The organism is Streptomyces sp. 7N604 (assembly GCF_052245475.1).
Taxonomy (GTDB): domain Bacteria; phylum Actinomycetota; class Actinomycetes; order Streptomycetales; family Streptomycetaceae; genus Streptomyces.
The window spans coordinates 57672-115342 of record NZ_JBQQBX010000006.1; the positions used below are offsets into that span (position 1 = coordinate 57672).

At 69.7% G+C, this 57671-nt stretch carries 37 protein-coding genes and 8 pseudogenes (2 of these 45 cut by a window edge); 26 read left to right on the top strand and 19 right to left on the bottom strand.

The window, feature by feature from the left end; genetic code table 11:
• From ACTWP8_RS08340 to ACTWP8_RS08370, 7 genes are all read left to right on the top strand, one after another.
• On the top strand, positions 1 to 3096 hold the final stretch of the coding sequence (locus tag ACTWP8_RS08340; protein WP_443321509.1) for an amino acid adenylation domain-containing protein. The gene continues 7371 nt to the left of window position 1, outside the view; only the last 3096 of its 10467 coding nucleotides appear in the window; its start codon lies beyond the left edge, outside the window; the stop codon is at positions 3094 to 3096.
• Positions 3084 to 4838 (top strand): condensation domain-containing protein, encoded by a 1755-nt coding sequence (locus tag ACTWP8_RS08345; protein WP_443321510.1) that lies wholly within the window; start codon positions 3084 to 3086, stop codon positions 4836 to 4838. The genes ACTWP8_RS08340 and ACTWP8_RS08345 overlap by 13 nt, the downstream gene beginning before the upstream one ends.
• Positions 4839 to 6024: 1186 nt before the next feature.
• A complete protein-coding gene (locus ACTWP8_RS08350) occupies positions 6025 to 6477 on the top strand; it encodes a tyrosine-type recombinase/integrase (RefSeq protein WP_443321656.1) in 453 nt (150 codons plus the stop codon).
• 612 nt (positions 6478 to 7089) lie between these two features.
• A complete protein-coding gene (locus ACTWP8_RS08355) occupies positions 7090 to 8085 on the top strand; it encodes a branched-chain amino acid ABC transporter permease (protein ID WP_443321511.1) in 996 nt (331 codons plus the stop codon).
• A gap of 10 nt (positions 8086 to 8095) precedes the next feature.
• Positions 8096 to 9088 carry a branched-chain amino acid ABC transporter permease gene (locus ACTWP8_RS08360; protein WP_443321512.1) on the top strand — a complete coding sequence of 331 codons (993 nt, stop codon included), beginning with the start codon at positions 8096 to 8098 and terminating at the stop codon, positions 9086 to 9088.
• Positions 9078 to 9932, top strand: a complete 855-nt coding sequence (locus ACTWP8_RS08365; protein ID WP_443321513.1) for an ABC transporter ATP-binding protein — start codon at positions 9078 to 9080, stop codon at positions 9930 to 9932. The genes ACTWP8_RS08360 and ACTWP8_RS08365 overlap by 11 nt, the downstream gene beginning before the upstream one ends.
• A gap of 2 nt (positions 9933 to 9934) precedes the next feature.
• Complete coding sequence (locus tag ACTWP8_RS08370) at positions 9935 to 10678, top strand: ABC transporter ATP-binding protein (protein WP_443321514.1); 744 nt, start codon at positions 9935 to 9937, stop codon at positions 10676 to 10678.
• 110 nt (positions 10679 to 10788) lie between these two features.
• Here ACTWP8_RS08370 and ACTWP8_RS08375 read toward each other — a convergent pair whose 3' ends face one another.
• Positions 10789 to 11931, bottom strand: a complete 1143-nt coding sequence (locus tag ACTWP8_RS08375; protein ID WP_443321515.1) for an ABC transporter substrate-binding protein — start codon at positions 11929 to 11931, stop codon at positions 10789 to 10791.
• Between the two features lie 748 nt (positions 11932 to 12679).
• Here ACTWP8_RS08375 and ACTWP8_RS08380 point away from each other — a divergent pair.
• Together ACTWP8_RS08380 and ACTWP8_RS08385 are read left to right on the top strand one after the other, a co-directional pair.
• Positions 12680 to 12904: pseudogene (locus ACTWP8_RS08380) on the top strand (integrase); the annotation flags it as partial.
• A 470-nt stretch (positions 12905 to 13374) separates the two neighbouring features.
• Positions 13375 to 14103, top strand: coding sequence for a peptidoglycan recognition protein family protein (locus ACTWP8_RS08385; protein WP_443321516.1), 729 nt, complete (start codon positions 13375 to 13377; stop codon positions 14101 to 14103).
• Positions 14104 to 14336: 233 nt separating this feature from the next.
• Here the strand turns inward: ACTWP8_RS08385 and ACTWP8_RS08390 are convergent, their stop codons facing one another.
• A complete protein-coding gene (locus ACTWP8_RS08390) occupies positions 14337 to 17318 on the bottom strand; it encodes a SpoIIE family protein phosphatase (protein ID WP_443321517.1) in 2982 nt (993 codons plus the stop codon).
• Positions 17319 to 17659: 341 nt separating this feature from the next.
• Between ACTWP8_RS08390 and ACTWP8_RS08395 the strand changes: the two genes are divergently transcribed.
• From ACTWP8_RS08395 to ACTWP8_RS08415, 5 genes and pseudogenes are all read left to right on the top strand, one after another.
• Positions 17660 to 17887 (top strand): hypothetical protein, encoded by a 228-nt coding sequence (locus ACTWP8_RS08395; protein ID WP_443321518.1) that lies wholly within the window; start codon positions 17660 to 17662, stop codon positions 17885 to 17887.
• A gap of 312 nt (positions 17888 to 18199) precedes the next feature.
• On the top strand, positions 18200 to 18514 hold the full coding sequence (locus ACTWP8_RS08400; protein WP_443321657.1) for a YciI family protein: 315 nt from the start codon (positions 18200 to 18202) through the stop codon (positions 18512 to 18514).
• A pseudogene (locus tag ACTWP8_RS08405) lies at positions 18511 to 19538 on the top strand (RNA polymerase sigma factor). Before ACTWP8_RS08400 ends, ACTWP8_RS08405 begins: the two are co-directional and overlap by 4 nt.
• 363 nt (positions 19539 to 19901) lie before the next feature.
• Positions 19902 to 20102 (top strand): hypothetical protein, encoded by a 201-nt coding sequence (locus ACTWP8_RS08410; protein WP_443321519.1) that lies wholly within the window; start codon positions 19902 to 19904, stop codon positions 20100 to 20102.
• A 47-nt stretch (positions 20103 to 20149) separates the two neighbouring features.
• Positions 20150 to 20497, top strand: coding sequence for an MmcQ/YjbR family DNA-binding protein (locus tag ACTWP8_RS08415; protein WP_443321520.1), 348 nt, complete (start codon positions 20150 to 20152; stop codon positions 20495 to 20497).
• A 33-nt stretch (positions 20498 to 20530) separates the two neighbouring features.
• Here ACTWP8_RS08415 and ACTWP8_RS08420 read toward each other — a convergent pair whose 3' ends face one another.
• Positions 20531 to 21205, bottom strand: a complete 675-nt coding sequence (locus tag ACTWP8_RS08420) for a hypothetical protein (RefSeq protein WP_443321521.1) — start codon at positions 21203 to 21205, stop codon at positions 20531 to 20533.
• Between the two features lie 234 nt (positions 21206 to 21439).
• On the opposite strand from ACTWP8_RS08420, the gene ACTWP8_RS08425 reads away from it, so the two are divergent.
• On the top strand, positions 21440 to 22024 hold the full coding sequence (locus ACTWP8_RS08425) for a TetR/AcrR family transcriptional regulator (RefSeq protein WP_443321522.1): 585 nt from the start codon (positions 21440 to 21442) through the stop codon (positions 22022 to 22024).
• A 618-nt stretch (positions 22025 to 22642) separates the two neighbouring features.
• Positions 22643 to 22978, top strand: a pseudogene (locus tag ACTWP8_RS08430) (SDR family oxidoreductase); the annotation flags it as partial.
• A 23-nt stretch (positions 22979 to 23001) separates the two neighbouring features.
• Here the strand turns inward: ACTWP8_RS08430 and ACTWP8_RS08435 are convergent.
• The 4 genes and pseudogenes from ACTWP8_RS08435 to ACTWP8_RS08450 all read right to left on the bottom strand — a co-directional run.
• Positions 23002 to 24003, bottom strand: a pseudogene (locus tag ACTWP8_RS08435) (alpha/beta hydrolase); the annotation flags it as partial.
• Complete coding sequence (locus ACTWP8_RS08440; protein WP_443321523.1) at positions 23951 to 28273, bottom strand: beta-ketoacyl synthase N-terminal-like domain-containing protein; 4323 nt, start codon at positions 28271 to 28273, stop codon at positions 23951 to 23953. The pseudogene ACTWP8_RS08435 and the gene ACTWP8_RS08440, both read right to left, overlap by 53 nt.
• 23 nt (positions 28274 to 28296) lie before the next feature.
• On the bottom strand, positions 28297 to 30021 hold the full coding sequence (locus ACTWP8_RS08445) for a fatty acyl-AMP ligase (protein WP_443321524.1): 1725 nt from the start codon (positions 30019 to 30021) through the stop codon (positions 28297 to 28299).
• A 69-nt stretch (positions 30022 to 30090) separates the two neighbouring features.
• A complete protein-coding gene (locus ACTWP8_RS08450) occupies positions 30091 to 31689 on the bottom strand; it encodes an acyl-CoA carboxylase subunit beta (RefSeq protein ID WP_443321525.1) in 1599 nt (532 codons plus the stop codon).
• A 421-nt stretch (positions 31690 to 32110) separates the two neighbouring features.
• Here ACTWP8_RS08450 and ACTWP8_RS08455 point away from each other — a divergent pair, with 421 nt between their 5' ends.
• Positions 32111 to 33520, top strand: a complete 1410-nt coding sequence (locus ACTWP8_RS08455) for an MFS transporter (RefSeq protein WP_443321526.1) — start codon at positions 32111 to 32113, stop codon at positions 33518 to 33520.
• A 24-nt stretch (positions 33521 to 33544) separates the two neighbouring features.
• Here ACTWP8_RS08455 and ACTWP8_RS08460 read toward each other — a convergent pair whose 3' ends face one another.
• From ACTWP8_RS08460 to ACTWP8_RS08475, 4 genes are all read right to left on the bottom strand, one after another.
• Positions 33545 to 35176, bottom strand: coding sequence for an AMP-binding protein (locus ACTWP8_RS08460; RefSeq protein ID WP_443321527.1), 1632 nt, complete (start codon positions 35174 to 35176; stop codon positions 33545 to 33547).
• A gap of 270 nt (positions 35177 to 35446) precedes the next feature.
• Positions 35447 to 36664, bottom strand: coding sequence for a helix-turn-helix domain-containing protein (locus tag ACTWP8_RS08465; protein WP_443321528.1), 1218 nt, complete (start codon positions 36662 to 36664; stop codon positions 35447 to 35449).
• A gap of 339 nt (positions 36665 to 37003) precedes the next feature.
• Positions 37004 to 37921 (bottom strand): sphingomyelin phosphodiesterase, encoded by a 918-nt coding sequence (sph, locus tag ACTWP8_RS08470; RefSeq protein WP_443321529.1) that lies wholly within the window; start codon positions 37919 to 37921, stop codon positions 37004 to 37006.
• Between the two features lie 174 nt (positions 37922 to 38095).
• Positions 38096 to 40903 carry a penicillin acylase family protein gene (locus ACTWP8_RS08475; protein ID WP_443321530.1) on the bottom strand — a complete coding sequence of 936 codons (2808 nt, stop codon included), beginning with the start codon at positions 40901 to 40903 and terminating at the stop codon, positions 38096 to 38098.
• Positions 40904 to 41071: 168 nt separating this feature from the next.
• On the opposite strand from ACTWP8_RS08475, the gene ACTWP8_RS08480 reads away from it, so the two are divergent.
• The 3 genes from ACTWP8_RS08480 (at position 41072) to ACTWP8_RS08490 (ending at position 43375) form a co-directional block, all read left to right on the top strand.
• Positions 41072 to 41731 carry a TetR/AcrR family transcriptional regulator gene (locus ACTWP8_RS08480; protein WP_443321531.1) on the top strand — a complete coding sequence of 220 codons (660 nt, stop codon included), beginning with the start codon at positions 41072 to 41074 and terminating at the stop codon, positions 41729 to 41731.
• 81 nt (positions 41732 to 41812) lie between these two features.
• A complete protein-coding gene (locus ACTWP8_RS08485; RefSeq protein WP_443321666.1) occupies positions 41813 to 42217 on the top strand; it encodes a hypothetical protein in 405 nt (134 codons plus the stop codon).
• Between the two features lie 78 nt (positions 42218 to 42295).
• A complete protein-coding gene (locus tag ACTWP8_RS08490; RefSeq protein ID WP_443321532.1) occupies positions 42296 to 43375 on the top strand; it encodes an AraC family transcriptional regulator in 1080 nt (359 codons plus the stop codon).
• A gap of 20 nt (positions 43376 to 43395) precedes the next feature.
• Here ACTWP8_RS08490 and ACTWP8_RS08495 read toward each other — a convergent pair.
• The 4 genes and pseudogenes from ACTWP8_RS08495 to ACTWP8_RS08510 form a co-directional block, all read right to left on the bottom strand.
• Positions 43396 to 43629 (bottom strand): annotated as a pseudogene (locus ACTWP8_RS08495) (aldehyde dehydrogenase family protein); the annotation flags it as partial.
• Between the two features lie 59 nt (positions 43630 to 43688).
• Positions 43689 to 43856 (bottom strand): aldehyde dehydrogenase family protein, encoded by a 168-nt coding sequence (locus tag ACTWP8_RS08500; protein WP_443321533.1) that lies wholly within the window; start codon positions 43854 to 43856, stop codon positions 43689 to 43691.
• Positions 43853 to 44728 (bottom strand): SDR family NAD(P)-dependent oxidoreductase, encoded by an 876-nt coding sequence (locus tag ACTWP8_RS08505; protein WP_443321534.1) that lies wholly within the window; start codon positions 44726 to 44728, stop codon positions 43853 to 43855. Before ACTWP8_RS08505 ends, ACTWP8_RS08500 begins: the two co-directional genes overlap by 4 nt.
• The gene (locus tag ACTWP8_RS08510) at positions 44725 to 46071 is read right to left on the bottom strand and encodes a flavin-containing monooxygenase (protein WP_443321535.1); all 1347 of its coding nucleotides are present in this window, start codon (positions 46069 to 46071) and stop codon (positions 44725 to 44727) included. The genes ACTWP8_RS08505 and ACTWP8_RS08510 overlap by 4 nt, the downstream gene beginning before the upstream one ends.
• A gap of 204 nt (positions 46072 to 46275) precedes the next feature.
• On the opposite strand from ACTWP8_RS08510, the pseudogene ACTWP8_RS08515 reads away from it, so the two are divergent.
• A pseudogene (locus ACTWP8_RS08515) lies at positions 46276 to 46453 on the top strand (transposase); the annotation flags it as partial.
• A gap of 190 nt (positions 46454 to 46643) precedes the next feature.
• Here ACTWP8_RS08515 and ACTWP8_RS08520 read toward each other — a convergent pair.
• The 3 genes from ACTWP8_RS08520 to ACTWP8_RS08530 all read right to left on the bottom strand — a co-directional run bounded on the left by ACTWP8_RS08520 (position 46644) and on the right by ACTWP8_RS08530 (position 52405).
• On the bottom strand, positions 46644 to 47063 hold the full coding sequence (locus tag ACTWP8_RS08520) for an ATP-binding protein (RefSeq protein ID WP_443321536.1): 420 nt from the start codon (positions 47061 to 47063) through the stop codon (positions 46644 to 46646).
• A gap of 166 nt (positions 47064 to 47229) precedes the next feature.
• Positions 47230 to 47697 (bottom strand): hypothetical protein, encoded by a 468-nt coding sequence (locus tag ACTWP8_RS08525; RefSeq protein WP_443321537.1) that lies wholly within the window; start codon positions 47695 to 47697, stop codon positions 47230 to 47232.
• Positions 47698 to 47755: 58 nt separating this feature from the next.
• A complete protein-coding gene (locus ACTWP8_RS08530; protein WP_443321538.1) occupies positions 47756 to 52405 on the bottom strand; it encodes a DUF6531 domain-containing protein in 4650 nt (1549 codons plus the stop codon).
• A 347-nt stretch (positions 52406 to 52752) separates the two neighbouring features.
• Between ACTWP8_RS08530 and ACTWP8_RS08535 the strand changes: the two genes are divergently transcribed.
• The 5 genes and pseudogenes from ACTWP8_RS08535 to ACTWP8_RS08555 all read left to right on the top strand — a co-directional run bounded on the left by ACTWP8_RS08535 (position 52753) and on the right by ACTWP8_RS08555 (position 56106).
• A complete protein-coding gene (locus ACTWP8_RS08535; RefSeq protein ID WP_443321539.1) occupies positions 52753 to 53091 on the top strand; it encodes an IS3 family transposase in 339 nt (112 codons plus the stop codon).
• A 697-nt stretch (positions 53092 to 53788) separates the two neighbouring features.
• Positions 53789 to 53923: pseudogene (locus tag ACTWP8_RS08540) on the top strand (1-deoxy-D-xylulose-5-phosphate synthase N-terminal domain-containing protein); the annotation flags it as partial.
• A gap of 61 nt (positions 53924 to 53984) precedes the next feature.
• A pseudogene (locus ACTWP8_RS08545) lies at positions 53985 to 54146 on the top strand (Crp/Fnr family transcriptional regulator); the annotation flags it as partial.
• A gap of 83 nt (positions 54147 to 54229) precedes the next feature.
• The gene (locus tag ACTWP8_RS08550) at positions 54230 to 55231 is read left to right on the top strand and encodes a family 2 encapsulin nanocompartment cargo protein terpene cyclase (protein WP_443321540.1); all 1002 of its coding nucleotides are present in this window, start codon (positions 54230 to 54232) and stop codon (positions 55229 to 55231) included.
• Complete coding sequence (locus ACTWP8_RS08555) at positions 55228 to 56106, top strand: geranyl diphosphate 2-C-methyltransferase (RefSeq protein WP_443321541.1); 879 nt, start codon at positions 55228 to 55230, stop codon at positions 56104 to 56106. Before ACTWP8_RS08550 ends, ACTWP8_RS08555 begins: the two co-directional genes overlap by 4 nt.
• Before the next feature lie 684 nt (positions 56107 to 56790).
• On the opposite strand, the gene ACTWP8_RS08560 is transcribed toward ACTWP8_RS08555, so the two are convergent.
• On the bottom strand, positions 56791 to 57671 hold the 3' portion of the coding sequence (locus ACTWP8_RS08560) for an XdhC family protein (RefSeq protein ID WP_443321542.1). It continues 292 nt past the right edge of the window; the window shows 881 of its 1173 coding nt (coding positions 293-1173); its start codon lies off the right edge, out of view — the gene reads right to left on this strand; it ends in the stop codon at positions 56791 to 56793.

Below are 57671 nucleotides of genomic sequence, written 5' to 3' on the forward strand. Positions count from 1 at the left end.
CTGGTGGCGGTGGCGTTGCCGCGGTCAGCGGAGATGGTCGTGGCGGTGCTCGCGGTGCTCAAGGCCGGCGCGGGCTATGTGCCGGTGGATGTGGCCTATCCGGCGGAACGGATCGCGTTCATGCTGGCCGATGCCACTCCGCGTCTGGTGATCACCGAACAGTCGGTGGCCGGCGCACTGCCGGATGCCGGGGCCGAGGCCCTGGTGCTGGGCAGTGCGCCGTGCACGCGGGAGCTGGCCCAGGTGGCGGACGGGGTTTTGACGGACGAGGAGTTAGGGGGTGCGGTTCCGGATGGGGCCGCGGCGTATGTGATCTACACGTCGGGGTCGACCGGCACGCCCAAGGGTGTGGTGGTCTCCCGGCGGGCGATGGCGGTGTTCTTGTCCTGGGCGGTGGAGGAGTTCGGGCCCCAGGGCTTGGCATCGGTGCTGGCGTCGACGTCGTTGTCTTTCGATGTCTCGGTCTTCGAGATCTTCGCGCCGTTACTGGCGGGGGGTCGGATCGAGGTAGTGCCGGATCTGCTGGCGTTGGCCGAGCGGCCGTGGTCGGGGTCGCTGGTCAGTGGGGTGCCGTCAGTGGTGGCGGCGCTGCTGGAGGCCGGGGCGCACCTGGAGTGCGAGCAGCTGGTACTAGCCGGGGAGGCGCCGCCGGAGCACGTGATGAGGCGGCTGCGGGCGGCTGCGCCCGGGGTGCGGGTGGCGAACCTGTACGGGCCGACCGAGTCCACCGTGTACGCCACCGGCTGGCACGAGAGCGACCCGGCCGAGGTGCTGGCACCGCCGATCGGGCAGCCGCTGCCCGGCACACGGGCGTACGTGCTCGACGGACGGCTGCGGCCGGTGCCGGTGGGAGTGGCCGGGGACTTGTATCTGGCGGGGCCGAAGGTGGCCGATGGCTATCTGGGTCGGCCCGGGTTGACGGCGCGCCATTTCCTGCCGGACCCGTTCGGGCCGGCCGGTGCGCGGATGTACCGCACCGGCGACCTCGCGCGCTGGGACGGGCACGGGGTGCTGCACTACCTCGGGCGTGCCGACCACCAGGTCAAGATCCGCGGATTCCGCATCGAACTCGGCGAGATCGAGACGGTGCTCGCGCGCCACCCCGACATCACCCATGCCACCGTCACCACCCACACGACCACGACGGGCGAGCACAAACTGGTCGCCTACCTCATGTCGGCCTCGGGCACCCGCCCCTCCCAGGAGGAGCTGGCCCGCCACATCACCGCCACGCTGCCGGGCTACATGATGCCGTCGGCGGTCGTGTTCCTCGACACCCTGCCGATGAACGCCAACGGCAAACTCGACCGAAACGCCCTGCCCGCCCCCGACTTCCAGGCCGAGGTGTCCGGCCGGGCGGCGCGTAGTGTACGCGAAGAGGTGCTGTGCGAGCTCTTCGCCGAGGTCCTGGGTCTGGAAGCGGTGGGCATCGACGACAGCTTCTTCGACCTCGGCGGCGACAGCATCAGCTCGATCCAACTGGTCAGCCGGACCCGCAAGGCGGGACTCGTGATCACACCGAAGGACGTCTTCGACTGCAAGACCGTGGCCGGGCTGGCCGAGGTCGCCGAGGCCACCGCCCTGGCGGCCGCCGAGCGCCCCGAGGACGGGGTGGGTGAGGTGGGGCTGACGCCCATCGTGCACCACCTGCGGGATTTGGGGGGTCCGGTGCGCCGGTTCCACCAGTCGATGGTGGTCCAGGCCCCGGCCGGCCTGCGCGAACCGGCGCTCACCCGCGCTCTTCAGACGCTCGTGGATCACCACGGCGCGCTGCGGATGCGGCTGCACGAGGACCGGGAGTGGGCATTGATGGTCGCCGAGCCGGGCGCGGTGGCTGCCGGAAGCATGCTGCGCCGGGTAGATGTGTCGGGGCTGGATGCCGTCGGCCGCAAGGCCGTGCTCGAAGAGCAGACCCCCCAGGCCGTGGACCGGCTCGACCCGCAGGCCGCAGTGATGCTCCAGGCCGTGTGGTGCGACGCCGGAGCACACGAGCCCGGTCATCTGCTGCTGGTGATCCACCACCTCGCCGTCGACGGCGTCTCCTGGCGCATCCTGCTCCCTGACCTCGCCCAGGCATACGAGGCACACGCCGCGGACCGGCAGCCGGAGCTGGAACCGGTGGGCACGTCACTGCGCCAGTGGGCCCGGCGGCTCCAGGAACTCGCCCAAAGCCCGCAGCGGGCAAGCGAGCTGGACCTGTGGTCCTCGATGCTCGACGGTCCGGACCCGCTGCTGGGGTCGCGGGTCCTGGACCCGGAGCGCGACGTGTTCGCGCAGCTCCGCACCCTGTCGCTGACGCTGCCCGGCTCCTGCACGGCCGAGGTGCTGACCGGCGTGACCAAGGTCTTCCACGCCGAGGTCAACGACGTGCTGCTGACCGCGATGGGGCTCGCCGTACAGGACTGGCGACGCCGCCGTGGACTCCAGGGCTCCGCCGTTGTCCTCGACGTGGAGGGCCACGGGCGCGAGGACGTCGTGCCGGGGTGCGACCTCTCCCGTACCGTCGGCTGGTTCACCAGCCTGTTCCCCCTCCGGGTCGAGCCCGAGGTGTGGGACTGGGACGAGGTCTGGGCAGCGGGTCCGGCCATCGGCGCCGCGCTGAAGCAGGTGAAGGAGCAGGTACGCGCTCTGCCCGACCGCGGCCTCGGCTACGGCCTGCTGCGCTACCTCAACCCGGCCACGGCCGCGGCGCTCGCCCAGGCCGGCCGGCCGCAGATCGGCTTCAACTACCTCGGCCGGTTCACCACCGCGGCCGGCTCCGCCGACTGGGAACCCGACCACGACTTCGGCGGGTTCTCCGGCGGAGCCGACCCCGGCCTCCCCCTCGCCCACCCCCTGGAGCTCAACGCACTCACCGAAGACGGACCCTACGGCCCCCGGCTGGTCGCACACTGGTCCTGGGCTGAGGAGATCTTCGCCGAGGAGGACGTCCAGGACCTGGCCAAGACGTGGTTCAAGGCTCTTGAGGCCATGGCCACCCACACCCAGAACCCCGACACCGGTGGACACAGCCCCTCCGACCTGCCCTTCGTCGCCCTCACCCAAGACGACATAGACCAGTTCCAAGAGGAGCTCGACGAAGAGTGGGAGATCTGACGGTGCGGAAGACGATCCGGAATAAGCCCAGGATCGAGAATGTCCTGCCGCTGACGGCGTTGCAGGAAGGGCTGGTGTTCCATGCGGCGTACGACGATCAGGCGCCGGACGTGTACAACGTGCAACTGGGCATCGATCTCGAAGGCGTGCTGGACACCGAAGTACTGCGCAGGGCCGCAGAGACCCTCCTGAGCCGCCACGGCAATCTGCGCATCAGCGTGCGCCGGCGCGCTCAGGGCGACAGCGTCCAGGTCGTACAGTCCCATGTGCCGCTGCCGTGGACCGAGGCGGAGGCCGGCAGCGAGGCGGAAGCGGATGAGATCGCCCGAGCGGACCGCTCCCGCCGTTTCGACCTCGCGGCGGCACCGCTCCTGCGCTTCACTCTCATCCGGCTCGGCGAGGACCGCCACCGCTTCCTGTTCACCACCCACCACCTGCTGCTGGACGGCTGGTCCATGCCCCTGGTGATGCAGGAACTCTTCATGCTCTACGGAAGCCGTGGCGACGCGCGGGCCCTGCCGCCGGCCGTCCCCTACGAGAACTACTTCCGCTGGCTCGCCGCGCAGGACAACGCCGACGCGGAGAACGCCTGGCGGGCGGCGCTGGCGGGCTTGGAGGATCCGACGCGGCTGGCCCCCCGCGCCGACAGCCGCCAATCCGTCACCCCCCGCCACCGCGTTGTCCGCCTTTCGCGGGAACTGACCGAGGCCTTGACCCAGCAGGCGCGCCGCCATGAGGTGACGCTGAGCACCGCGGTGCAGGCGACCTGGGGTCTGCTGCTGGCTCGCCTGACCGGACGGGAGGACATCGTCTTTGGAACCACCGTGGCGGGTCGGCCCCCGGAGGTGCCCGGCATCGAGAACATGGTCGGCCTGTTCATCAACACCATCCCGGTGCGGGTCCTCCTGGATCCGTCCGAATCGCTGCTGGGCCTGGCGGCCCGGCTCCAGCAGGAGCAGGCCGGACTCTCGGCTCACCAGCACCTGGGCATGGCCGACATCCAGCGGCTGACCGGCGTCAACGGCGAGCTCTTCGACACGCTGATCGTGTTCGAAAACTATCCCCTGGACCCCGACGCCTTCTCGGAGGCGCACGGACTCCGTGTCGCCGGGCTTCACTCGCACAACGACGTCCACTACCCGCTCGCTCTCATCACCCTTCCCGGCGACGAGATCACGCTTGACTTCAGCTACCGGCCCGATCTCTTCACCGAGCCCGACATCGAGCTCTTCATCCAGCGCTACACCCGGCTCCTCACAACCTTCGCCGAAGCCACCCCACAGCTCCTCGCCCGCGACATCACCCTCCTCACCCCCGAAGAACAGCGCCAAGCCGTGGAGGGGTGGAACGACACCGCCCGCGAGGTGCCCTCGGCCGGAGTGGCCGAGCTCTTCGAGGCGCAGGCGATGCACTCGCCCGAGGCCACCGCAGTGGTCTTCGAGAGCGAGGAGGTCTCGTACGCGGAGCTGAACGCAAGGGCGGACGACCTGGCCCGCGCACTGCGAGCCCGCGGTATCGGCTCCGAACGGCTCGTGGCTCTGGCCGTTCCCCGCTCCGTGGAGATGGTGATGTCCATGCTCGCGGTTGTGAAGACCGGCGCGGCCTACCTGCCGATTGACCCCGACTACCCTGCCGGCCGCATCGCGTACATGCTCACGGATGCCGCACCGGCGCTCCTGATAGCCACCGACGCCACCAAGCACCTGGCCGAGGCCACGGGCACGCCGCGACTCCTCGTATAAGGGGAAACGCGGCGGCGCCTGTCTTATCGGCTTCCACGCGAAAAACCGCAAGTACCGCAAGTCAGGAGAGCTTTGACGCCACGCCAAGTTGAATGCCCAGGTCAGAGGATTGCACCGCCGCCGGTGGTCGCGTGGTGAGCGCCTCGGCGGACACTGACGACGTCGGCACCCGGCTCCACCTCAGGAGGCGATCACCATGTGCCGACCGCGGACGTGTCTACCGCCGCTGCGGCTGCCGGGATACCCAGCGCCGCAGCTCGGCACGCACTGCCCCAACCTCGTCGCCGACCGTGACCATGGCACCTGGACCTTCCGTCGATCTACCCGCGCCCAAGGGAACGCGCACCACAATCCGGTGCGGCGGATTCCCCACCGAGGACACGGCCCGGGCGGCTCCATGCGGCGCCTGCTCGAGGCTGAAGCGGGCGGCTTCAACGCCGACCGCTTCAGACTGTGGCGGACTACCACCTGGCTCGAGACGAAGGCGCTCGTCCTGAAGCCGACTACCCTGGCCCGCTACCGCGACTACGTCAGCCATGATCTTGTCCCCGCCTCGGGGAGCCTGAAGCTCGACGAGCTGGGCCACCGCCACATCGCTGGCTTCGTCCGCACCCAGCTCGCAGCAGGCCGCGGGAAGTTGCCATGCACCGTTGCATGGCCACCCGTCCAGCGCCCTGGGCGACGCGGTCCGCCAGCGCCGCCTGGCCCACAACCCGGCACGACCCGCTGTCCTGCCGCGCCCGCCGACTGCCGAGCGCAGCATCTGGACGCCGGCCGAGGCGGTGCGCTTCCTGCGCTACTGCCACCATTCGGGCCCCTTCATGGCCGACCTGTGCGAGCTGCTCATCGGCACCGGCCCGCGCCGAGGGGAAGCCCTCGGCCTGCACTGGAACGACGTCCACCTCGACGAGCAGGTGCTCTACGTCCGTTTCGCGCTGTCCACTATCAACAACAACCAGCTGATCATCACCGCGCCCAAGACCCGCAGTAGCAAGAACTGGGTCGCCATCTCCCCGCGCGTCGCAGCCGCCCTCAAACGCCGCGCCGCAGCCACCCGCAACCTTGCCATTGACCCGTTCGATCCCTTCACCGGCCTCGTCTTCTGCCGCCCGGACGGACGGCCCACCGACCGCAGACCGTCCTCGACCGCTTCCGCCGCCGCGCAGAGGAAGCCGGCGTCCCCCGCATCGCCCTCCATGACCTGCGACACCTCGCCGCCACCCTCACCATCACCGCCGGTGTCCCTCTCGCCGTGGTGTCGAAGACCCTGCGCCACTCCACGCTGTCCACGACCGCGAACATCTACGCCCACCTCACCCAGCAAGCCGCCCGCAGCCCCGTCGATGCCATCGACACAGCCCTCACCAAAGCCGAACGCGACGGCCACCGCCGGCACTGGCCGAACTGGCTGCGACCACACCACGACCACCAAGACCAGCCCGACAATCAGCGGAAACCTGCCTACTCCCCCACCACGGCCGCCAGTTCACCCACCGCATCCCAACCCCAGGGAACTAGTGCGACCACACTGCGACCACCAACCTGCGAACGCGACAAAGGCCGCTCTCTCATCAGAAAACGGCCTCTGGCCTGCGAAAACACCGTTGGGACGACAGGATTTGAACCTGCGACCCCTTGACCCCCAGCCGCGCGTCAATTCTCCTTGCTTGCGCCGCTTTCCACTTCGCGGTCACGGCGGAGCGCCGGGCCCTGCCGGAGGCGACCTCAGGGCTTCTCGCCGACCGATCCCCCGGCCCGCTGGCACGCCTGTGCGGGCGGTGTCGGACGCGCTGCTTTTGACGGACGACTGCTGGCGGCGTTCGGTGTCGAACCGCCGCCCTCGGCAGTCCGGCGCCTGGTTGGAGCGGCCTTGCGATAGCGGGCGCGCCGGTTGCGCGGACCGCACCGGCCCCGGCCAGTCAGGCCACCTGACTGGGCATTGCCTCTGGGCGCGGCCGATGGCCCTCCCCCACGGACTCTCTCGATCTTCGGGGGGAGCGCTCTGGGCATCGGCCTTGGCCTCGCCCGCCCCCGCAGCGCTCCGCAGTGGCTTCACCGGCAGGCTGAAATGGCATGACGCCCCACGGGCCGGCGCGTACACCCCGCGAAGGATCGGTCCCCTAGCGCTCATGGACGCGGCGAGTGGTGACCGCGCCGACCGCGTCTCATAACGCTCACCTGCCTATCTGAAAACCTCCGTGATCTGCTTACACTGAGCCCACCAGGGCGCTCGTGACATACGGGACCTACCGTGCGCTACCAGCGGTTGCTCGTACCGGCACTAGCCCTGTTGCTCGTGGTCGTGCTCGGGGGCACCGCGTCGGCGCAGGGTGATGAAGTCACGCGCGGTCCGACGTTCGCCGCGCGAGCCCTGCAGGCCCTGCTCGACGGCGTCCAGTTCGGCGTCATCATCGCGATCACCGCGGTCGGCCTCTCGCTGGTCTTCGGCACGATCCACCTGATCAACTTCGCGCACGGTGAGCTCGTCACGATCGGCGCCACCTCCGCGTTCTTCCTCAACGTCACCCCGTCCGGCCCGACCTGGCACCTGATCCCGGCCGCTCTCGCCGCGGTCGCCTTCGGCGCCGTGCTGGGCGGCGCTGTCGAGCGGGGCATCTGGCGGCCGTTGTGGGCGCGGGGCACCGGGCTGATCAACCTGTTCATCGTCACCATCGGGCTGTCGCTGCTGCTGCGCCACGCCGTACTGGTGCTCTACGGAGCACGACCGGGCTCCTACGCCCAGTACGACATCCAGCGTGCGATCGACCTCGGGCCGGTCGGCATCACCCCACGTGACCTGACCGTCACTGTGCTGGCCGTACTGGCGCTGCTGGGCGTTGCCGCGCTGCTGCAGAAGACGCGGATCGGCACGGCCATCCGTGCCGTCTCCGTCAACCGCGACCTCGCGGAGGCCTCGGGCATCGATGTGCAGCGCGTGGTGCTGGTCGTCTGGATGCTCGGCGGAGGGCTGGCCGCCCTCGGCGGGGTCTTCTTCGGCCTGGTGGAGGTCGTCAACTGGGACATGGGCTTCAAGCTGCTGCTGCTCATGTTCGCCGGGATCATCCTCGGCGGGCTCGGCTCGGCCTACGGCGCGATGGTGGGCAGCCTCGTCATCGGCATCGTCGCGCAGATCTCCACCCTGTGGTTCCCGACCGACCTGCAGTACGCCTGGGCGCTGCTGATGCTCATCGTCGTCCTGCTCGTCCGGCCACAGGGGATCCTCGGCCGCCGGGAACGCGTCGGGTGAGGGGTGCGCCATGGACTTCTCGATCATCATCTCCGACGCCCTGCGGTCCGGCATCGGGCCCATCGCCGCCATCTACGCGCTCGCCGCCATAGGGCTGAACCTGCACTTCGGCTACACCGGGCTGCTGAACTTCGGCCAGGTCGGGTTCATGCTCGTCGGCGCCTACGGACTCGCGATCACCGTGGCGACCTTCAACGGCCCGATGGTGCTCGGCGTCCTGGCCGGACTGGCCGCCGCGACCGTACTGGCCGTCCTGCTCGGCCTGCCCACCCTGCGGCTGCGCGCCGACTACCTCGCCATCACCACGATCGCCGCCGCGGAGACGCTACGGCTGTTCTACCGGTCCAGCTGGGCCGAGCCGGTGACCGGCGGCGTGTACGGGCTGCAGCGGTTCGCAGGCGACTTCTACGCGATCAGCCCGATCCCACGCGGCACCTACGGCGTGTGGCTGGTGAAGTTCAACTCCCAGGACGTGTGGGTGCTGATCGTCGCGTGGACTCTGGTCGTCGTGGTCGCGGTGCTGCTCGCCCTGCTGGTGCACAGCCCGTGGGGCCGCGTCATCCGGTCCATTCGCGAGGACGAGGACGCCGTCCGCAGCCTGGGCAAGAACGTCTACGCGTACAAGATGCAGAGCCTCGTACTCGGCGGCGTGATCGGCGCGGCCGCCGGCATGATGCAGGCGATCCAGGTGCAGTCGGCGAACCCGGACAGCTTCGACCCGGTCGTCACCTTCTTCCTCTACACCCTGCTCGTACTGGGGGGTGCCGGACGGATCCTGGGTCCCATCGTCGGCTCGGTCCTGTTCTGGTTCGTACTGACCTTCCTGGACAGCGGGCTGCGGCAGGCCATCGACGCCGGCTACATCCCGCCGGAAGTGATCAGCCCGCCGGAGGTCGGTGCCGTGCGCTTCGCCCTGGTCGGGCTCGCTCTGATGCTGCTCATGGCGTTCCGCCCGCAGGGGATCCTGGGCAGCCGGAAGGAGATGGTGCTCAGTGCCCGCTGACACCGCGGCCACCGGCCGGTTCGCCGGGATCGCGCCCGAGTCCGGGGTGCGCAAGCCCGAACCGCTGCTCGTCATGGACGAGGTGACCCGCACCTTCGGCGGTCTCGTCGCCGTACAGGTCGAGCATCTCGAGGTCCAGCGCGGAGCCATCACGGCGCTCATCGGGCCCAACGGCGCCGGGAAGACGACGCTGTTCAACGTGGTGAGCGGGTTCGACCGGGCCGACGGCGGCCGGTGGTCCTTCGACGGGCGCCCGCTCACCGGCCGCTCGGCGCACCAGGTGGCGCGGCGCGGGCTGGTCCGCACATTCCAGCTCACCAGGACGCTCGCCCGGCTCACCGTGCTGGAGAACATGAAGCTCGCGGCAACCGGACAGCTCGGCGAGCGGCTGCTGCCCGCACTCCTGCCGCCGCTGTGGCGCCGGCAGGAGCGGGCAATCGAGAGCAGGGCCGACGAGCTGCTGGACCGGTTCCGGCTGCGGAGCCTGCGCGACGACTACGCCGGCACACTCTCCGGCGGTCAGCGCAAGCTGCTCGAGCTGGCCCGCGCGCTGATGGCCCAGCCGATCATGGTGCTGCTCGACGAGCCGATGGCCGGGGTGAACCCCGCGCTGACCCAGTCGCTGCTCGGGCACATCACCCGGCTACGGGACGAAGGACTGACCGTGTGCTTCGTCGAACACGACATGGACGTGGTGATGGGCATCGGCGACTGGGTCGTCTGCATGGCCGGTGGGCGCGTGGTGGCCGAGGGGCCGCCGCACACGATCGGCCGGAACCCCGCCGTCGTGGACGCCTACTTGGGCAAGCGGCACGACGAACCCGAAGCGACCGGGGAGGAGTAGCCATGTCCGCGCAACAGCCCACCGGCCCGGTGCTGTCGGCCAAGGAGCTCGTCGCCGGGTATCTGCCCGGAGTCGACGTGCTGCGCGGCTGCAGCATCGAGGTGCGGCCCGCCGAGATGGTCGGCGTGATCGGCCCCAACGGTGCCGGCAAGTCGACACTGGCGAAGGCGATCTTCGGCCTGCTGCGGGTGCGCAGCGGGACCGTGTCGCTGCACGGTGAGGAGGTCACCAACCGGCCCGCGCACGAGCTGGTCCGCCGGGGCGTCGGGTACGTGCCGCAGCTGCAGAACGTCTTCCCCGCGCTGACCGTCGAGGAGAACCTGCGGATGGGCACGTATCTGCGGCCCAAGGCCTACGCGCGGCAGGCCGCCGCGGTGGAGGAACTCTTCCCTGTGCTGGCCGACCGCCGGAAGCAGAAGGCCGGTTCGATGTCCGGCGGCGAGCGGCAGATGCTCGCGATGGCACGGGCACTCATGATGGAGCCGCAGGTGCTGCTGCTCGACGAGCCGTCGGCCGGACTGTCCCCGGTCTACCAGGACCAGGTGTTCGACCGGGTCAAGGAGATCAACGCCGCGGGCGTCGCCGTGCTCATGGTCGAGCAGAACGCACGCAGGTGCCTGCAGATCTGCGGCCGTGGCTATGTCCTCGACCAGGGCCGCAACGCGTACACCGGCGCCGGGATGGACCTGCTGCACGACGAGAAGGTCATCGAGAGCTATCTGGGCACCCTTGCCCGCGTGCGCTGAGCGCACTTGGGGCACTCCCCCAGCTCACGCTGGGGGACTCCCCGCCCAGCGGTGGCCGGGGAGGATGGACAACGGTGCCGGTCACCGCTGTCCACCCTCGAGGGGCGCGGTCACGGCTGGCCGGTGCTCTGCTCGGTGCGCACCGTGTACAGCTTGCCGCTGTCGTCGTAGCTGTACACCTCGATCGTCGCCTGACCGGGTTCGCCGGCGTCGATGTAGTCGAGCGGACCGCTCACGCCGTCGTAGTTGATGTCCTTGCCGGCGTCGAGCAGCCGCTTGCAGTCGCTGAACGAGCCGCACTTCTCGCCGTCCTTGGTGATCCCGACGATCTCCTTGGCGAACACACCCGGGTCATCCGACTTCGCCTTCTCCGCGGCCAGCGCGATGGTCGTCACGCAGTCGTACGCCTGCGGCGCGAACTGCAGCTCAGCCAGCTTGGGCGCGAACTTCTTCAGATCCTCCACGTATTGCTTGTTGGCCGCCGATGCCGGTGCCGTCCCCTTCATCCCTGCGAGCCGGCCGGGGTCGCCCTTGCTGACCAGCGAAGCCAGCTCCTCGCTGCGCAGCCCGTCGGCGCCGTACACCCCGATCTGCTGCGGCCCGAGATCAGCCTCGATCAGCCCCTGCAGGATCTGCGTGCCCTCCTCGAAGGCGATCACCACGGCGGCGTCCGGCCTGGCGTTCCGCACCTGCTGCACGACCTGGTCGAAGTTCGTCGCCTTCGGGTCGTAGGTCTCGGCGATGGCCACGGTCGCACCGTCTTCCTCCAGCGCCTTTCTGGTGGCGTCCATCAGCCCACGTCCGTAGTCATCGGCACGCGCGACCAGAGCCACCCGGTCGTGGCCGTCCCCGCGCACGACCTTCGCCAGCACCGGCCCCTGCAACGTGTCGCTCGGCGCGGTGCGGAAGTAGAACCCACCATCGTCGTAGTCGGTGAACGTGGGTGCCGTGTTGGACGCGGAGCACTGGACCACGCCGGCTCCGGTCACCCGGTCGATGAACGCCAGGGACATACCGGAGGCCGCTGCGCCGATGATCGCGTCCACGTCTCCGGCCAGGACCCGGTCGGCCGATTGTGCGGCAACAGCCTCCACACCTGCCTCGTCACCGGAGACCACGGCCGGTATCGGCTTGCCGAGCACGCCGCCGGCTTCGTTGATCGTCTCGACCGCGAAGTTCAGCGACTGGATCTGCGGCGGGCCGAGGAAGGCGAGCTGCCCTGTCTCGGGCAGGACGTAGCCGAGCTTGAGCACACCGTCGCTCCCGCGGGTCGGGCCTGCGGGCTCACCGCCGTTCCCGCCACAGGATGCGATCACAAGAGCGGTAAGGGCAGACGCACTCAGGAAGAGTGCAGACCGCCACATCGACGCTCGCATATCCGCCTCCCCTCTCTTGAGGACGGCAGGCGGTCGACAGGGCGGTCCGCGCCGGGCTCACTGCTCGGCGGAAGGCACACATCTTCCGCCCGGCTTGTGCTACGAGCGTAGATCCAACGAGTGGCTGTGCGGCGCCCTCAATGCCCGATTTTTCGAATCATCTCTCCCCTGGCGAAACGTGAGCCACAACAACGACCACCGCACCCACCAGGCCCTGCACACCGGGACATCCCCACGCCTGTCCTCCGAACCGATGCACACGGCCCAGCGAACTCGATCGAATCCGCGCTGGGCGCCCCGCATTGAAGGAGTCTCCACAACAACAGGCCCACCAGCATCAGAGGTTGGCAGTACAAACTGTAGGCACTTGCGGTACAGCATCTTCCACGTACGGTCGTCGCCAGGATGGCCCGTGTGCGAGCCTCCGAAGTGAACACCGCCTCCTATGCATTCAGTTCATGATCCCAGTGTGGGAAGGCGCGGCGGTGGCGGTGACACCGTCGTTGTTCACCGGGACCGGGCGGGACCGGTCCCACCCGAATTGCCGTTGCATCTCGCAGGTGACCTGCAGGCGACCGCCGCTGCTCGTGCTGCAACGCCAGGTCGGCAAGCCCGCATTCACTGGCTCCTGGACCGCACCCTGATCTGGAACCAGAGCCATCTCCTGTACGCGCTGCGCGAGTTCGAGTCCTTCTACAACAGACACCGCCCGCACCGAGCCCCGGGACGAGCCGCTCCACTCCGCCCGCTACCGGCACCGATCACCGAGCCAGGGTAAATCAGGCACCTCGAGGTCCGTCGACGAGATCGACTCGGCGGGACTCTGCACGAGTACCAACGTGCAGCCTGAGCTGGACGGATGATTTATCGGCACCCGCAGACCAAGACGCCCCACAAGGCCGCCTCCGCCTCAGCGGAAACGGCCTCTGACCTGCGGTTTCGCAAGTCGGGACGACAGGATTTGAACCTGCGATCCCTTGGCCCCCAGCCGCGCGGCAATGCACCTCTTGTCTCCAGTCGCACGCTGTTGCCGACTGCCCGGTGCGGCTGCAGGCAGTACCTCGCTCTACCGGCTGTTTCGGGTAACGCGGCGGGCTGCCCGATCTGCGGACTGCGGAGACCTGTCAGCGCCCCGCAAGCGCATACGTTGCCTGAACAGGGCAGACGTAAAAATATTCGGCACTCAACGCGACATGGTCCGCACCAGTCGGCGCGGCGGGACGCGGGCCATGTGGTACAGGCACGATGGCGCGGGCGTCCGCCTCACCCCAATGGCCCGCTTACCCGCGCGATCGGAGGGCCGCGGGCCAGGGTGGTCCTATGTGGTCCCGTCGACTTGCCCTGGCTGCCATGGTTCTGCCGCTGGCCCTCTTGGTGCTGCGGGATGCCCCGCTGCGGCTCGCCCCACCGAAACCCGCTGTCGTCGGCCCCGAGTCTCGGCACGGGGCGCCGCAGCCCGAGATCGTCAGCAGGGCGGCATGGCATGCGGCCGAAGGCATGGTCAGGGACCGGGCGGAATACACGGGAGAGGTGAGCGCGGTCTTCATCCACCACACCGGGCACCCCAACGACTATGACTGCTCCGACGTCCCGGCCATGCTCCGGGCGCTGCTGGCAGACCACGTCAGGAACCAGGGGTGGGACGACATCGGCTACAACTTCGTCGTGGACCGGTGCGGGACCATCTACGAGGGCCGGGCAGGCGGTGTCGGACGGCCTGTACATGGGGCGCACACCAAGGGCTTCAACGCCGACAGCGTGGGCATCGCCGCACTGGGCACCTTCGGGCCCAGCGTTACCGTGCCCCGGGCGCTCCTGAGCGGCATTGCGAAAGTCGCCGCGTGGAAGCTACGGGCGGGAGCCGATCCACGCAGGACGGTGCGGCTGGTCTCCACGGATAATGAGAGCAAGTACAAGAAGGGCGACACGGCCGAGCTGCACGTCATCTCCGGTCACCGCGACAGCCACGAAACCCGCTGCCCAGGCGATGCGCTGTACCAACGTCTGCCCGCGATCCGGGAGGAAGCGGCCCGACTGCGAGACCAGTGAAGTACTGTCCCAAGTTCCCCGCGAACACGAAAAGGGCCGCACCGCCGACCGGCGGCCCTCCCACGGCCGCACACCTACGTCCGGCAGGGGCCGTGAGGTGGCGCCGCCAACCTCCATACGGAAGGGGCCTATTCGGGGAGTTCTGCTGGACGATCCGGCCGTGGTGAAGCGTGCGCAAGCCACCTGCGATCTGCTCAGGGCGGCAGCTCTGTCCCCGGAGCCCCCAGGCGAACCTAGACGGAGCCATCCGAGCCGTCCGGAGGCAGCGGCTGCTCGGTCCAGATGACTTTGCCGTCGGCCGTGTAGCGCGCACCCCACCGCTCCGAGAGCTGGGCCACGAGGAAGAGGCCGCGTCCGCCCTCGTCCGTCGTGCGGGCCTGGCGCAGGCGCGGGGATGTGCTGCTGCCGTCCGTCACCTCGCAGATCAGCATGTGATCGCGGATCAGACGCAGGCTGATCGGCTCACCGCCGTACCGGATGGCGTTGGTGACCAACTCGCTGATGATCAGCTCGGTGATGGGCGCCTGCTCGACGAGATCCCACTTCTCCAGGTGTTCGGTGACTGCCGCGCGGACCAGCGGGACCGCGGCCGGGTCGGCCGGCACGCCCCAGTGCACCGTCCGTTCGGCGCCGAGGGCATGGGTACGGGCCACGAGCAGGGCCACGTCATCGCTGGGGTGGGCGGGAGCGGGGAGCAGGGCGTCCAGGACGGCCGCGCAGGTCTCCTCCGGCGAACGGGCGGCCGGCCCGGTGGCGCCGAGCGTACGGCGCAGCAGGTTGAGCTGGGTGTCGACGTCCTGGCCGCGATGCTCGATGAGCCCATCGGTGTAGAGGACGATCTGACTGCCCTCGGGCACCTCGACCTCGTAGGGCTCGAAGGGCAGTCCGCCGAGGCCGAGCGGCGGGCCGGCGGTCTGGTCGACGAAGTCGACGGTGCCGTCGGGCAACACCAGCGCGGGCGGCGGGTGACCGGCCCGGGCGAACGTGCAGCGCTGGGACACCGGGTCGTACACCGCGTACAGGCAGGTGGCACCGATGATCCCGCCGTTCCCCTCGCTGTCCGCGTCAAGGCGGGCGACCAGGTCGTCGAGGCGTGCGAGGAGGTCCTCGGGCGGCAGGTCGAGGGCGGAGAAGTTGTGCACAGCGGTGCGCAGCCGACCCATGGTGACGGCGGCGTGCACGCCGCGGCCGACGACGTCACCGACGACGAGAGCCACTCGGGTGCCGGACAGCGGGATGATGTCGAACCAGTCGCCGCGCACCCCGGTCGGCGCGGGCAGGTAGTGGTGCGCGACCTCGACGGCGTTCTGAACGGGCAGGCCGCGCGGGAGGAGGCTGCGCTGCAGCGCCAGCGCCATGGTGTGCTCGCGGGTGAAGCGGCGGGCGTTGTCGATGCAGACCGCGGCCCGGCCGACCAGCTCGTCGGCCAGCCACAGGTCGTCGTCCTCGAAGGCGCCGAGGCCCTCGGCACGGTAGAAGCTCACCACGCCGAGGATGACCCCGCGGGCCCGCATCGGCACGGTGATCAGGGAATGGACTCCGGACTCGAGGACCTTCCGGCTGCGCCGCGGGTCGTTGGCCACCCAGTCGACGGCCCGGCTCAGCTCCGGCTCCAGTACGGGACGCCCGGTCTCCAGGCAGCGCGCCTGCGGTGAGGCCGGGAGCCAGCTGATCTTCTCGCCCGCACCGTAGAGATGCGAGTCCTCGCGTACTGCCCCGAGCGCCACTCGCCGCAGGCCCTCGCCGATATCGGTGGGTTCCTCGCCGCGCAGGACTGAGTCGGGCAGGTCGACGGCGACGAAGTCGGCGAACCGCGGCACCACCGCCTCGACGAGCTCCTCTGCCGTACGGGTCACGTCGAGGGTCCGGCCGATGCCCACGCTGGCGTCGTACAGCAGTTCCAACCGCTTCCGGGCCAGCAGGGCGAGCCGTCCGACTCCCGGCTCGCCGAGGAGCAACAGGCCCGCGTGGGTCTGGGGGACCTGGCCCGCCGGAGTTGTCGGTGCGGCGGTCGCGGCTTCCGCCGTGGGGACGGCCTGGCCCTGATCCGCTGCGGGGCCCTGGCTGGGCGCCTGCTCGGGCTCCGCTGCCGGTTGCTGCGCCGTGCCCTGAACCTCAGCCTCGGTCTGCTGCTTCTTGATCTGCGCCGTCGGACCGGCTGCGGTCGCTTCCGTTCCGGCGGGATGCCAGGGGGTCGTGACCGCCACCGACGGCGGCGTCGCCTCGGTCACCAGCGTGCTCGCGGCGGAAAGCGCGGGACCTGAGGGCACTGGTATACGGCACTGAGGGCCAGAGGGGATGGCGGCTTCCACGACGATCCCGGCCTCGCCGGAGGGCGCCCTCACCTCGCGGCACAGCAGCACCGCGGTCCGGCCGCCGGACAGAGTCACCTCGGTGGCCACCCGGTGCGGGGAGGCGATCAGCTCCTGGGCCTTCTCCCGGAGGACGGCCTGGTCGATGCGGTCGATCGAGCCCGCGGCCGGCGCCAGTCCGGGCAGGGGCTCCCCGAGCGGCCCGGCGGGCCCTCCAGCGGCCCGCCGGGTGCGGAGGAACGCGGCGAGCAGTTCACGCTCGCGCTGCGAGGACTGTTCGAGCAGCCGCTGTTCGATCTCGCCGGCGGCCTGTCGTGCGAGGGACAGCATCATCGGATCCGATTGCCGTCGGAAGCACGTGAGATTCACTACCCCTTCGACGCGGCCGCTGAGCGGATGACGGATGGGTGCGGCGCCGCAGGCGAGCGGCAGCATGCAGTCCGCGAAGTGCTCACGGCCCTGGACGTGGACGGGACGACGTTCGGCCAGCGCGGTACCGGCGGCATTGGTGCCCGCGCTGTACTCGGGGAAGCCGAAGCCCTGGACGATCTGAGCCGCGTCCAGGCACCTGTTCAGCTCCGCATCGCCGGCCTGGCGCGACAGCACGTGCACCTGTGCGTCCGTGAGGATCACACTCACCGGCGGTCCGTCGAGCGCGGCCGCCACCCGGTCGAGGACCGGGGTGGCAGCGCTCAACAGCCGCCCGTCCAGGTCCAAGTCCTGCTCGTAGGTGAGGGAGAGCTGGTCGGGGACGAGCCCCAGCGACTTGCACCGCTGCCAGGAGGTCAGGATCGGGGTCCTGACGGCTCCTCCCACGTCTTCGATCCGCTCACCTGCCAGGAACCGCTCGTAGGCGTCGACGAGGCCGCCGCCCTCATCCCAGCCGACCGTCAACCGGATCACTCCCTACCCGCACAGGCGTACGGTACGAGTTCCAGTATGCGGGATTTCTGGACATGAGCTGATTCTTCTCAACGATTGCCGTATTCGCTCGATCCGCCCCGCTTCTATGCCGCTCCCCGCCCGCTCGTCGCAAAACAACAGCTACTCACCCGGGACAACGCTGGCTACCTCACCGAGGGCTTCGACGCGGTCTTTCTCCGCCATCGGCGCCCGGGTGGTGCCCATCCTGCCGGGTGTGCCCCGGATGCACGCGATTGCTGAGCACTGGGCGGGAACCTGCAGGCGCGAGGCCACCGCCCGCGTTCTGATCACCGGAGAGCGGCACCTGCGCCTTGTCGTCGATGAGTGCGCCGACCACGACAAAGAACATCGGCCTCACCGATCACTTGGACAACGGCGCCCCGACGGTGCCGGCGGTGCCCGAACCGCCCGCCGTCGATGCCCCAGCGCGTGTCATCCGGCGCGACCGCATCGGCGGCCTCGTCCACGAATACGCGCAGGTCGCATTGGCCCGGACGGCGCTGGGTATCACGGCTGCCCGCACCCGCGCGCGGCTTTACACGGGGTAATGGACTCTGCGGCGGCTGGAGACTTTGCGGCGAGTGCACCACCACGAAGGCGGTGCCGTCCAGGCCGGCGAAGCCCAGCGCGGCACGGCTGGGAGGGGTCGCGGAGTGCACGCCGTCCAAACCCCGCTTTCCAGCCCGGCATGATCCTGTTTGTCGTGCAAGGCATGCCGTCTGCACAGGGTCCATCGCGGGCCGCCCCCGGGGACACCTCCGCGTTGTCTGCTGATGATGAGCGTGGGTGGACCTGTCCTTCCTGGATGCCCCTGTTCGTCGTATGAGTGGATCGGTATAGGAGGAGGACTGGTGAGATACATGCTGTTGATCTGCGGCGACGAATCCGCGGCGGTCCATGCCGAGGACGGCTGCGGAGGCTGGACCGAGGAGATGCAACGTCGCGGGGTGCTCCAAGGCGGAGCCGGGCTGCGGCCACCGACGGATGCCACGACGGTGCGGGTGCGCGATGAGAAGGTGCTGCTCACGGACGGGCCGTTCGCCGAGACGAAGGAGCAGATCGGCGGGTTCTGCTTGATCGAGTGCGCTGACCTGGACGAGGCCATCGAGATCGCTTCGCAGCATCCGGCAGCGGGTTACGGGACGATCGAGATCCGCCCGTTGTGGCAGGCATGACCTCCGAGATCGAGGCGGCGGTCGCTCAGGCATTCCGTGAGGAGTGGGGCCGGATCGTGGCGACTTTGCTCCGGACCACCGGCGACTGGGACATGGCCGAGGAGTGCGCGCAGGACGCCTTTGCGCTGGCCCTGCAGCGCTGGCCGCGCGACGGCATTCCGGCAGGCCCGGTGCATGGCTGACCACTGCGGCGCGTCATCGCGCCATCGACCGGTTGCGCCGTGAAGCAGTCGGCGCCGTCAAGCTGCGGGAGGTGGCCGCCATGGCCCATGAACCGGAGCCGACCGACGACGACAGCGGTGTGCCGGACGACCGGTTGCGGCTGATGTTCACGTGCTGTCACCCGGCGCTGGCGCTTGAGTCACAGGTTGCGCTCACTCTGCGCACTCTGGGGGGACTGACTACTGCCGAGATCGCCAGGGCGTTCCTGGTCGGTGAGCAGACGATGTCGAAGCGCCTGGTGCGGGCCAAGCAGAAGATCCGGAACGCCGGGATCCCTTACCGGGTGCCGCCGGCACACCTGTTGCCCGAGCGCACACCGGCTGTGTTGGCGGTGTTGTACCTGCTGTTCAATGAGGGGTACTCGGCCACAGTCGGCGCCGATCTGGCGCGGCGCAACCTGAGCGCTGAGGCCATACGGCCGGCCCGGGTGCTGGCACGGCTGATGCCCGACGAACCCGAGGCGGTGGGCCTGCTCGCGCTGATGCTGCTGCACGACGCTGCCGCGCTGTACGGGCAGCTGCTGCGGTTGGCCCCGTCCCCCGTGGTGGAGCTGAACCGGGCTGTGGCGGTCGGCATGGCCGAGGGACCAGCCACCGGACTTCAGCTGGTGGAGGCGCTCGAGGCGTCGGGGAAGGTGGCCGGGTACCACCTCTTGCCGGTGACCCGGGCCGACCTGCTCCGCCGCCTCGACCGCATCGGCGAGGCGGCAGCCGCCTACCGCGAGTCACTGGAGCCGGCGGCGACCGACGCCGAACGCCGCTACCTCAACCGCCGGCTCCGGGAAATCACTGTCCGGTCATAACCGCAGGATGTCCTCGCTGCCCGGCCCGTTCGTCGGTTGGACGAAACCCCTTCTGGAAGGGGCGATCCGAAAGGAACACCGTGACCGCCGAACGGCTCGTGGCTGGAGGCCCGCAATGAGGAGGCCGGAGCGCGAGGGAATTTCAACAGGATGGCTGACCGATGCGCCCGACGAGATGCAGCCCTGCCCACCGGCGAGCTCGTTGCAGCGCTCGGAGAGAACGCCGAGCACCCGTGGAAGCCTCCGGGTGGCGGGTTTGAAGCCGCGCTGACCCACGATGCGATCCACGGCCTGGACATCACGGTGGCGCTCGGCATCGACCGACGAGTCCCTGAAGAGCGGCTGCGAAGCACACTGCGAACCGTGAGCTCGCCGAAGAGCCTGAAGTTCTTCGGCATCGATCTGAGCGGGATCAAACTCTGCGCCGACGACATCGACTGGTCCTTCGGGTCCGGAACCCCGGTGTCCGGCACCGCCCAGGACCTGGCGCTGATCCTGTGCGGCCGGAAGTTGCCGGCAGGGCGGCTGCGAGGCGCCTCGAGCGAACGGTTCCCCCACACATGACCCGCTCACCAGCACACGTATGAGCTTGCCGACATCCGCCGTACGCGATGGCGCTTCCTGAGGTCGAGGAGACGACGCACTTCAGGCTCCCGTCGTTCAAGGTCAGGGGGAGGCCTTTCGTCGGTATGGAGAAGGGTGACACCACCGTCATCGTGGCCGTCGCTCAGGCGGAGGCACAAGCGGCCGCCGCCGAGGATGCGGAGGTCTACCAAGAGGTGTGGCGCGCTGGCGGGCCTCATGGCCGGATCTTCGTCGGTCTCAGGGTTGACCTTGGAGGCGGGGTCTCAGCCGAGCGCCTACGCGAGCTGACCGAGCTCACCTGGCGTCACAAGGCACCCAAGCGCCTTGTGACTGCGTACGACGAACACGGCGAGAGTCATACGGGCCCGGAGTGAGCGACCCGTGCTGAGTTCTGGCAATTCGTCTCGTCAGTATGGCGGCCGGGGACGATCGCCCTCGGAGTAGTAGGTCCGGATCAGGGTTATCTCAGCGATGCGTCGGCCGTCGGTCAGGGCTTGCTCCGCGGCTTTCCGCGAGCCGAACTCCTGGTGTTCCCGACGGTATTCCTGGAATCCCTCCATGCGCTGCTCGTTGTCGAGGAGCGGAAGGGAGCCGCTGTCGCGGACCATCGTGATGATGAGGAAATCCTGAGTCTCGGCGTCGATGTACTCGTAGCGCTCGGCGGTATATCCGGAGTCGGGCGGCAACGGTGCGGGAGAGCCGGCCCATTGCTGACTGTCGAGGGCGGAGTACCAGCTTTCGGCTGTCTCTCGGAGGTTTCCGTCGAAGGATACGTACCGAGCCTTCTGCCACTGGCAGTGCATCGGGCCGGGATCGGCGCCTTCGAACTCTGCCATGCGGAGGCAGCGGTCCAGGGCCGCGTCGCCGAGTATCTGCGGGCGGCCGGGCAGAGCACGGAGCACGTCGTTCAGACGACGGTCCACTTCCGCCCCCGCGGTGGGGCTCGCGGCGGACGCCTCCTCCGAGTTCGCCCGGCCAGGCCATGCCCATGCGTAGCCGTACCAGGCCCCGGCCGCGACCGCCCCTGTGACACCCGCGGCCACGAGCAGCCGGCGCCACCTGGACGATCTCGTCTCTGCCATGCGGAGACGCTGTCAGCCGTATGTCACAACGCTGCCACCGCCCTGTCCTTGACCTGGTACATCGCAAGGAGGCGCAAGTGCATTTCAGACAAACCGCGCTCACGTTTTCACTGCTGCCTACACCCGGGGCCTACCAGGGATCAAAGGCAACCGCTGGCAGTTCTGCCCCTCACAGACCTGACCACGGTACACAGTTATTGATCGACCGTTCCAGATAAGTCTGTGGTCACCGACGTGGCCAGGACCAAGGAATTCGATCCGGACGCCGCGCTGCAGGCGGCCCTTGAGCTGTTCTGGCGGCGCGGCTACGAAGCGACGTCGATGACGGACATCGTCGAGCATCTCGGCATCGGCCGCGCCAGCATCTACGCGACCTTCGGTAACAAACATGAGCTCTACCTGAAGGACATGGATCGGTACGCGGAGACGCGCGACCCCCTTCTCCTCGCCGAGCTGTCCCAGCCAGGCCCCGCGCTGCCCGCGGTGCGGGCACTGGTGCACCGCTTCGCCAGGGAAGCCGCCTCTGCGGAGGCCCGGCTGAACGGCTGCTTCATCACCAACACCGCAGCCGAGCTGGCCCCGCACGACCCCGCGGCGGCCCGCCGGGTCGAGATCAGCTGGGAGCACATCGAGACCCTGCTCCACTCCGCGCTCGTACGGGCTCAGGCCCAGGGCGAGCTGCCCGAGGACCGCGATCCGCGCGCGTTGGCCCGCATGCTTTTCGTCCTGCTGCAGGGCGTACGGATCGTCGGCAAGGCGTCGAGCGATCCCGCCCGGGTACAGGACGCGGCCGAACAGGCGTTGGCCCTGCTGAACTGAACCTCACTCACCGGAGCCACCGGGCCCTTCCGCGCGCTCGAATAATGAACCGATCGGTCAAATATTAGGGGGGATATGACCACCACGGGTGCCGCCCGCGTCGCCACCATGCAGCACAGATACGCCTTCGGTCTCCTCGGCAGCGTCCAGGCCACACTGATCTTCACGCTTGCCGCGATCGCCGTACCGCTGCCTCGTCTCGGGCGCGAATTCGAGCTGAAGCGCGCCGACTTGATCCTGCTCAGCGCCGCCTACGGGTTGACCTTCGCCGGGCTGCTGCTCTTCGGCGGACGTCTCGCCGCCCGTTACGGCGGGCGGCGCGCCCTCACCGCAGGCAAGTGGTGGCCCTCGCAGCCCTCGCCCTCACGCCCCGGCTTCTGCCGGACACTGCACCGAGCCAAGGCCGGGTTCTCGACCTGCCGGGGGCTCTGCTCTCCACCGCCGGGATCGCCCTCGCCAGTTACGGGCTCGTCGTCACCATGCCCAACCCTGGTCGTCGGCCAGGGTGCTCGTGCCGCTGCTCGGCGGGACCGCGCTGCTCGCCGCATTCCTGTACGCCGAGCGCCGTGCCCGCGACCCGCTGCTGCCACCCCGCTTCCTGCTCAACCAGCGGCGGGCTCCAACCTGGGCGCACACCTGCGGATCCCGAACGCCGCCGCGTACATCACCTCGAAGGCAGCGGTCTCCGCGCTGACCCGTGCCGCCGCTCTCGACCACATCCATCAGGGCATCCGCATCAACGCGGTCAGCCCCGGCGCCTCCGCCGCCCCCATGTCGCTACGGCCCGGCGAGACCGAGACCGACCGTGCCGATCGGGCGAAGACGGAGAACCCGCTCGGCCGGGTAGCGGAGGCCGAAGAAGTGGCGGCCGCGGTGCGCACCGGCATGCCGAGAGCTCGCGCCAGCATCGGCCACGAGGCCCGGAACTCGCGGTCCCAGTATGTCCAGTTGTGAGAACCGCCGGAGTAGAGGTGGACCGTGGCCGGGATGCCCAGGGCGCGCAGGCGGGCGGCGAACGATCTCACGCCCGGCCACACGGCCGTCTCCAAAGGGCCGCCGGCCAGGTCGTCGGAGCCTGCCGGCACACCGCTGCCCGAGGAGATGTACAGCGCGGTTCCCCGCAACCCCTCGGCACGCACGTAGGGATCATGGTCGCGCCATCGCGCCGCCTGGAGGTACGGGTCGCCCCACAGTGACCACGGATTCAGATCCTCGCGGGCGACGATTGCGTCGATCGTGGCGACGCTGCTGGGCATGGTGGTGTGCAGCAGCCCGCTGTACGAGGCGGCCGCCGCGAACGTGCCCGGCCTGCGGGCGGCGAAGGCCATCGCGCCATAGCCGCCGGTGGACACACCGGCGACGGCCCGGCTCTGACCCGCACGGAAGTCACGCCGCAGAATCCCCATCAACTCGTCGACCTGGAAGGTCTCGTAGTCGGGCGCGCCCGGTCGGCCGAAGTCCCACCACCGGGTGGGGATGCCGGTCGGCCCGGACGCCGGCATGACCGTGATCAGGTCCTTGTCACGGGTGAAGCCTTCGATATCGGTCTCGCGAGTCCAGGACGTGTAGTCGTCGTGGGCGCCCTGGAGCAGGTGGAGAACGGGCCAGGTGCGCCCGGCGTCCGCGGACCAGCCGGGCGGCAGCAGCACCCGGACAGGGACGGTCCCGCCGACGGCTCTCGAAGCTATCCGCAGATCGACGGTGCGCTCGTCGAGCCACGCGCGCGAGACCACACGCGCACCGTCCTCCGCTACTCGTGCCGCGGGGGACGGCACGACAGCCGCAGAGGGCGGGCTCCCGGTGACGGCGAGGGCGGCGGCCAGGGCGGCGGCGGTCGCCGCGGCGGCGGGCGCAGGGACGCTGGATCTGCTCCTGAGGCGGCGGTGTGCTCGGGGTTCGTGCATGGGGTACCTCGCATACTCCGGATCAGAGCTCTCGGCTGTCACCGAGGTCGTCGGTGAGGCGGTCGGCCAGCACATCGACCACGGGTGGATCGAGCAGGGACAGGTGGTGGCCGGGGAGCGGGACCACGGTCAGGTCGGTGCAGTACGCGTCCCAGCCCAGGGCCTCGTCGGTGCGTTCGTAACGGGCGTCCCGGACGGTGTGCGGAGCTGCCTGCGTTGCCCGGTACAGCACTGTCCGGCCCGCGTACGGGCGCGGCGTGTGGCGCTCACCGCTGCGCAGGTCCAGATAGGACGTGCGCTGGTGCTCCAGCACGGCGTCGGGCAGGTCCGCGGCCTGCTCCAGAGCCTTCATCACCCGGTCGATCTGCTGGTGTTCGTCCAGCAGCCCCAGCTCGTCGAAGGGCAGAGGAAGCGACGTGCCGTAGGCCCGCCCGATGTAGTCGGCGAAGTCCTCGAATCGCCTGCGCGCCTCCTCGGCGGGGGACGGTCCGGGGTCGGAAGGGGGAAGCGGGAGGATGGTGTCGATGAGCACGAGGGCGGTGACCTGGCCGCCGTCGAGCGTCAACAGCCGTGCCGTCTCCTGGGCGAGCAGGCCGCCATAGGACCAGCCGCCGACCATCCACGGGCCGGCAGTCGTCTTGCGGATCAGCCGGGCGTACTCCTGGGCGCGCTCGCCCACCGAGGGGAGCAGCGTCAGGCGGTCCAGCCCGTAGCACGGGCGATCGTGACCGAGCCGCCCGGCCAGGGTGCGGTACACGGCGCTGGAGCCGCCCGCCGGGTGCGCCAGGAACAGGGGCGTGCCACTTCCGCCCGGCGACAGGTGCCTGAGGGGCCCCGCCGGCTGGCCTTCCACGGCCGGGCGCAGGCGGTCGGCCAGTGCCTCAACGGTGATGGGCGGCCGGAACACCTTGGCGGGATCCTGTCTCGTACCCGCGTACGCGGTGAGGGCGTCCGCGAAGCGGGTGCGCAGGGACGGGTCGTCATTCAAGGGAAGTTCCTGGCCGACGCCCGGGGCCGGGCCGTCGGAGGCGGCCTGCCAGGCAAGGGCGACGGCGCGTTCCACGGCGTCACGTGGGAGGGCGCGCCCGGCTTCCGTCGCAGGGGCGGCGGCCTCGGGCCGGCGGCCGTCCAGCCAGGCTGCCACCGCCTCGACCGTACCGACGCGCAGCAGGACCGATGGTGGCAGCGCCCGGCCGAACTCGGCTTCCGCGCGCACGCCGATCCGCGCGGCCGTCAGGGAATCGAGCCCGAGTTCGGTCAGCGGCTGCCGGATGTCGATGTGGCCCGGCTCGTGGCCCGTGACGGCGGCGATACAGCGGCGCAGGCGCTCGACGGTGGTGCCCTGGCTGCCCTCGCCGTCGTCACCGGGACGGGGCTGGTCCGTCCCACGGTCGTGGATCCGTGGCGTCTGGAAGGGCTCCGCGGCCGGGGCCGCGCCGATCCAGTGGTGGCGGTGCCGCCAGCGGGGGGCGGGTACGTCGGTGACTCGGCCCGCGGGATGCAGCGCCTGGTGCGGTGTCCGGCAGCCGCCGACCAGGAGCGAGGCGAGCGAGATCCGGAAGGTCAGGGCGTCGTCGGTGCCGCGGCGCAGTGTCGGCACGAGCAACGGGTGTTCCGCACCGGCCGACTCGAGCGTGTCTCTGAGCGCGAGGAGCTGGGTGGGGTGGGCGGAGACTTCGACGAAGACGCGGTGGCCGTCACCGGCCGCAGCCTTGACAGCCTGTTCGAAACGCACAGGCAGCCTGAGGTTGGCGGCCCAGTGGTGGGCGTCGAACGCGGACGGGTCCCACGGCCGGTCGAGCACGGTCGAGTAGACGGGCAGCCGCGGAGGCGCGGGTTGGATCATGGCCAGCTCGCCGGTGAGTTCGTCCAGGAGCGGATCGACCTGCGGTGAGTGGCCGGCCGCCGTCACGTCCAGGAGGCGGGCGACGCCGCCGTCGTCCGTGACACGGCTGACCATCCGTTTCACGTCCCGGACCGTTCCGGTGATGATGCTCTGCCGCGGCGAGGAGTACACGGCGATCCGCAGGCTCGGGTATTCGTTCACCAGGGCGTGCGTGCGTGCGGCTGACAGGTCGACCAGGGCCATCGATCCGCCGGACAGGCCGGCCAGCAACCGGGAGCGGACCGCGATCACGCGTGCCCCGTCCTCGGCGCTGAGCGCTCCGGCCACAACGGCGGCGGCGACCTCGCCCATGGAGTGCCCGATGACCGCGGCGGGTTGGACCCCGTGAGCGCGCCACAGCTCCGCCAGCGCCACCTGGACACCGAACAGCACGGGTTGCACGACGGCCGGTCCGCGCAGCTCGGCGCCGGGCTCCAGGTTCGCCCGCAGGGAGACACCGGCGTGCGCGAGCAGGAGTGGCTCCAGCAGGTCGACCGCGGCCGCGAAGGCGGGTTCCGCGGTCAGGAGCTGGTGGCCCATACCCGGCCACTGGGAACCGTAGCCGGGGAAGACCCACACCGGGCCGCATCCCGTGTGGCTGCGCCCGTCACCGGCGATCACCCCGGGTCCCGTACGGCCCGCGGCCAGCGTGGCCAGGCCCTCGGCAGCCGAGTCGCGGTCCCGGGTGACGACGGCGGCGCGGAAGCGCCCGCGGCCGGTGCGCCCTGCGAGAGTGCGCCCGACATCGGCGAGCCCAACGGCCGCGGGCGGCTGGGCCTTCATCCAGTGCCCCAGTTCGCCGGCGTACTCGCGCACCCGGTCGGGTGAGTCGCCGTCGATCAAGAGCACGGCCGGGGCTGCGGCGCTGTCCGGGAGCGGGTCGGCGGGGACCGGGCGGTACTCCTGCAGCACCACATGGGCGTTGGTGCCACCGAACCCGAACGCGGAGACCCCGGCCGTGGCGGTGCCCGAATAGCGCGGCCATGGTTCGGGAGCGGTGACGACCCGCAGCCGGAGGCTGTCGAAGTCGATCCGCGGGTTGGGTGCGGTGAAGTGCAGGCTCGGCGGGATCTCGTCGTGGGCGAGGGCGAGGACGGTCTTCACCAGGCCGGTGATCCCGGCCGCGGCCTCCAGATGGCCGACGTTGGACTTGACGGAGCCGATGAGCAGCGGCTGGTCCGGGTCCCGGTTGGCACCGAGGACCGCGCCGAGTGCGCCCGCCTCGATGGGGTCGCCAAGCGGGGTGCCCGTGCCGTGTGCCTCGAGGTAGTCCACGGCTTCCGGCGGCACCGGACCGGTCCTGGCATACGCCTGGGTGAGCAGCGCCCGTTGGGCGTCGGGGCTCGGGGCGAGCAGGCCGTTGGAGCGTCCGTCGGAGTTGACCGCGGTGGACCTGATGACGGCGAGTATCCGGTCGCGGTCGCGTTCCGCGTCGGCGAGCCGCTTCAGCACGACCACGGCGCAGCCCTCACCGCGGACCATCCCCGCGGCAGAAGCGTCGAAGGCGCGGCACCTGCCTCCGGGGTCGAGGGCGCCCGCGCGGGAGAAGGCCAGCGTGATCGCTGGGGAGAGCAGCAGGTTCACCCCGGCGGCCAGGGCGGTGTCGCTCTCGCCGCTGGCCAGGCTGCGTACGGCGTGGTGGACGGCCACCAGCGAGGAGGAGCAGGCCGTGTCGATCGCGAGGCTGGGGCCGCGCAGGTCGAGGACGTAGGACAGCCGGTTGGCGGCGATGCTGAGCGCGGCCCCGGGCGGTGTCCAGGCGTCCACGGTGTCCAGCCTGGCCGTGGTGAGCTGCGCGTACTCGTTGCCGCTGATCCCGACGAAGACTCCCGTCGCGGTGCCCGCCAGGGATGCGGCGGGGATCGCGGCGTGGTCGAGGCTCTCCCGGGCGACTTCCAGGACCATCCGCTGCTGGGGGTCCATGGTCTGGGCCTCGTGGGGCGGGATCGCGAAGAACTCGGCGTCGAATCCGGCGATGTCACGGAGGAAGCCGCCGTTCCGGCAGGCCGCCTCAAGGTCCGGTGACCCGGTATCGGCGGACACGAAGGGCTCCCACCGGCCTTCCGGGACGGTCGACACGGCGTCATCGCCGCCGCTGAGCAGCCGCCAGAACGCTTGCGGGCCATCGGCCCCGGGCAGGCGGCATCCGATGCCGACGACCGCGACCGGGCACGCCTCCGCCGGTCGCTCCACCCGCCCGGACGTCCGCGGGACAGGCACCGCATCAGGCGCGCCGGACGCATCGCCGCCGCACAGACGGTCCGTCAGCTCGCCCAGGGTGGGGCTCTCCCACAGCAGCGTGGCGGGCAGGTCGCCGCCGGTGAGCATGCCCAGCTCTCCCGCCAGCGTGACCGCGTCCCGCGAGGTGAGCCCGAGGTCGGCGAACGGCCGGTCGTCGGTGACGTCCTCGGGTCGCAGGCCGTACCACTCGCACAACCGCGCGACCACGGTCTGCCTCACACCTTCTGAGGTGCGCCAGCCGGTCACGTCCAGGCCCCTTCGAGGTAGCGGACGCGGCAGGCGGTCCTGGAGATCTTGCCGCTGGAGGTGCGGGGCACCGCGCCGGGTGGGACGAGCCGCAGGTCCGCGAGCCGCAGCCCGTGGCCGGCCGAGACGGCGGCGCGGGCGGCGGCGGTGATCTGCACGGCGTCCCAGCAGACCGTTCCGGTCCCGCCCGTGCGCTCCGCGACGACCACAAGCCGCTCACCGCCATCGCCTCCCTCGGCCGGGACGGTGAACGCGGCCGTCCGGTGTCGGCCTACCGGCAGCGCCGCTTCGATGCTTGCCTCGATGTCCTGCGGGTAGTGGTTGCGCCCGTCTACGATCACGAGATCCTTGAGCCGGCCCGTGACCAGGAGGGCGCCGTCGTGCACGGCGCCGAGGTCGCCGGTGCGCAGCCATCGACCGTCCTCACCGGGGATGCGCGCCTGGAACGTTTCCTCGGAGGTGTCAGGGCGGTTCTGGTATGCGGCGGCGACGTTCGGTCCCTGCACCCGGATCTCGCCGACTTCACCGTCGGGCAGGGGGGCACCGGTTTCCGGGTCGGCGATGAGGATCCGCTGCCCGGCCGGGGTGCCGCAGGTGACGAAGTGCGCGGCCTGCGGAGTGTCCGAACCGACGGTCACGATCTTGCCTCCGGCGAGGGCGTCGCGGTCGACGGCCACATGGGTGGGCACGCGGTCCGGCCGATCGGCGGAGACGAAGACGGTGGCCTCGGCCAGGCCGTAGGAGGGGCAGTGAGTTTCGGGCCGCAACCCGCTGGGGGCAAACGCCTCGTGGAAGCGTTGCACGGTCTGCCAGCGGACGGGTTCACCTCCGTTGATCAGGCATGTGACCCGGTGCAGCCGCAGCGATGCCGCCTCGCGTGCGCTGACCCGCCTGGCGCAGTAGTCGTAGGCGAAGTCCGGTGCGGCGCTCACTGACCCGGGGTACTGGGCGAGCAACCGGAGCCAGCGGGCCGGCCGGTACAGGAACGCCGACGGATCCATCAGGACGGAGGGGAAGCCTCCCGTCACGGGCGCGGCGACGCTCAGCACGAGCCCCATGTCGTGGAAGAGCGGCAGCCAGCCGACGGCGGTGAGGCGGCCTCTGCCGACGTAGGCGTCGACCGCCTGGCGTGCGTTGGCGACGATGTTGCGGTGGCTGACGACCACTCCTGCGGGCGTCCGTGTCGATCCCGAGGTGTACTGCAGATAGGCGGGCGAGTCGGGGTCGGTCGATGGTGTGCCGGCCGGCGCCTCCCGTTCTGCCGCCCCGGTGGCGTCGCGCCGCCGGTCCACGGCGATCACCACCGCCTCGCGGCAGTACCGGTCGGCGAAGGCCTGGACGGATTGCATGGTGCCCGAGTCCGTGAGCAGGCAGCGCGGCGCGGCGTCGGCGAGGACGGCGGCGAGCCTGCCCTGGTGGCCGAACAGGGCGGGGGTGAACAGCGGGACCGCGACCACGCCCGCGTACAGGCAGCCGAGGAATGCGGCAACGTAGTCGAGTCCCTGCGGCAGCAGCAGGGCGGCGCGGTCGCCGGGACGAGCGGTCCGTGCGATGCGGTCCGCCACCGCGAGGGCGCGAGCACGCAGACGGCTCCAGGTCAGCGACCGGCGGGAACCGGTCATGTCACCGACAGGGAACTCGACGGCGGCCAGAGCCCACTCGGTGCCGCGGTGGGCGGCCCAGTGGTCCAGGTGATCGGTCAGCAGCGGCGCGGGAGGCATGACGGCTCCGTGAGATGTTCGTGGGGGCGTTGGGGGTGGCGCCCGGGCTGGAAGGGCGCGGCAGAGAAGTCAGAGGGGGATGTTGCCGTGCAGCCGTTGCGGGTCCGGGCGGCGCTTGTCACGCACCGCGCGCAGTGCGCGGATGATCCGCGGGCGGGTCTCGTGCGGAGGTATGACCGCGTCGAGGTAGCCGCGCTCGGCCGCGGGGTACGGCGTGGCGACGTCGCGTTCGTAGTCGGCGATCAGTTCCGTGCGCAGCTGTTCCGGATCCTCGGCGTCGGCGAGGGCACGGCGGTGCAGGATGCTCACCGCTCCCTGTGCGCCCATCACGGCGATCCGGGCAGTTGGCCAGGCGAGGTTGACGTCGGCGCCGAGGTGTTTCGATCCCATCACCGCGTAGCCGCCTCCATACGCCTTGCGGACGACGACGGTGATCTTGGGGACGGAGGCTTCGGCGTAGGCGTAGAGCAGCTTGGCGCCGTGGCGGACGATGCCGTTGCGCTCCAGCTGCACCCCGGAGAGGTAACCGGGGACGTCGACGAAGGTGAGCAGCGGGATGCCGAAGGCATCGCAGAAACGGACGAAGCGCGCGGCCTTCTCGGATGCGTCGATGTCCAGGGCTCCGGCCAGGTGCAGGGGCTGGTTGGCGACGATCCCGACGCTCGCGCCCTCCACCCGGCCGAAGCCGCAGACGATGTTGCGCGCGAAGCGCTCGTGGACCTCGAGGAACTCCCCGTCGTCGAGGACCTGATGGACCAGGGCGCACATGTCGTACGCCTGGTTGAGGCAGTCGGGCACGAGGCAGTCCAGGCGCCGGTCCTCGGGGGTGACGGACAGGTCGGCCGGTGCGTGGTAGCGCGGTGGTGATGCGGCGTTGTTGGACGGGAGGTAGGACAGCAGTATCCGGACGTAGTCGAAGGCGTCGTCCTCGTCGGCCGCCAGGTAGTGCGCGTTGCCGTTGACGCTCGCGCTGGTGAGGCCGCCGCCGAGCTCCTCGACGGTGGTCCGCTCCCCCGTCACCGACTTGATGACCTCTGGGCCGGTGACGAACATGTGCGAGATGCCCTCGGCCATGACGGTGAAGTCGGTGAGCGCGGGCGAGTAGGCCGCGCCTCCGGCGCAGGGCCCCAGGATCAGGGAGATCTGTGGGATGACGCCTGAGGCGCGGACGTTGCGGCGGACGAGTTCGGCGTAGTACGCGAGAGCGACGACGCCTTCCTGAATCCGGGCGCCACCGGAGTCGTTGAGCCCGATGACCGGGCATCCGGTCTTGAGCGCGTGGTCCATGGCCTTGAGGACCTTCTCGCCGAACGCCTCTCCCATGCTGCCGCCGAAGACGGTGGCGTCCTGTGCGAACACCACGACCGGCCGCTCGTCGATGGTTCCGTGGCCCACGACGACCCCGTCGCCGTCGCGCCGGTCGGCCGCCATGCCGAAGGAGGTGCAACGGTGCCGGACGAACGCGTCGGTCTCGGTGAACGAACCCTTGTCGAGCAGCCGGGCGATCCGCTCCCGCGCGGTGAGCCTGCCGCGAGCGTGCTGACGCTGCACGGCTGCCTGCGATCCGCCCGTGCCGGCCTGTTCCTGGCGCCTGACCAATTCGCGGCAGTGCTCCGCCGCACTGCGCGCCGGTATTTCACCCGGTTCGGCCGAGGTAAGTCCTGTCATCTATAACGCCTTCTCCGTCTGACATTCCCGGGAATACCGGGGACGGCAAGAATCCACGAAGAAATCTCACCGCCGGAAGTGGGCTCAGTGACGATTCGGCTGGAAGATTCTGTCACCGTGTTGACAATCACGCGATGGCAGGGATCAACCATGCCGGGCAGCGCGCTTCCCGGCAGGGGCCGTCGAGGTCCTGACATTCGCGGAGGCTGCGCACACGGAACTCCGAGCACTCATGCGCGGGAGGATCACCAGTCCCATCCGGCGCCGGACTTGTCGAGTGCCGCGAAGTGCTCCGTGAATGACAAAGAATCCGCCTGCCCTTGTCGCTGTGGAACGAATTGCCGCATGCCCCGGCAATACCCGATCGGAAACGGTTAACTTACCGCTGCGGAAGTCCGCGATACCGGGAGAGGAGCGCGTCATGAGCGGTTCGCGCTCCTGGGCCGTCGTGACAGTGATCGCACTCGGCGGCTTCATCACGACCCTGGACAACACCGTGGTCCATGTGGCCCTGCCCGCGGTCCAGCGTGATCTGGGACTGGCGCTCGACGGGCTGGAGTGGGTCGCCACCAGCTACGTCCTGGCCTTCGGAACGCTCCTGCTGTTCGGCGGCCGACTGGCCGACCTGATCGGGAGGCGCCCCGTCCTGGTCGCCGGGCTCGTCGTCTTCACGGTCGCGTCCGGGCTCGCCGGAGTCGCCCGTAGCGGTGCCGAACTGATCGGCGCCCGCTGCCTGCAGGGCATAGGAGCCGCGCTGGTCATCCCCGCGTCGCTGGCCGTGATCGCCTGCGACCTGCCCGAGCGGCGGCGCACCTCGGCGGTGGGGCTGTGGACGGCCGCGCTCGCTGTCGCCCTGGCGTCCGGGCCAGTGGTCGGCGGTTACCTGACCGATCGCTGGGGCTGGGCCTGGGTTTTTCTGCTCAACCTGCCCTTCGGCGCCGTGGCCGCGCTCCTCGCCCTCGCCGTTCCCGCGGCCGCACCCCGCCACAGGCCCCGGCTGCTGAGCGCGCTCGACCTGCCAGGGGTACTGCTGTCCGGCGCGGCGCTGTACTTCCTGACCCATGGGCTGATCGAGGGCGGAACCCAGGGGTTCGGGTCCGCACCGGTCCTGGCCTCCCTCACCACCGCCGGGATCACCGGCCTGGCGTTCGTTGCCGTGGAGGCCCGCACCTTCCTGCCGCTGATCGACCTCGCGACCTTCCGCAGCCGGTCCTTCAGGGGTGGCATCAGCGCCCAGGTCATGTGGGGCACCGGGGTGAATGGTGTCTTCTTCTACACCGCCCTCTACCTGCAGCGCACCCTTGGCTTCTCGCCGACCGAGGCGGGGCTCGTCTTCCTCCCGCTGGCCGCCGTGCTGCTGGTGGCCACCCCGGTGGCCGAACGCCTGTCCGCGTCGGTGGGCGCGCACCTGGTGATCTCCGTCGGCCTTGCCATGGTCGCGGCGGGGCTGGTGTGCGTATCGGCGACCGGAGCGACCGCCTCGTACGCGGACCTGCAGCCCGGACTGATCCTCATCGGCGCGGGCTCGGGCCTCACCACGCCGCTGACCGTCTGCTCCATCACGGGGGTCCCGGCTGCCCGCTCCGGCACGGCTTCCGGAGTCATCAACGCGGCACGGGAGGTCTCCGGGGTCTTCGGAGTGGTACTCGTCGGTGTCGTGATCACCCGCCGGGAAAGCAGCGCGCTGTGCCACGGCTCGTCACCCGGCGAGGCGTTCCTCGGCGGGTACGAGACGGGGCTGCGCCTGGCCGCCGCCCTGGTGCTGTGCGGAGCCGTCATCACGGCGGTCACCTTGCGCCCGAACGGCCGGCACCGCAGGGCGCAAGCGTGAACGGGACCAGGCAGGGCGGTGGCGTCACCCGTCCGGGTCCTCGCGCAGCAGCCGACGCAGCAGCACCTTCCCGAGCACGTCACGGGGCAGCGGCGCGGCACAGAACTGCACGAGCGTCGGCACCTTGTAGGCGGCGAGCCGCTGCCTGCAGTGAACCTGCAGAGCCTCCGCGGTGAGCACCGCTCCGGCCCGCGGCACCACGCACGCCTTGACAACCTGCCCCAGCTCCGGGTCGGGGGCGGCGACCACCGCCGCCTCCGCCACCGCTCCATGCGCCAGCAACGCCTCCTGCACCTCCGAGGGGTGAACGGAGAAGCCGCTGACCTTGATGACGTCGCGCCTGCGGCCGATGACGGTGACGTACCCGTCGGGGCTCATCACCGCGATCTCACCGGTGAGCAGCCAACCGTCCCGCAGCACCCGCTCGGTGCCCGCCTGGTCTCGCCAGTAGCCCAGGAACACCTGGGGGCCGCGCACCGCCAGCTCTCCCGCCCTTCCAGGCGGCAGCGTACGTGAGGGGTCGTACTCGTCGGCGATGCGCACATCGGTGCCGGGGAGCGGGATACCGACCGTGCCCGCGCGGGCGTTGGCGTTGAACGGATTGCACAGCACCACTGGCGCGGCTTCCGTCAGCCCGTAGCCCTCGACGAGTTCGGCTCCGGTCTCGGTCTGGAAGCGGTCGACGGTCTCGGGCGGCAGCCGCATCACCCCCGAGACGCAGATGCGCAGCGACCTCAGCGCTTCGCGCTCCTCGGCGGGCCGGCCGAGGAGCGCGTCGAAGGCCTGCGGGACCCCGGCCAGGAACGTGGGCTTCCAGCGGCGGGCCGAGCGCAACAGCGACTCGGCGTCGGAATCCGGATGCAGCACCATCCGCGCCCCCGCCAGGACACCGACGTGCAACGCCAGGGTCAGGCCGTACAGGTGGCAGAACGGCAGCACGGCGATCCAGGTCTCCCGGCCATCCCGCAGCTGCGGATACCAGCTGCGGATCTGGTGCGCGTTGGCGACCAGGTTGCGATGGCTCAGCATGACCCCCTTCGGCGCGCCCGTGGTGCCGCCGGTGTACTGCAGGACCGCGATCCGGTTCGCGGGAACGTCTTCGGCACGGCGCCCCGGCGCGGGGCGCGAGCGGAGCAGCCGCGTGTACGGCACGGCGTCCGCGGTACGGGGCCCGGCGAGGCCCAGCCGGGCGCACAGGGCTCTGGAACGGGCCAACGGCATCCGCAGCAGCCATCTCAGCCGCAGCGGCAGCTCATTGGCCAGAGATGCGCTGACGACATGGCGGATCACGCAGTCGGGCCGGACGGCGGCGACTTTCGCGTAGGCGCCGTCGTACACGACGGCCACCACGGCCCCCGAATCCACGAGCTGACGCTGCAGCTCGCTCCTGGTGTACCGGGGATCGACCGGTACCGCCACCGCTCCGAGCCGGAGCGTCCCGTAGTAGGCGGTGACGAACTGCGGGCAGTTCGGCATGATGAGGGCGACCCGGTCACCTGCGCGCACGCCGAGCCCGGCCAGGCCCGCGGCGAACCGCTCGGCCGATCGAGCGAGCGCCCGGTAGCTGGTGCGGCGACCGAAGAACACCAGGGCGGTGCGGCGGCCGAAACGGGCCGCGGCATGGTCGAGCAGCGCGGTGACGGGAATGTTGGGCACCCGGGGACGACGGCGTGTTCCGAGGGGGTAATGGCGGAACCAGGGCCGTTGACGCCCGTTGCCGCCTACCTGCGCCAGGGGGGTACCCGAGTGCTTCGCCGTGTCATGTCCAGCCATCGCCGGCCTTTCTCCGCCCTACTCCAACGGCGGCGCACGACGGCATCCGGTGTCCTGTCGCGCAAGCGCAGAACTCGACCGCCGCCAATCGAGCCGTATCAATCGTTATCTCTGCGAGTTACGTCTGTCGCGAGGGCTTGAGGGAAGCTGCCCCTATGTATCTGATGCGCGCCCCAGGGCCTTGAAGAGGCGGTTGACGCGCAAGGCGAGTTCCATGTCGAATCGCCATTCGGGATCGTGGAGAAGATCCCCGAAGAATTCCTTGAGTTGGCGCATGCGGTAGCGGACGGTCTGGGGGTGGACGCAGAGCCGCTCTGCAACCTCGGGCATGGAACCGCCCGTGGCGAGCCAGGCGAGCAGCGTTTCCGCCAGGCGTTCGTTGACCTGGGGGAAGTCCTCGAGGCATCGCTGGACCAGGATCCGTGCCGCGTCCTCGTTGCTGAGGAGCAGCAGAGTGGACAGATGGTCCTCGCAGTGGATCTGTCGTTCGCCCGGGAAGAGGCCGCGGCGCAGGAGGGACAGTGCATGAAGTGCCATGCGCAGCGAGGAGGGTGCCCTGGCCAGGGGGACGGCGGGGCCGACCGCGAACCCCACATCGTGCAGCCCCCGGCGCAAGGTCTCCATCCGACCGGGACCTTCGGGATCGGGGATCAGCAGGCACGGATCCGGCCGCTCCAGATCCATCAGCACGTCGGGACCCAGGGCGGGGCCGAGGACGTGGTTGGCACTCCATTGCTCGTGGAGTGCGACGCAGGCGACGGTGGTCGGCAGCTTCCACTGCGCCTCACCAGCAAGCTGGTGCAGGCTGCGCGGAGCGGTGACGGCCGGCTCGGCGAGCAGCAGTTCCAGCAGACGGCGACGTCTGCGCTGAACCAGGTCGACCGTGCGGGCGGACAGTTCGGCGTAGGCCTCGACGGAGTGCGCTGAGATCTCCTCGATGTAGGCGAAGATCGCCTCGGCCAGGACGTACAGCTGCTTGGGCGCCACCCCCGCCTCGTGACCGACGCGCGCGAAGCGTCGCCAGGCGACCCGGGCGCCGATGCGGTAGGCCAGCTGCAGCACGTCCAGGCTGCGGCCTTCGAGGTATTCGCCGCGGCCCAGCGACCGGTAGACCTTGATGCCCTGATCACGCGGCGCGGCGGGGTCGCGGAGTTGCTCGACGAACTGGCGCAGTCCCTGCTCGACCCCGAGCCGGATGCCCTCGCCGAACTGCCCCTGGAGGGGCCGGGCGAACTCCGGGACACAGGTACGGATTTCCTCGACGATCTCGTCGGCCAGCGACGGCAGCTCGGGCCGGAGGAACCCGGCAAGATCGGGGCTCAGGGTCGCCGCCGGCGCCGGGGAGGCGGGTGTGGTGAATCGATCGATCATGTCAGCCTCGATAGTCACGTCATGTAGCTGCTGACCGCGCCCTCCCCTCCTCCACCCTTGGCCCATGGGCCGGAATTCGCGTTCGGTGAGGAACGAGATCCGTGGCTTCATGCGAGAGGCTCGCCGCCCGCTGTGAGGAACTGGGTCGCGCGAGTCCGGCAGGTGTGCGGCTTGCAGGCGCCGTTTTGTCGATGGCTTCGGGGAGTTGGGCACCAGGGGTGCCCGGTTTGCTCACCGGGAACGACGAACGGAGTGGGCGGCCCTTCGTCGCCGATGACCCCCGATTTCGGCTGGGGCGGCCCAGAGCCATTCCGGGCCGGCCCCAGCATCGTCTCCGTGTCAGGGCGCGATCGGTGCTCCTGTCACCGGGTAGTGGTCTGAGTAGTCGTTGAACCGGGAGGTTCCGCCGGGCCGGGGCACCGTCCACTCCGGTGAGTGCACGAGCTGGGTGTTGTTCGCCCAGTCGGCGGGTGGGGCGTGCCCGTTGCGGTGCAGTACGTAGTCCAGCTGCTGCCGGGTGCCGAACGGGGAGTCCCGGTCGGCGGTGATGCTGTTGGTTGCCGGGTCGTAGCTGTACCGGTGTCCGGTGAACTGGTCCGGAGCGGCCACGCCGAGGTTCTTGAGCATGGTGGTGTACTCGGGGCCGTAGCGATTCACGTTGAGGTCACCGGTCACGATGACCTGCCGGTCAGCCGGGATCCGCCGTGCGTCGAGGAAGGCGTCCATCTGGCGGAACTGGGAGGCACGGATCGACGCCGCCTGCCCGGGCAAGCAGACCGGGTCGTCCGCCTGCACATGGGTGCCGACCACGTATACCGGCGTGCCCCGAATATCCAGCTCGGTGAAGACGAATCCCTTGTTGGACAGACCGTCGGCCCCGCACGCGCGGCCGTAGATGTACTGGACCCGTTGCCGGATCGGCCACTTGCTCAACACCACGACCCCGCCGTCCTCCGGACGATGCTCCTGGTACTGGCCCGCGGTCTGGTCCCAGCCGCTGCGGCTACGGCCGAGAACCGGAGTGCGGTACGGGTACTGGTCGGCGAGCTTGGCGAGCAGTCGATCCGACGGACCGTCGTCGAACATCTCCTCGAGTACGACGACGTCATGCCCGCGGATGTAGTCCGACGAGGCGATGAGGTCCGCCCGGGTCTCCGTCGCGTAGTCCGCGACCACCTTGGGCAGGAACATCACGTTGTGGGTGAGGACCCGGATCGTGGGAGGTTCGGCGGCGCTGCTGGCTTGAGTGGGAGACACGACGGTCAGTGCGACCGTCGCGCACCCGAGCACGGCGGCGATCCGAACGCGTCCGCGGATGGGGTGGCGGGGCCGGACGCGGCTGCGTGGATTTCGGGATAACGCGGTGCGCATGGCGCTCCTCAGGTCGAGTGGGGGCCGTAGCCTCGGGCGCACGGGACATTCCGCTAGTCGCTAGCGGTGGGAGGGGAATTCGACGACCTGCTGGTAGGTGGGCCGGTTCTGCCAGGAGATCCGGTCGTCGGTGATGCCTCCGAGCGGCCGTTGCACAATGGTGTCGGCGCACCACTGATCACCGGCGGAGCAGCCGCCGTCGTCGCCCGGGTAGACCTGGTTCGCCGGCAGGGCCACGGCCTGTTTGAGGGAGTCCAGCAGCACCGCGTGGCAGGTGCCGAGGTCACCGCCGCCGCAGTACTGACGGGCCAGGCCACCCTTGACCTGCCTCCCGAGCACGCTGCGCAGATCCTTGTCGATGTAGGACCACCAGCCGTGCTCGAACGCGCTTCCGGCATGCGAACCGGTGGGACCGCGGCCCCCGGAGGGCGATTCGTCGGTGGTGAGGTTGGTGGTCAGGGCTTGGTACAGGTTGTCGCCGAGGCCAGGCCGGAACTCGGCCTTGACCAGCAGCGGCCACCAGGCGTCCATGATGCGGATGGCGTCGGAGTCGGCGTAGGTGTGGGAGCCGGGTGAGCTCTCACGGCGCTTGCTCCCGTGATCGTTCCAATCGGTGAGCCGCTGGACGGCGCGGGCCAGTTGCGGATCAGTGATCGGCTTTGTGCGCAGCACCGCGAGGAGCTCCGGCAGCACGTCCTCGCCGCGCAGGTCGGTGACGGCCGCGTCGGCCATCGCCCGGGTGAGGGAAGCGCGGGTGACTCCGCCTTGTTGGACGAGGCGTTTCACTCGGTCATCGAGGAGGTTGCCGCGGTGGACCGAGCCGTTGCCGAACGCGGCCGCGGCGTAGTCGTCGGCCTGCTTGTTGTTCCAGGAGATGTAGTAGTCCTGGTTGACCGACTGCGGGTGCTGCGCGGGTGGGGTGTAGTCGGCGGTGTTGTCGGTGGGATCGAAGTTCCGCCACTCATAGGCGGGTTCGGCCTTGGCCGGCAGCGCTGCGTCAACGTTTGCGGCGCGGACCGGGTTGCTGCCGGAGTTGTAGTAGGCGGTGTCCTTGGAGTCGGCGTAGAACCAGTTGAACGTGTAGTCGATGTGCTGGACGGCGCCTTGGAAACTCGCCGCGTCATGCACATGGGCGGGGTCGTTGAGCATTTGGAAGCCGATGAGCGAGTCGGCCTCGTGCCGGTAGGAGCTGCGCAGGGTGGTGTACGCGACCGGCTTGCCGTTTCGTGTGGCGCGGTACGCCACGATGCCGTAGTCGGTGCGGTAGATCCGCATCCGGTACGAGCCCGCGGCGGTGGAGTCCGCGACCGTCGGCGACCAGGAGTTGCCGTGTTCGAGCTTCTCCATGGGCACGCATTTTCCGTGCGACAGGTAGGAGGTGGAGTCCTTCGTGGGTGTGCCGCCGTTGCGGTCGCACAGTTCCACGGCGTAGGTGTCGGTGACGTCCTGGTTCGCGCTGGTGGCGCTCCAGGCATAGTCCTGGCCCCGGCCGAGCTGGACGTACATGCTCAGGCCGGCGAAGGAAGCGCCGCGAGCGCTGATCCCCGGACCCTGGAGCTCCTGAAGCATCAGCAGCTGGGGGGCGAAGTACCCGGTCTGCGGCCCGAAGACGGCGACCGGGTGCCCGCTCTTGGTATGCCTGCCGGATACGACCAACGCGTTGGACATCCCCTTCCGGGGCGTAGAGAGCAGGTCGGCCGGGAGCACGCCGTCGTCGAACACGCCTCGCAGCGGTTTGAGCTTCGCAGGCGCCTTGACCCGCGTGTGGGCCGGCTTGGGGGACCCGGCGGAACCGGTGCGGTCGTAGACGATCGGCTCGGGGACGACCGAGCCGGGGTCGGGCAGTGCGACGCCCTGTGGTGCGGCGGGCTTGCCCGCGTAGGGGAACGACTGCCCGTCGTGCAGGGTCTGCACGGCCTCGGGGTCGTTGCGTTCACGGAACGACTCCCAGACCTCGGTGCCCTCGGCGACCCCGTACTTGGCCTGCGCCGCCATGAGCGACAGCGCGGCCTGCACCTCACCGCCGCCACCGGAGCCGAACTTCGAGCCCACGACCGAGCCCAGCGCGATCAGGTCGGTCACCTTGAACGGCTCGATGTCCCCAGCGTTGGTGATGGGGTCGACGTGCCCGGTCAGGTCGTACTCGCCGGGGAAGTAACGGCCGGCCTTCGCCTTGCTGATGTAGGCGTTGATGCCGGCCACATAGCTCTGCGTGTCAGCCAGCACCTGCCTGCCGCGCTCGCCGCCTGTTGCCACCATCCGGTCGACCTGCCGCTGGAGGTCTTCCTCGGTGTACGGGGCGACGCGCCAGAACTCCTGCTCCAGGCTCTGGTTGGCCGGAGCGCCGCCGGCGAACGACGTGAGTCGGCCCCGGCCCAGATGCCGGAAGACGTCCATGAGCCACAGCCGGTCCTGCGCCGCGGCATATCCGGCGCCGAACTCGGTGCCCGAGCGGGTGGTTCCCTTGATGTGCGGGACGCCCGTCGCCTTGTCCCGTGTGATGGTGACGTCGGAGCGCGGTTTGTCGACAGAGGCGACCTGGTCCGGCGCCACACCTAAGGCGGCTTTGTTGAAGAACTTGCCGAGGGCGGCGTCGGTGACCGACGGATAGCCGTCGGCCAGGGCCCCGTACCGGCCGAGCTGGTCGTCGGTGTGCGGGGGGCGGGTGCCGAACGCACGGTGCGCGATGATGTCGGCGAGAGTGGCGTTGCCGTTCTCGCCGGGGGGCAGGATGTCGCTGCACTGATCTCCGCAGTAGTCGGTCACGGGAGCGTCGGCGAGGACCTGCGGGGTAGAGGCCGCCGCTATGCCCGTGCTCAGCAAGAGCAACGCCGCGGCCATTCTGGGAATCAGGGAACGAAGTCTCATACCAGAACCTCCTGGGGGGTGCAGAGGACCGTACTTGCTGGCGCACCCCTTGTAAAGGTGAACGCGAATCATGTTTACTTTTGAGGGACAGCCGTTGCCGGACGACGTCCGGTCATCGATCGCAGAAGGGGGTGACCGGCGTAAACTCCCGCCCGGACGCCACCACTTATGACACAGGGGAAAACGATCACCGACCACTTCTCCGCCAGCGGGTTGCGCAAGGCGCCCCGGCAGGCACGCAGCAAGGCGCGCGTCGAAGCGATCCTGACCGCCGCGCGGCAGATCCTGGACACCGGAGGAGTCGAGGCGCTGACGATCCGCCGGGTCGCCGACGAGGCAGGGGTGCCGACAGGAACCGTGTACCAGTTCTTCGAGGACAAGTCCGCCCTGCTGACGGCGGTCGTGCGGCGGTACATGGAGGCGTCCTCCGCAGCGATGACCGCACTGGTGGAGCAGGCGAGCACAGCGCCCTGGCCCGAACTGGTCGACAGCGTCCTCGACGGCTACGTCGAGCTGTATCGCCGCAATCCCGGTTACCTGTCCATCCGGATCGGCCGGCACCTCACCCCCGAACTGCTGGCGACCGACGCCGCCAACAACGACGCGGTCGCGGACGGAGTACGGCACATCCTGGTGGCACGGGAGGGCCTGACCGACAGTCCGGCGCTCGCCACCGCCTGCCGGGCCGGGGTGTACGCCGCCGAAGCACTCCTGCACTTGGCTTTCAGGACGGACCCGGAAGGAGACCCGGCGACACTGGCAGAGGCCAAGCGCATCGTGACGCTCTACCTCACGGACGTCCTCGCCGACCCCCGCTACCGGTCCTGACCTGTCACGCACCTGCTGTTTCCAGGTGCGGACCAGCCGACTCGGGCACGGATCCGGTAAGGGAAACCGGGGAGGCCGGCGATGACAAGCACGAGTCACTCATGCCTGTCGACTGCGGCACCCTCAATCTGCCGACGCCGCGGCCAGAACCTCGTGGTCGCGCACTTCCACTACACGCTCTTCGGCAACGTCGTCTATGCGATGTTCGCGGGATTCCACCCGGCGATTCGGACGGGATGCGGGGAAGCCTCGGCGCGGGACACGCTGCGCGCCGAGCTCGACGGCTCCTCGCCGCCAGATCATGTACACCTCGGGATGGCCGAAGAACCAGAAGAGGTGCTGCCAGAGCCCACCTCACCTTCCTCCTCGTCCAGCACCGGCTGGGCGCCGAGAGATGCCACGCCAGTACGCGGACTACCTCGCCGCCGGCCAGGGACGACCTCGCTGATGATGCCGAAGAACGGCAAGGCCAGAGCGCTGTGCTGACTTGGGGATCACGCGGCGGGGGCGAGGTTGTGCATGTGGGCGACGGCTGGACGGCCAGCCCTGGTCAAAAGGAACGCCATGACCCACAGCCCCGCCCCGGCACACGCTTCGGGAACCAGTCGCAGCACCTCGGCGACCATTCCGCCGAACATCCTGCGCTACCTCGCCCCGGTCGCCGAGGGGTGCGGCGTCGACCTCCAGCCCGAACTGACCCGCGTGGGGCTGGACGAGACCGTGATGCGCTCGGCCGCGCTGCGGGTCTCCTACCGGCAGGGCAGCGCCGTCATCCGCCGCGCGGTGGAGCTCACCGGCGACGCGCACCTGGGCCTGAGGGTTGGTGCGGCGCAGCACCTGACCGCCTGGGGTCTGCTCGGCTTCGCCCAGATGGCCGCCGACACCCTGCGGGACGCCATCGAGACGGGTGTGCGTTTCCAGAACCTGTCAGGGACCATGGTGGTCTGGTCGGCCGGGCCGGAGAACCCCGGCTATGTGCTGCGGGCCGACCTGCCCGACCCCGCCCTCGATCCGCCGGTCGCGGTTTTCCTGGCCGAGGAGGCGTTCGTCAGCGTCGTCACCCTCACACGCCTGAGTGTCGGAGACGATTTCGCCCCGCAGAGCGTCGAGTTCGCCTTCCCCGCCCCGCGCGACACGCGTCCGTTCACCGAGCTGTTCCGCTGCCCGGTCCGTTTCGCCGCCGCGGAGAGCCGCCTGGTGTTCCCCACGGCATGGGCCCGCCGGCCGATGCCGGGCCGTGACCCCGTCACCTACGCCGCGGTCATGGAACTGCTGGAGGAACAGCTGGCATCGCGCCGCGACCAGCAGGACCTGCTGGAGGTGCTGGAGGTCTCGATCGCGCAGAGCCTCCCCGACGTGCCGTCCTTCCTCGAGCAGGCTCGTCGGCACGCCTCCAGCGAGCGCACCCTGCGCCGTCGTCTGGCCGAGTGCGGCACGACGTACGAGGCGGTCGTCGACGGAGTGCGCCGCGAGCGGGTCGAACAGCTGCTGCGCCGACCGGAGCTGACCTTGCGTGACGTGGCCCGGCAGGCCGGTTTCTCCGACATGCGTGCCCTGCGGCGCGCGGTGCACCGCTGGCACGGCGCGACTCCGGCGCAGCTGCGCGGAGAGCCCGGGAATTACCAAGGGCGCGCCCGCACCTGAGCCGGGCGCCCGCCACTCGGTCAGCGGGTGCGGATCCAGGCCGTCTTCTCCCTGGTCCACTTGCGCGAAGGGGTCCGCGGATTTCTCCGCGCCGCCGAACCCGGACTGCTTCCAGCCGCCGAAGGGCGTGGTGATGTCGCCTTCGCCGTAGGCGCTGACCGAGACCACGCCGACCTCGATGCCCCGCTCCAGTCAGATCGCCTGTCGATGTCGCGAGTCCACACGGAGGCGGCGAGCCAGTACTCGGTGGCGTCAACGGAGGTCGCTGGCGAGCGCCGTACCAGTGAGGCACCGCGGCACGCTCCCGCGGCGACTACCCGGACCAGACACCGCTCCGGAACAGGCGGTGCGCCCGCTTGGCCGCCGCCGTTACATCGCCCGCGTTCGCGGCGGGCACCGTCGCGATCAGCTCGCCGGTCGCCGGATTCACGACGCGGAGCTTCTCGCCCGGGTCCATCGAGTCCGTCTTCGTCCCGCTCATGCTTCCTCCGCCAGTTCCCAACGACCGCCGACCTCCTGGGCCAGTCCCCTGCGACGCAGGTCCTCGAGATAGCGGGCCATGCCCCGCTCGCCGCGCTTGCGGAACAGCGGGAAGAGCCTCGGCAGCAGGTTTGGCGCCAGCATCGCGAACCGGACCAGCCGGGACTCGCCGGGCCGGACGTAGGCCTCCAGGCGGGGCTTGTCCAGCAGGCTCACGACCGCCCGGACGACGTCCGCGGGCTGTTGTGGCCGGTCCTGGAACTGCATGGAGTTCCCGCCGTCGACGGCTTCCTGGCGGAGCATCCGGGTGTCGGTCGCTGACGGCAGCACCGAACCGGCCTTCATGCCCTTGCCCCGCAGATCCAGCCCGATGGCGAGCATCGCGCCGCGCAGCCCGAACTTGGACGCCGTGTAGATCGGGCTCTCGCCCAGCGGGAAGATCCCGCCCAGGGACACCGTGGTCACCACGCGCGGGTCACCGGAGGCCCGCAGCAGCGGAATGGCGATCCGCGTGGTGACCAGCGGGGAGAGCAGGTTGAGGTCGATCTCCCGCTCGATGCTCTCCACGCTGCGCACGTCGAAGCGTTCGGCGCTGGTCATGCCGACGTTGTTGACCAGGACGTCGATACGGCCGTGGGTGGCGGCGACGCTGTCGACCATCCGCTCCACACCAGCGCGGTCCAGCAGGTCGCACCCCAGCCCGACGTGCCCACTCCCGGGCAGGCCGGCAGCGGTCCGCTCGGCCCGCACCTTATCGATGTCGACCACGACGAGCCGGGCACCGCCGGAGGCGAACCGGTGACACAGGGCGCTGCCGATGCCGCCGGCGCCGCCCGTCACCACGACGACCTTGTCACGGAGGTCGTACGTCACGGCGTCACCGCCTCCCGGCGCACGGACGTCACCCGAGGCGGCAGACCCTCAGTGCGCCAGCCCATTCCGGCGGCGACCTTGGTCAGGTACTTCACGAACGCGTCGCTGTGGACGTATCCGGTGTGGCGGGGCGAGTCGACGAACTTCAGTCCGCCGGACAGGTCCGGCCGGTCGTTGCGGATCATACGGGCGAAGCGTTCGGCGGTCGGCAGCCCGCGCCGCGCGTCCTGGATGAAGGACGCGATCAACTGTGCCTGCGCATCGAAGAGTCGGTATGCCCCGGCGTCCGTCTCGACGAAACCGACGCCGAACAGGCCCTCGTGCTCACGGGAGAAGGACGACAGGTACAGGTCCGGGTGCTGCTCATCACCGAAGTACTTCTGCGCTGCAGGGACTTTGTGGATGTATCCGGTCGCCAGCAGCATCAGGTCGAAATCGTCGCTGGTGCCGTCGGTGAAGTGCACTGTCCTCCCCTCAGTGCGGGCGATGCCGGGCCTGGCGGTGATGTCCCCGTGCTGCAGGTGGTGTATCAGCATCGAGTTGACGGCGGGGTGGGTCTCGAACAGCTTGTGGTCGGGCTTCTGCAGGCCGAGGCGGCGCGGGTCGCCGTTGACTATCCGCAGGAGTGCGCCGAAGAGCCGCTGCTCCAGCCGTATCGGCAGGTGCGGGCCGCCGGCGGCGATGGTGTCCACGGGCCGGCCGAACAGGTGCTTGGGGATGAACCAGTAACCGCGCCGCATACTGATCACCGCCCGGGCCGCGGACCGGGCCGCGTCGCAGGCGATGTCGAGGCCGGAGTTCCCCGCGCCGACCACCAGCACCCGCTTGCCGCGCAGTTCGTCACTGCTGCGATAGGTGACGGTGTGGCGGATCTCGCCGGTGAAGTCGCCCGGCAGATCGGGGATGTTGGGGTGCCACTGCGCGCCCGTACACATGGCGACCTGCCGGTGCACGCTCTCCTGCCCGTCGGCCCGGGTGACCGTCCAGGTGCCGTCCGGGTTCTTCTCCACGCTGCGGACCTCGGTGCCGAACTCGACCCGCTCCTTCAGCCCGTATGCCTCGGCGAACGACGTCAGGTAGGACAGAATCTGCCGGTGCGACGGATAGTCCGGGAACTGGTCCGGCATCGGATAGCCGCCGAAGCCGGACAGCGTCTTGCTGGATATGAAGTGAGCCGACTCGTACATCGGACTGCCCGGATTCTCGATGTCCCAGAGCCCTCCCGGCCCCGAGTGGCGCTCGATGTGCGTGTACGGCAACTCCCGCTCCGCCAGCGCCCTCGCCACCGCCAGCCCCGCGGGTCCCGCCCCGATCACACACGTGTCGTACTGGGTCTCGCTCACCGGTCCGCCTCCTTTCCTGGCGCCTCACAGGCGTTGCCGGGAACCTATGCACCCGGCGCTCGGCGGGAACTGACCCGCGCGGCCACAGAGGGGACCTCAGCGGCCAGAGGACGGCCGCCATGGCCCGCAAGCTCGACTTGATCGAACGACTTGATCGGTGGACTAACAGCTCATCTCATTTGGCGTTTTCGGTAGTCTCCACGGGTGGGGATCGTGGAGCGCTTGGTGCCGGATGAGTTGTGGGAGCTGTTCCAGCGGGTGGTTCCGCCGGCTCCGGTACGGCCGCAGGGCGGCGGCCGGCCGTCGGCATGGCGATCGGGAAGTGCTGACGGCGATCGTGTTCGTGGCCACGTCAGGCCGTACATGGCAGCAACTGCGGCCGTCCACCGCCAACCGCCACCGCTGGACCATTGCCCGCGAGCTCGCCGCCTGGCTCCTCGACGTCGCCCACCTCGCCGTCGTACCCGGCGAGTTCTTCGGTGCCCCCGACCGTCTACGACTGTGCTTCGCCATCAGCGACACCGCCCTCGAACAAGCAGTCCAGCGATTGCTCCACGCCGTTGGCCCCGCACCTAGCGCCCGACCGCTTCCAGAGGAACTCCGCGCTGTTGACCACCTTGCGCTGGTCCCGGTCCCGGCGCTGCCAGGAACGCGGAAATGATCTTGCCGTCCGTGAGCCGCTGCACGCCCAAAGACGTGGAGCACGCCTCCACCGCACAGAGGCCTCTCCCGTCCTCGTCCACGTCGGTGGCAAGACGCTCTGCCGGAGTCCCGATCGAGTAATCACGCACATGGAGACGGGCGCCGAGCCTGTCGGCCACCAGCACGACGATGCACCGGCCGGTGGCGTGCCTGAGGACATTCGTGACCAACTCGGTCGCCACGAACTGGATGTCATCCAGAAGCCCTTCATGGCCCCAGGCCGCCAGAAGGACGCCGATGACGCGCCGAATCTGGCCCGGCGTGCGCGGAGTCACCCGACCAAGATCCACGGTCTATTCCTCGGCGGCCTCATCAGCGAGTACCACCGAGCAGCCTGAGGGACCAGGAATCACGCCAGGCCACAGGCCGGATCCGGGTTTTGGCACGGTACAGACTCCCCACCAGAGGCGCCTGGCCTGGGCTTTCGCCCGCCAGGCGCCTTCAGCCCGGCCCGCCTCACACGGATCGCCTGCGGAACAGCCTCGGCTGCTGGGAGGCGGGGTCGACGCCTTCCACGGCCGGTTCCGGCTCCTCCTTGGTGAGGTCGTACTCCTCCTCGGTGAGGTGGGTGGCGTCCAGGACCGCCGGGGTGGCGGCGTGCCGCCTCAGGACGGCCGCGATCACCTCCGGGGCCCTGCTACGCTCCTCCCTCGGCGCGTGCCCGAAGTCCACTGTGATCTTCCACGTTCCGCGACTGATGCTGATCGGGTCGGACACGTAGGAGGGGGTCGGGATGTCTCCCGTTGGCAAAGGGGTGGTGCTGCCCACGTCCCAGAGGGCGTCCCAGATGTCGCGGATCGCGGGCGTGAGCCGGTCGTCTGGTGCGTCGGTGGCGATGCTGAAGGTGACGTCGGCGAAGTCGTAGAGCTTGTCCCGCAGGTCCTGGGTAATACGGACGTCTTCGGGCTCATGGGTGTCCGGCATGTTCCACTCCCGCTGGCGGTTACCGGTCTGGGGTTTCTTGAACCGTACTGCGGTCCGGTTACACCGGTACCGGTACGGGGACGCGGATGCCGGGGATGGGGATCAGTGGATCCCGGTTGTGCTGTTGCAGCTCGCGTGCGGCGCGCTTCTCGTCGGCCTTGCTCTTCATGTCGTCGTTCAGCCGGTCGTCGTCCTCGTCCTTGGCCACGTAGATGTGCCCTTCGGAGTTGCCCAGACCCCAGACGTAGACGATCTCCTCGCTCCACGGCCACCGCAGGCCGGTGATGACGTCCACCGAGTCGGCCCAGTCCTGGAGCTCCTTGCCCTTGAACAGCAGCAGGTCCCGGAGCGCGCCGTTGAGCAGGTACCTGTCCAGCTGCTGCTCGACCTCCCAGTAGGTCCCGCTGCCCGTCCACTGCTTGACCTCGAACACGTTCTCCTCGTCGGTCAGGATGTCCATCCGGAACCATTTCGGAGGGTCGTGGCGGGAGCGGGTGCCGACCTCCCAGTCGACGTCCTCGCTGATCGCGCGCCCCATGCCGAAGTCCTCGCCGAGGCCGCGCCAGAAGCCCTGCCGACGGCCGTTGAGTTCGTACAGCGCCAGCGCATGGCCCATGCCCTCCCGCTCGCCGCTGTGCCACATGTCCACCAGCGCGTCGGGGTCGGCGTTCAGTTGCTCCTCGGTGAAGAAGCCTCGGGTGTACAGGCACGCCCTGCCCTGGAAGCACTTGGGGTGGGACTCGATGCCGTTGCCGGGGTTCTGGCACTCGCTGCAGCCGGTCAGCGGCAGCTGGAGCACGCTGCTGACCAGGTCGGCGGCCGCCTGGACGGGGACCGGCCAGGTGCCTTGGGGGTCCGACCGGTTCAGCGGGTCGTTGTGGGCGTACGCGTAGGGGTGGTTGGCCAGCGTCCCTTTGCCGAGGGCCGTCATGGGGTCGCGGGTGGTGAAGCGGCCGAGCGTCGCGTCGTAGTGGCGGGCGCGCAGGTTCAGCAGGGGGCCGAACGCCAGCTCGCCGCGGTAGCCGAACTGCGGTATGCGCGCGCTCAGGTGCGGCTCCGGCAGGATCTGCGCACCCAGGGTGGCACCGAAACTGTCGTAGGTCCCGCTCTGCGCCCACGGCAGCGTCGAGCGCGTCGCGAGCGTCGAACCGTAGGCGTCCCGGGCGAAGTTCACCGAGTCGTACTGCGTGCTGGCGAAGGTGCGCGCGTAGCCGTAGGTGAATCGGGCGGTGGCCAGGTCGCGGCCCAGGGGCGCGGTGTGGCCGGCCTGCGGCACCTGCGTGTCGACCCGCTGGTGGAGGATCTGCGGCAGCGTGTCACCGACGGTCCACTGGTAGCACACCTCGGTGTGCGGCGCGGAGTCGTCACCGGTCCGGCCCCGCCAGCGCGCGAGGTACCCGTCGCCGTTGTAGCGCATCTCGGCCCGCTCGACGGCCCAGGCGCGGCTGGTGACGGTACGGACCGGATGGCCGAACCCGTCGTAGGTGATGCGGTGCTTGATGTCGCCGTCGTCCGCCCGCGTCAGCCGCCCGGCGCCGTCGTAGGTGTAGCCGATGCGCCGCCCCGTGGACTCGATGGCGACCAGCTGGTCGGCGGCGTCGTACAGATAGCGCGTGGCCGCCTGGTCCGTGACCGTCATGGTGCGGTTGCCGGCGATGTCGTAGCCGTAGTGGGTCTGCACCGTCTTCCCGGCGCCGGACCGGTGGGCGGCGACCAGCTGCCCGGCCGGGTCGTACGCGAACTCCCGCACCGTTTCGCCCTCGGCGTGCCGGGTGATCCGGCCCTCGCTGTCCCGGGCCAGGGTGACCTGGGCGGCGGTGACGCCCGCGCGGATCTCGGTGAAGGCCGTGAGCAGGCCGCCGTCGTAGCCGTAGCGGCGCGCCCAGCCGCCGGGGAGCTGCTCGGTGATCAGCCGGCCGTCCGGGTCGACCGCGTAGACGGCCTCCCCGGCCTGGGAGTCGCTCAGCGAGATCAGCTGCCCGTTGAGGTTGTACCGGTAGGCAGCGGACTCGCCGTCCGGGTAGGTGAGTTCGCGCAGCTGTCCGGCCGCGTCGTAGTGCCAGGTGTACGTGTCGTCGCCGGGCCAGGTGGCGGTGGTCAGCCGCCCGGTCGCGTCGTAGGTGTAGTGCGTGGTGCCTGTGGCGTCCGTCATGCCGACGCGGCGGCCCGCCTCGTCGTAGGCGTAGGTCACCTCGTCGCCCTCGTCGGTCCACCGGCGCACCAGCCGACCGGCGTCGTCGTAGGCGAAGTGGATCACGTCTCCCGCGGGGTTGCGGATCGACTCCAGGCGGCCCTGCCGGTTGAAGGTGCGGCGGGTCGTCCGGCCCAGCGGGTCGGTGCTCTTCACCCGCCGTCCGGCCTTGTCGTAGCCGTAGGTGGTGGTGACGCCCTTGGCGTCGGTGACCTTGGTGAGGTGGCCGGCCTTGTCGTAGGCGTAGGTCGTCACGCCGCCGCGCGGGTCGGTGACCTTGGTGATCGCTCCGCGCTTGTTGTACGCGAAGGACGTGGTCGCTCCCGAGGGCGTGATGATCTGGGTGCGCCGCCCGTTGCGGTCGTAGCGGAACCGGGTGATCCAGCCTCGGGGATCGGTGACCGCGACCAGCCGTCCGTTGCGGTAGCTGTACCGGGTCGTGAGCCCCGCCGGGGTGGTCCGGGCGACGACCCGGCCGAGCCCGTCGCGCGCGAAGTGGGTACGCCCGCCCTCGGGGTCGATGACCGTGGCCAGGTGCCCCTTGGTGTCGTAGCGGTACTCGGTGCGGCGCCCCAGGGCGTCGATGGACTCCCTCACGCGCCCCTGGGCGTCCAGGATCTTCTTGCGGCGTGCGCCATCGGGGCTGGTGTAGGTGATCGTGCGCGCCGTGCTGTCGAAGGCCGTTCCCCAGTGCGCCCCCGCGGCGTCGACCCGGTCGATGAGCCGGTCCGCCGCGTCGTAGGAGAAGCGGGTGGTGACCCCTCCGGGCAGGGTCAGCGAGGTCTGGTTTCCCCGGGCGTCGAAGGTCATCGACGTCGTGCCGCCGGGCGCGTGGATCGCGGTTTGGTTGCCGGCCGGGTCGTACTCGAACGTGGTGGCGCCCACGTCGGGCTCGTCCACCCGCACGAGCCGCCCGGCCTGGTCGAACCGCGAGGTGATCCGGACACCGTCCGGCCGCAGCAGCGCCGAGGGGCGGCCCGACTCGTCGTACTCGAACGTGGTGACCAGCTCCTCCCGGTCGGTACGGGAGGCCGGCCGCCCCGCGGTGTCGTACGTGAAGGTGGTGGCGGACCCCTCGGCGTCGGTGTGCCGGAGCAGCCTGCCGGTGGCTGAGTACGCCCGGGTGACCGTGTTGCCGTCGGTGTCGGTCAGCGAGACGGGGCGTGAGGCATTGTCGTACTCGATCGTGGTCGTCTCACCCGTCGGCTCGGCGATCCTGGTCCGGCGCCCGACCCTGTCGTAGTCGTAGCTGGTGCGCTGGCCGTCGGCGCTCACCGCTTCCACCAGATTGCGGCGCTCGTCGTAGCGGTAGCGGGCCGAGTCGCCGTCGGGTCCCGTGCGGGACACCACCAGGCCGCCGCTGATCTCGAAGCGGGTGACCGCCCCGTCCGGACCGGTCACGGTGGCCGGCACGTGGCTGTCACCCTCGTACGCGTACCGGGTCACGTCGCCTGTGGGGCTGGTCAGGCGGACCAGGCGGCGGTGCTCGTCATAGGCGTAGCGGACGGTGGCGCCGCCAGCGGTGGACGAGACGAGGTTCCCGTCGTCGTAGCCGCGTTCGAGGGTGGTGCCCCCGGGCAGGTCGGCGCGGACCAGGCGGCCGTCGGGCCCGTACTCCATGCTGCTGGAGTGGCCCAGTGCGTCGATGGCCTCGACGGCGCGGCAGTCGGCGTTGTGCACGTAGCCGCTCACGGCGCCGGAGGGGGCGTGGGTCACCGTGGTGCGGCCGTGCTCCTCGTCGTAGGCGAAGTCGAGCGCGCCCGCGCCCGCGAGTTCCTGCCGGGCCACCCTGCCCCGCGCGTCGTAATTATTGACCACCGCGACGACCTCGTCCGCGTCGGTGACGCGTGTGATGCGGTGGTCGGCGTCGGACTCGTAGCGGGTGGTGACCCCACCCGGGGCCGTGGCCTCACGCAGCGCACCGCCGTCGTAGGCATAGTTCACCGACCGGCCGTCGTCACTGGTCACTTCGACGACGTGGCCGCTGTCGTCGTACGCCAGGGCCAGCCACTGTCCGGTGGAGTGCTCCACTCGCGCGAGCCGGTCGTTCTCATAGCTCAAGGTGACCGTGCGGCCATCGTCCACCAGCTCCACGAGGCGTCCTGACGCGTCGAACGTCCAGGTCTCCCCATGGAAGAAACGCAAGCCGAACCGGCCGCCCTCCGCCGCGACCAGGTCGGCGTCGATGTCCTGCGGGCGGTCGAATGAGCCGTCCGCACGCCGGTGAAACGTGAGCACCCGCCCGTTCACATCGTGGAAGCGGACCGTGTCCGGCCCGGTGAACTCAAGGCGGGCGCCGTGGGAGTGGGTCCACCCGGGTCCGAGAGCGCCCTCGCCGCCCTCGTCCGTCTTGCGGGAGTTGTACGTCCGGCGCCAGCTCAGTAAGGCGTCCGACATTGGTAAGTCGATTTCGGACCGCACGAAGTTGCCTATGGCGGTGTGCACGCGATGTCCGGCGTACGCATACCCGGGCAGGTCACCGAAGATCTCGTGCTCGGGCCTGGTGTAGATCGTCATGGGGTGGCACCTTTCGCCGTGGGGAGGCCCCGCGGGCAGGCGGGACCAAAACGCCCATTTGCACTGATCGCCCGGCCAGCATAGTGACCGCACTCTCAGTCTCAACACCCGCCATATTGGCGGGATTTGGCCGCACTGTGACGGGTACCAGGAGCGGTGGAGGTCATCCCGACCACGATCATTGGACTTCTTCTTCTCGATCCGCTCCGCCGACCGCGCCGACCCGGGCACCGGCTTATGCAACCCGTCCGCACCGTGCCGGGATGTTGACTGGGGAACCCGCGCGAGGTCCCTCCCCTCGTAGCGTGGAGTCCGTCCCCTGGAGATTTCGGAGTCCTGGTCTCCAAGTGGCGCGACAGGCCCACATCGCCCGCGAGATCCATCGCGGACAGTGGGCCCACGCGATCACGCGGATCTTCACCGGCTCGGGCGCCAGCTACGGCTCCTCGAAGATCTGGATCACGCTGGTGCGGGAGGGCTCGTGCGTCTCGGTGAAAACGGTCGCCAAGCTCACGGCCGAACTCGGTCTGGTCGCGCGGAAGGTCCGCTGCCGGCGCGGGGCTGCTCCGGCCAGGCAAGCGCCCCGCGGCCCTGGACTTGGTCCGCCGCGGCTTCACCGCGGACGCACCGGACCAGGTGTGGTGCGGCGACCCGACCCCCAGATCACCACCGGCGAGGGGCTGTGAGAAGCAGGATTGCAAGGTTCAGGCGAGCGGGCGGAACGTAGCGGACGATCCCCGGTTAGCAAAACCGGGGATCCGGCGCACCATTGGATATCCACCGCCAGTCCCTGACCGCTACGTCGAGAGGCAGCACTACGAGCCCAGCCCACAACCTCATACAGCACCGGCTCCTCTGGCTGGCGCGACCGCGCCGGACGGCCGCCGACTACGCGGCGACATAGCTGAGGCGGAACAGGTCGGATACCGAGCATCAGCCAACGTGCCAGTCCACAAACCCTCCTAACGAGGCATCTGGGTGCGGGGGGACTCGGGTCCGCTCGCACAGCTACAGGGGGCGTGGAATCTTGTCCCTGCTTCTGCTGGTTCGGGTGACGCCTCGAGCCGAGGTCTTGTGACCGAGTGACAAGGGGTAAGGCCAAGAAAGCGAAGAGTAACCAGCGAGCAGGCAAGCGGGGGAGAGCCGTGACAACCACCTCTCATCGGTCCTTCGGGGAGACTCTGCCCTCGTTGAAGAAGCTGCGGGGGTTGAAGGAAGCCCAAGAGCTTGTCGGGCTCGCTGCCGTGATCCGTGGCTTTCTCGTCGTAAGGGTCACCGCCACCGATGGGTGCTTCGGGCCGAACCTCGGTGTCGTGGAGCTGACGATCGCTGCCGAATCTCCGCACGAATGGATCGAACAGCCACGCGTCCACAGCCACGGCCCTGCCTTACGCGGACGGGCTCGCCAAGGCCCTCGGGCGGCACCGTGCCAAGGCCCGAGGCCGTCGCGGCCCCCTTGCCGCTGTCGTCGGCGACGGGGCGCTGACCGGGGGCATGGTGTGGGAGGCGTTTGAACAACATCGGCGCTTCGAACCGCAGGGTGATCCCGTACTGAACGACAACGGCCGCTCCACGCAGCATCCCGGACGAGTACCAGCCCGGCCTGAACGTCCGTTTCATGGGCATCAACGATCAGGCCGTCATGCGCTACTTCGTCACCACCTACCACAGCACCGCCATCCTCGTGCCCTACGCAATGGGACTGCTGGAGAACATCGAGATTGCGAGGTATGACACGTGATTCCCGCCGTGCTGCATCCGATTCCCGTCCCAGTTCAAGCCCCGCACACATCGGGTGTCCTGGGAGCATCCGCCCTTACTCCCATGGGCGCCACCAGGGGCACCGAGCAGTTGTACTGCCCCCCGCCAGTCCGTGATGATCCGGTGCTGGCGGACGAGATCAACCGGCGCATCCTGGTCTGGATGGACGAAGTGGGGCTCGGCGCCGAGCAGCACTACGAAGGTGTGCTGGCCCACGACCCCGGACGGGGCACTGTCCTGTGCCATCCGGGCTGCGACGACATCGAGCGGCTGATGGGCCCCGCGAAAATGGTCGTCGCCGAGACAGCGGTCGACGACTACTTCTGCGAAACCAACAGGTACCGGGACCGGGCGGATCAGAGCATCGGGCCCAACCTGTCCCTGGCTCAGTCCGCCATTGACCCGCCCCGCCTCACCGAGGAACTCCAGGCCGCGTGGGAGAAGTACCGCGACAGCCAGCCGGTCATCAAAGCTCAGCATCAGGCCATGAACCACCTCGCCCACTACGCTACGCCGGCCCAGCTCAAACGCGCCCAGCACGATATCGCGCAGCTCTACCTCGGATATCAGGCCGAGAATGGGTGGCGTATCGCTGGCCAACTGCCGCCCGTATGGCAGTATCTCGCCAACCGGCAGATGAACTCTTTCCGGCCCTGCCTGACCCTCACCGATAGTGTCGACGGCTACGAGATTCCCCCACAGCTGTACGCGCACCCTCTCGTTCAGGACGCCACCGCCACAGCGGCCCTGGCCACCACCCTGGTCAACGACTTGTACTCCACGCTGCGTGAGATCCGCGGAGACGGCCTTCCGTTCAACCTTCCCTGTGTCATCGCTACCGACGAACGCCTCCCCCTCGCCGAGGCGTTCCGCAAAGCCGTCCGGATCCACAACGACCTCATGCACGCCTTCGAAGAATCCGCAGCGGAAGCCATGACCGCTGTGCCCGAGCCCGCCGTCGTCCGCTACCTGACCGGCGTGTGGAACTGGACGGGCGGGAACCGGGAATGGCACGCCACCAGCACACGCCACCAGGTCACCGACACCCGAGGAACGTCAGCATGAGCACGCACAGGCAAGCGCACATCCCCGCTCAGATGACGAACCCGATCATCGGGACCGGTTACCAAGAATCGGTCGCCACCTACTGGAACAAGGAACGAAACCCGGTCAACCTCCGGCTCGGAGAGATCGACGAGCTCTTCCACCACCACTACGGCATCGGCGACGTCGACTGGTCCGTTCTCGAGGGTGACCCGGACACGATCGAACAGCGGACGATCGCGGAAATGCACCGGCTCGAGACCGCGCAGGCAAACTTCCTCCTCGACCGGTTCAGCGACATCAAGCCCCATCACAGGGTGCTGGACGCGGGCTGCGGGCGGGGCGGGTCGTCGATCATGGCTCACGAGCGGTTCGGCTGCGAGGTGGACGGCATCACCATCTCCCGCCGCCAGGCCGACTTCGCCACCCAGCAGGCTGCCAGGCGCGGAATCTCGGACAAGGTCAGGTTCCACCTGAAGAACATGCTTGACACCGGGTTCCCGTCGGGCACCTACCAAGCGATCTGGAACAACGAGTCCACGATGTACTGCGACCTGTTCGACCTGTTCGCCGAGCATGCCCGTCAATTGTGCCGCAACGGCCGGTACGTGACGATCACCGGCTGCTACGACGACACCTACGGACTGCCGTCCAAGGCCGTTTCTACCATCAACGCGCACTACATCTGCGACATTCATCCCCGGTCCATGTACTTCAAGGCGATGGCGGCCAACCGGCTGGTGCCGGTTGAGGTCGTGGACCTCACTCAGGCGACGATCCCTTACTGGAAGCTGCGGAAGAAGTCCAGCGTGGCCACGGGCATCGAGGACGTATTCCTCGAGGCCTACACGGGCGGCAGCTTCCAATACATGCTGATCGCCGCCGACCGGGTGTAGGCCGATGATGGGTGGGCCGGGCTCACGCGTGGTCGGCCGTGCGCGTGGTGGAGTCTCGGCAGCGCCTGACTGGTTGTCATTGGCCATCTTCGGCCGCTGCAGAGCGACCTCGACGGTCTACAGAGGACACCTCCGGGACAGAGATGAGCGCCGCTTGAGGAGTTCGGGTGAGCGCCTTGGCTCATGTACAGCTGAGCCGTCGTCTCTGGTCCAGGGGGGAGCGCCACTGCCGCCCCCGTTTATCACAGGCACAGCACGCTGGCTCCCAGGTCCGCCAGAGTTCGAGTTCGCCCAAGTCGTCCTCGATGTCTCACAGCCTGATGGGACGCGCGAAGCACGGGTGGCGACGCGCACTTGATCATCATCAAGTGCGCAGAAGCCGCACTCGCGGCCGGGATGCGCTGCATCGCGATCCCGTACATCGCCGCACAGGCCGACGACCCAGCGTGCGCCACAGAGGGGCTGCTGCTACGCGACAGCCGGGACGCGTTCACGGCCCAGGACGCGTGGGTGACTGGCGGACTCGGCTCCGCATTCCTGACCGCCCGAGGGGGTCTGAGCTGCACTCGGCCACCCATAGGCTTGGACTTCAGCGGCCATGAGCAGGCAAGGCCGACCACGGCTTCTCGGACTCCGCGACACCTTGGGGTTCCAAGTCGTCCTGCACGGCGACGCCCCCCGCCTTCATGGTCTCGCAGCCGAGCCGGGGCACGCCGCCGCTCGGGAGCGCGCCGCGCCCTCCTCCCCCCCATGCACGTCATGGTGAATGGGCGTCCCCGAACCGGTCAGCGGAACCCCCGTTCCGCCCCGGCGCGCCGCGACGATCTCCGCCGCGATGGACAGCGCGGTCTCCTCGGGGGTGCGGGCGCCGAGGTCGAGGCCGATCGGGGAGCGCAGGCGGGCCAACTGGCGGTCTATGACGCCCGCTTCACGCAGGCGCCGGATGCGGTCCTCGTGTGTGCGCCGCGAGCCCATCGCGCCGACATACGCGACAGGCAGCCGCAGGGCCGTCTCCAGCAGAGGTACGTCGAACTTGGCGTCATGGGTGAGCACGCACAGGACGGTTCGTTCGTCGGTCTCGGTGCGCCGCAGGTAGCGGTGCGGCCAGTCGACCACGAGATCATCGGCCTCGGGGAAGCGGACGCGGGTGGCGAAGACCGGCCGGGCGTCGCACACGGTCACGTGGTAGCCGAGGAACTTGCCCGTCCGTACGAGCGCTGTCGCGAAGTCCACGGCGCCGAAGACGATCATCCGGGGCGGGGGCACCCTCGACTCCACGAACAGCGTCACGCCGCCCGGACAGCGCGACCCGTCCTCCGCGATCTCGACGGTGCCGGTGCGGCCGGTGTCCAGCATCGCGCGGGCCTCCGCCGCCGCCGTCCAGCCCAGTTCCGGATGTCCGTCGAGGCTGCCCTCGTACGATCCGTCGGGGTGGACGAGCAGCGCCCTGCCGAGCAGTTCGCCCGGGCCCCGGGCCACCCGGGCGAGTGCCGCCGCCTCTCCCCGGTCCGCGGCCGACACCCCAGCCCGGAACACCGGCGCGTCCGCGCGCACCGGCGTGACCA

Excerpts from the sequence above, each read along its gene's own strand:
- ACTWP8_RS08465 (WP_443321528.1), bottom strand. The coding sequence starts at position 36,664 with ATGATCGATCGATTCACCACACCCGCCTCCCCGGCGCCGGCGGCGACC.
- ACTWP8_RS08395 (WP_443321518.1), top strand. The coding sequence starts at position 17,660 with ATGAGTGCGCCGACCACGACAAAGAACATCGGCCTCACCGATCACTTG.
- ACTWP8_RS08415 (WP_443321520.1), top strand. The coding sequence starts at position 20,150 with ATGGCGCTTCCTGAGGTCGAGGAGACGACGCACTTCAGGCTCCCGTCG.
- ACTWP8_RS08530 (WP_443321538.1), bottom strand. The coding sequence starts at position 52,405 with ATGACGATCTACACCAGGCCCGAGCACGAGATCTTCGGTGACCTGCCC.
- ACTWP8_RS08550 (WP_443321540.1), top strand. The coding sequence starts at position 54,230 with ATGGGCGCCACCAGGGGCACCGAGCAGTTGTACTGCCCCCCGCCAGTC.
- ACTWP8_RS08455 (WP_443321526.1), top strand. The coding sequence starts at position 32,111 with ATGAGCGGTTCGCGCTCCTGGGCCGTCGTGACAGTGATCGCACTCGGC.
- ACTWP8_RS08445 (WP_443321524.1), bottom strand. The coding sequence starts at position 30,021 with ATGCCTCCCGCGCCGCTGCTGACCGATCACCTGGACCACTGGGCCGCC.
- ACTWP8_RS08525 (WP_443321537.1), bottom strand. The coding sequence starts at position 47,697 with ATGCCGGACACCCATGAGCCCGAAGACGTCCGTATTACCCAGGACCTG.
- ACTWP8_RS08475 (WP_443321530.1), bottom strand. The coding sequence starts at position 40,903 with ATGAGACTTCGTTCCCTGATTCCCAGAATGGCCGCGGCGTTGCTCTTG.
- ACTWP8_RS08400 (WP_443321657.1), top strand. The coding sequence starts at position 18,200 with ATGCTGTTGATCTGCGGCGACGAATCCGCGGCGGTCCATGCCGAGGAC.
- ACTWP8_RS08360 (WP_443321512.1), top strand. The coding sequence starts at position 8,096 with ATGGACTTCTCGATCATCATCTCCGACGCCCTGCGGTCCGGCATCGGG.
- ACTWP8_RS08500 (WP_443321533.1), bottom strand. The coding sequence starts at position 43,856 with ATGAGCGGGACGAAGACGGACTCGATGGACCCGGGCGAGAAGCTCCGC.
- ACTWP8_RS08370 (WP_443321514.1), top strand. The coding sequence starts at position 9,935 with ATGTCCGCGCAACAGCCCACCGGCCCGGTGCTGTCGGCCAAGGAGCTC.
- ACTWP8_RS08450 (WP_443321525.1), bottom strand. The coding sequence starts at position 31,689 with ATGACAGGACTTACCTCGGCCGAACCGGGTGAAATACCGGCGCGCAGT.
- ACTWP8_RS08490 (WP_443321532.1), top strand. The coding sequence starts at position 42,296 with ATGACCCACAGCCCCGCCCCGGCACACGCTTCGGGAACCAGTCGCAGC.
- ACTWP8_RS08485 (WP_443321666.1), top strand. The coding sequence starts at position 41,813 with ATGACAAGCACGAGTCACTCATGCCTGTCGACTGCGGCACCCTCAATC.
- ACTWP8_RS08555 (WP_443321541.1), top strand. The coding sequence starts at position 55,228 with ATGAGCACGCACAGGCAAGCGCACATCCCCGCTCAGATGACGAACCCG.
- ACTWP8_RS08385 (WP_443321516.1), top strand. The coding sequence starts at position 13,375 with ATGTGGTCCCGTCGACTTGCCCTGGCTGCCATGGTTCTGCCGCTGGCC.
- ACTWP8_RS08480 (WP_443321531.1), top strand. The coding sequence starts at position 41,072 with ATGACACAGGGGAAAACGATCACCGACCACTTCTCCGCCAGCGGGTTG.
- ACTWP8_RS08420 (WP_443321521.1), bottom strand. The coding sequence starts at position 21,205 with ATGGCAGAGACGAGATCGTCCAGGTGGCGCCGGCTGCTCGTGGCCGCG.